This window comes from Nocardioides sp. (genome assembly GCF_016462705.1).
Lineage (GTDB): Bacteria > Actinomycetota > Actinomycetes > Propionibacteriales > Nocardioidaceae > Nocardioides.
On the sequence record NZ_JAEMSS010000011.1, the window covers coordinates 1 to 42,459 of the forward strand.

The 42,459-nt window shown below is 72.3% G+C and carries 41 protein-coding genes; 19 read left to right on the forward strand and 22 right to left on the reverse strand.

All coding sequences use genetic code 11. The annotated features are described in order from the left end of the window. Positions 1-34: 34 nt before the first annotated feature. Entirely contained in the window at positions 35-2,212 is a 2,178-nt protein-coding gene (gene helR / locus JHD21_RS02545; RefSeq protein ID WP_292671393.1) for an RNA polymerase recycling motor ATPase HelR, read from the forward strand. Between the two features lie 4 nt (positions 2,213-2,216). Beyond that, positions 2,217-2,549, forward strand: a complete 333-nt coding sequence (locus JHD21_RS02550; protein ID WP_292671395.1) for an antibiotic biosynthesis monooxygenase — start codon at positions 2,217-2,219, stop codon at positions 2,547-2,549. 9 nt (positions 2,550-2,558) lie between these two features. Here JHD21_RS02550 and JHD21_RS02555 read toward each other — a convergent pair whose 3' ends face one another. Genes JHD21_RS02555 through JHD21_RS02565 form a run of 3 tightly spaced genes read right to left on the reverse strand, consistent with a single transcriptional unit; the run spans position 2,559 to position 3,841 of the window. Continuing rightward, positions 2,559-2,963 (reverse strand): barstar family protein, encoded by a 405-nt coding sequence (locus tag JHD21_RS02555; protein WP_292671397.1) that lies wholly within the window; start codon positions 2,961-2,963, stop codon positions 2,559-2,561. Continuing rightward, positions 2,960-3,457 (reverse strand): ribonuclease domain-containing protein, encoded by a 498-nt coding sequence (locus JHD21_RS02560; protein ID WP_292671398.1) that lies wholly within the window; start codon positions 3,455-3,457, stop codon positions 2,960-2,962. The genes JHD21_RS02555 and JHD21_RS02560 overlap by 4 nt, the downstream gene beginning before the upstream one ends. Before the next feature lie 12 nt (positions 3,458-3,469). After that, positions 3,470-3,841, reverse strand: coding sequence for an Rv2175c family DNA-binding protein (locus tag JHD21_RS02565; protein ID WP_292671399.1), 372 nt, complete (start codon positions 3,839-3,841; stop codon positions 3,470-3,472). 144 nt (positions 3,842-3,985) lie between these two features. On the opposite strand from JHD21_RS02565, the gene pknB reads away from it, so the two are divergent. From pknB to JHD21_RS02585, 4 genes are all read left to right on the forward strand, one after another. Continuing rightward, positions 3,986-6,034: a Stk1 family PASTA domain-containing Ser/Thr kinase gene (pknB, locus tag JHD21_RS02570; protein WP_292671401.1), complete on the forward strand. Its 2,049-nt coding sequence runs from the start codon at positions 3,986-3,988 to the stop codon at positions 6,032-6,034. Positions 6,035-6,046: 12 nt separating this feature from the next. After that, on the forward strand, positions 6,047-6,937 hold the full coding sequence (locus JHD21_RS02575; RefSeq protein ID WP_292671403.1) for a DMT family transporter: 891 nt from the start codon (positions 6,047-6,049) through the stop codon (positions 6,935-6,937). A 224-nt stretch (positions 6,938-7,161) separates the two neighbouring features. Further along, entirely contained in the window at positions 7,162-8,217 is a 1,056-nt protein-coding gene (aroF, locus tag JHD21_RS02580) for a 3-deoxy-7-phosphoheptulonate synthase (RefSeq protein WP_292671404.1), read from the forward strand. Positions 8,218-8,278: 61 nt separating this feature from the next. Beyond that, positions 8,279-9,466: a hypothetical protein gene (locus JHD21_RS02585; RefSeq protein WP_292671405.1), complete on the forward strand. Its 1,188-nt coding sequence runs from the start codon at positions 8,279-8,281 to the stop codon at positions 9,464-9,466. Positions 9,467-9,513: 47 nt separating this feature from the next. Here the strand turns inward: JHD21_RS02585 and JHD21_RS02590 are convergent, their stop codons facing one another. The 4 genes from JHD21_RS02590 to JHD21_RS02605 all read right to left on the reverse strand — a co-directional run bounded on the left by JHD21_RS02590 (position 9,514) and on the right by JHD21_RS02605 (position 14,113). After that, positions 9,514-10,515: a GntG family PLP-dependent aldolase gene (locus JHD21_RS02590; RefSeq protein ID WP_292671406.1), complete on the reverse strand. Its 1,002-nt coding sequence runs from the start codon at positions 10,513-10,515 to the stop codon at positions 9,514-9,516. Between the two features lie 87 nt (positions 10,516-10,602). Then, the gene (locus tag JHD21_RS02595) at positions 10,603-11,943 is read right to left on the reverse strand and encodes a class II 3-deoxy-7-phosphoheptulonate synthase (RefSeq protein WP_292671407.1); all 1,341 of its coding nucleotides are present in this window, start codon (positions 11,941-11,943) and stop codon (positions 10,603-10,605) included. Between the two features lie 72 nt (positions 11,944-12,015). Next, a complete protein-coding gene (locus JHD21_RS02600; protein ID WP_292671409.1) occupies positions 12,016-13,488 on the reverse strand; it encodes an APC family permease in 1,473 nt (490 codons plus the stop codon). A gap of 37 nt (positions 13,489-13,525) precedes the next feature. Continuing rightward, positions 13,526-14,113 carry a hypothetical protein gene (locus JHD21_RS02605; protein WP_292671410.1) on the reverse strand — a complete coding sequence of 196 codons (588 nt, stop codon included), beginning with the start codon at positions 14,111-14,113 and terminating at the stop codon, positions 13,526-13,528. A 37-nt stretch (positions 14,114-14,150) separates the two neighbouring features. Here JHD21_RS02605 and JHD21_RS02610 point away from each other — a divergent pair, with 37 nt between their 5' ends. After that, the gene (locus tag JHD21_RS02610) at positions 14,151-14,909 is read left to right on the forward strand and encodes an endonuclease/exonuclease/phosphatase family protein (RefSeq protein WP_292671412.1); all 759 of its coding nucleotides are present in this window, start codon (positions 14,151-14,153) and stop codon (positions 14,907-14,909) included. A 22-nt stretch (positions 14,910-14,931) separates the two neighbouring features. On the opposite strand, the gene JHD21_RS02615 is transcribed toward JHD21_RS02610, so the two are convergent. From JHD21_RS02615 to JHD21_RS02625, 3 genes are all read right to left on the reverse strand, one after another. Then, positions 14,932-15,939: a hypothetical protein gene (locus JHD21_RS02615; RefSeq protein ID WP_292671414.1), complete on the reverse strand. Its 1,008-nt coding sequence runs from the start codon at positions 15,937-15,939 to the stop codon at positions 14,932-14,934. A gap of 11 nt (positions 15,940-15,950) precedes the next feature. After that, positions 15,951-16,475, reverse strand: coding sequence for a SigE family RNA polymerase sigma factor (locus JHD21_RS02620; RefSeq protein ID WP_292671415.1), 525 nt, complete (start codon positions 16,473-16,475; stop codon positions 15,951-15,953). Positions 16,476-16,552: 77 nt separating this feature from the next. Further along, positions 16,553-17,581 carry a 6-phosphofructokinase gene (locus JHD21_RS02625; protein WP_292671416.1) on the reverse strand — a complete coding sequence of 343 codons (1,029 nt, stop codon included), beginning with the start codon at positions 17,579-17,581 and terminating at the stop codon, positions 16,553-16,555. A gap of 119 nt (positions 17,582-17,700) precedes the next feature. Here JHD21_RS02625 and JHD21_RS02630 point away from each other — a divergent pair, with 119 nt between their 5' ends. Beyond that, on the forward strand, positions 17,701-18,525 hold the full coding sequence (locus JHD21_RS02630; protein ID WP_292671418.1) for a DUF1028 domain-containing protein: 825 nt from the start codon (positions 17,701-17,703) through the stop codon (positions 18,523-18,525). Between the two features lie 2 nt (positions 18,526-18,527). Continuing rightward, positions 18,528-20,027 carry a glycerol kinase GlpK gene (gene glpK, locus JHD21_RS02635; RefSeq protein WP_292671419.1) on the forward strand — a complete coding sequence of 500 codons (1,500 nt, stop codon included), beginning with the start codon at positions 18,528-18,530 and terminating at the stop codon, positions 20,025-20,027. Here the strand turns inward: glpK and JHD21_RS02640 are convergent. From JHD21_RS02640 to JHD21_RS02655, 4 genes are read right to left on the reverse strand one after another with little or no spacing between them, the layout of a single operon-like run. After that, complete coding sequence (locus tag JHD21_RS02640) at positions 20,024-20,908, reverse strand: hypothetical protein (protein ID WP_292671420.1); 885 nt, start codon at positions 20,906-20,908, stop codon at positions 20,024-20,026. The two genes, glpK and JHD21_RS02640, sit on opposite strands and share 4 nt — an antisense overlap. Positions 20,909-20,927: 19 nt before the next feature. Next, the gene (locus JHD21_RS02645) at positions 20,928-21,815 is read right to left on the reverse strand and encodes an arylamine N-acetyltransferase (protein WP_292671421.1); all 888 of its coding nucleotides are present in this window, start codon (positions 21,813-21,815) and stop codon (positions 20,928-20,930) included. Beyond that, positions 21,812-22,429 (reverse strand): hypothetical protein, encoded by a 618-nt coding sequence (locus JHD21_RS02650; RefSeq protein WP_292671422.1) that lies wholly within the window; start codon positions 22,427-22,429, stop codon positions 21,812-21,814. The genes JHD21_RS02645 and JHD21_RS02650 overlap by 4 nt, the downstream gene beginning before the upstream one ends. A 13-nt stretch (positions 22,430-22,442) precedes the next feature. Beyond that, entirely contained in the window at positions 22,443-23,084 is a 642-nt protein-coding gene (locus JHD21_RS02655; protein WP_292671448.1) for a response regulator transcription factor, read from the reverse strand. Between the two features lie 89 nt (positions 23,085-23,173). Between JHD21_RS02655 and JHD21_RS02660 the strand changes: the two genes are divergently transcribed. Continuing rightward, a complete protein-coding gene (locus JHD21_RS02660) occupies positions 23,174-23,545 on the forward strand; it encodes a VOC family protein (protein ID WP_292671423.1) in 372 nt (123 codons plus the stop codon). Here the strand turns inward: JHD21_RS02660 and JHD21_RS02665 are convergent. Beyond that, positions 23,542-24,045, reverse strand: coding sequence for a flavin reductase (locus JHD21_RS02665; protein WP_292671424.1), 504 nt, complete (start codon positions 24,043-24,045; stop codon positions 23,542-23,544). The two genes, JHD21_RS02660 and JHD21_RS02665, sit on opposite strands and share 4 nt — an antisense overlap. A 92-nt stretch (positions 24,046-24,137) precedes the next feature. On the opposite strand from JHD21_RS02665, the gene JHD21_RS02670 reads away from it, so the two are divergent. After that, positions 24,138-25,529, forward strand: a complete 1,392-nt coding sequence (locus tag JHD21_RS02670; RefSeq protein WP_292671425.1) for a hypothetical protein — start codon at positions 24,138-24,140, stop codon at positions 25,527-25,529. Between the two features lie 45 nt (positions 25,530-25,574). Here the strand turns inward: JHD21_RS02670 and JHD21_RS02675 are convergent, their stop codons facing one another. Beyond that, positions 25,575-26,777, reverse strand: a complete 1,203-nt coding sequence (locus JHD21_RS02675) for a DUF5931 domain-containing protein (RefSeq protein ID WP_292671426.1) — start codon at positions 26,775-26,777, stop codon at positions 25,575-25,577. Between the two features lie 20 nt (positions 26,778-26,797). Further along, complete coding sequence (locus JHD21_RS02680; protein ID WP_292671427.1) at positions 26,798-27,553, reverse strand: lysophospholipid acyltransferase family protein; 756 nt, start codon at positions 27,551-27,553, stop codon at positions 26,798-26,800. 179 nt (positions 27,554-27,732) lie between these two features. Here JHD21_RS02680 and JHD21_RS02685 point away from each other — a divergent pair, with 179 nt between their 5' ends. After that, the gene (locus JHD21_RS02685; protein ID WP_292671428.1) at positions 27,733-28,122 is read left to right on the forward strand and encodes a hypothetical protein; all 390 of its coding nucleotides are present in this window, start codon (positions 27,733-27,735) and stop codon (positions 28,120-28,122) included. Positions 28,123-28,146: 24 nt separating this feature from the next. Here JHD21_RS02685 and JHD21_RS02690 read toward each other — a convergent pair whose 3' ends face one another. The 5 genes from JHD21_RS02690 to JHD21_RS02710 are packed head-to-tail and all read right to left on the reverse strand — an operon-like array spanning position 28,147 to position 32,244. Continuing rightward, entirely contained in the window at positions 28,147-29,223 is a 1,077-nt protein-coding gene (locus tag JHD21_RS02690; protein WP_292671429.1) for an ROK family glucokinase, read from the reverse strand. A gap of 6 nt (positions 29,224-29,229) precedes the next feature. Then, on the reverse strand, positions 29,230-30,171 hold the full coding sequence (locus tag JHD21_RS02695) for an ROK family glucokinase (RefSeq protein WP_292671431.1): 942 nt from the start codon (positions 30,169-30,171) through the stop codon (positions 29,230-29,232). Further along, the gene (locus JHD21_RS02700; RefSeq protein ID WP_292671433.1) at positions 30,168-30,578 is read right to left on the reverse strand and encodes a hypothetical protein; all 411 of its coding nucleotides are present in this window, start codon (positions 30,576-30,578) and stop codon (positions 30,168-30,170) included. Before JHD21_RS02700 ends, JHD21_RS02695 begins: the two co-directional genes overlap by 4 nt. Continuing rightward, complete coding sequence (locus JHD21_RS02705) at positions 30,575-31,774, reverse strand: ArsA family ATPase (RefSeq protein WP_292671434.1); 1,200 nt, start codon at positions 31,772-31,774, stop codon at positions 30,575-30,577. Before JHD21_RS02705 ends, JHD21_RS02700 begins: the two co-directional genes overlap by 4 nt. A 29-nt stretch (positions 31,775-31,803) precedes the next feature. Continuing rightward, positions 31,804-32,244, reverse strand: a complete 441-nt coding sequence (locus tag JHD21_RS02710; protein WP_292671435.1) for an SRPBCC family protein — start codon at positions 32,242-32,244, stop codon at positions 31,804-31,806. Positions 32,245-32,371: 127 nt separating this feature from the next. On the opposite strand from JHD21_RS02710, the gene JHD21_RS02715 reads away from it, so the two are divergent. The 7 genes from JHD21_RS02715 to JHD21_RS02745 form a co-directional block, all read left to right on the forward strand. Next, on the forward strand, positions 32,372-34,171 hold the full coding sequence (locus JHD21_RS02715; RefSeq protein WP_292671436.1) for a long-chain fatty acid--CoA ligase: 1,800 nt from the start codon (positions 32,372-32,374) through the stop codon (positions 34,169-34,171). Positions 34,172-34,440: 269 nt separating this feature from the next. Beyond that, entirely contained in the window at positions 34,441-35,199 is a 759-nt protein-coding gene (cpaB, locus tag JHD21_RS02720) for a Flp pilus assembly protein CpaB (protein WP_292671437.1), read from the forward strand. 6 nt (positions 35,200-35,205) lie between these two features. Continuing rightward, positions 35,206-36,411, forward strand: a complete 1,206-nt coding sequence (locus JHD21_RS02725; RefSeq protein ID WP_292671439.1) for an AAA family ATPase — start codon at positions 35,206-35,208, stop codon at positions 36,409-36,411. Further along, a complete protein-coding gene (locus JHD21_RS02730) occupies positions 36,408-38,000 on the forward strand; it encodes a CpaF family protein (protein WP_292671440.1) in 1,593 nt (530 codons plus the stop codon). Before JHD21_RS02725 ends, JHD21_RS02730 begins: the two co-directional genes overlap by 4 nt. A gap of 49 nt (positions 38,001-38,049) precedes the next feature. Further along, positions 38,050-39,951, forward strand: coding sequence for a type II secretion system F family protein (locus tag JHD21_RS02735; protein WP_292671443.1), 1,902 nt, complete (start codon positions 38,050-38,052; stop codon positions 39,949-39,951). A gap of 1 nt (position 39,952) precedes the next feature. Next, on the forward strand, positions 39,953-40,873 hold the full coding sequence (locus JHD21_RS02740; RefSeq protein ID WP_292671445.1) for a type II secretion system F family protein: 921 nt from the start codon (positions 39,953-39,955) through the stop codon (positions 40,871-40,873). Further along, a partial coding sequence (locus tag JHD21_RS02745; RefSeq protein WP_292671447.1) for a sensor histidine kinase occupies positions 40,870-42,459 on the forward strand: 1,590 nt, incomplete at its 3' end. The genes JHD21_RS02740 and JHD21_RS02745, both read left to right, overlap by 4 nt.

Sequence of the window (42,459 nt, forward strand, 5' to 3'; positions counted from 1 at the left end):
CCCCAGCCCCGTCCCCTGACCCTCGGAGCCACCTGTGACCCACCGCGCCACGACCAGCGCGTTCGCCCTGCCCGACCACCTCGTCGCCAAGGCCGACCCGGCCCTGGTCGCCGACGACGAGCAGCACTTCGCCGCCATCTCGGAGAGCCTCGACCGGTCCATCTCCGACCTGACCGAGCGGCTCGACCGTGCCCGCAGGGAGGCGGGCGGCCATGGCCAGGCCGCCCTCGACCGCGACCAGGAGGTGCACCGGCTGACCGCGCGGCTGCGGACCCTGCGGCGCTTCGGCCTGGACCTCTGCCTCGGCCACATGGTCCCCGCCGACGGCTCCGAGCGCGTCTACGTCGGCCGGATCGGCATGAGCGACGCCACGGGGCGCCGACTCCTGGTCGACTGGCGCTCGCCGGCGGCCGAGCCGTTCTTCGGCGCGACCCACGCCGACCCGATGGGCCTGGCGAGCCGCCGCCGCTACCGCTGGACCCTCGGCCGGGTCACCGACTACTGGGACGAGGTGTTCGCCGCGGACGGGTTCACCGGGCACGAGGCCGCCCTGGACGACCAGTCGGCCTTCATCGCCGAGCTGGGTGCCAGCCGGTCGCCCCGGATGCGGGACGTGCTCGGGACCATCCAGGCCGACCAGGACGCGATCATCCGGGCGGGGTCCCGCGGCGCGCTGGTCGTCGACGGCGGGCCGGGCACGGGCAAGACCGTGGTGGCGCTGCACCGCACGGCCTACCTGCTCTACTCCGACCCCCGGCTGGGCGACCGCCGCGGCGGCGTGCTGTTCGTCGGCCCGCACCAGCCCTACCTGGCCTACGTCGGCGACGTGCTCCCCAGCCTCGGTGAGGAGGGGGTCCGGACCTGCACGGTGCGCGACCTCGTGCCGGAGGGCGCCGCGGCGCTCGCGGAGACCGACCCCGACGTCGCCCGGCTGAAGTCGTCCGCGGCCCTGGTGGCGGCCATCGAGCCCGCGGTCCGGGTCTACGAGGAGCCGCCGGGCGAGGGACTCGACGTGGAGACGGAGTACGGCGACGTCCGGCTCGGCGCCGCGGACTGGGCCGAGGCCTTCGGAGCGCCTGATCCCGGGACACCGCACAACGAGGCCCGCGGGCAGGTGTGGGCGGAGCTGCTCACGATCCTGGTCGACAAGCACCTCGCCGACCACCACGAGGCCGAGGGCGACGAGGACGTGCCGGCCGACCAGGTCAGACGGGCCCTCGCTCGTAACCGGGACCTGGCCACCGCCTTCGACAAGGCCTGGCCGCTGCTCGACCCCACCGAGGTCGTCGAGGACCTCTGGTCGGTGCCGGCGTACCTGCGGCACAGTGCGCCGTGGCTCGGCGGCGACGAGGTCCGCACCCTGCAGCGCGCGAGCCCCCGGGAGTGGACCGTCTCCGACCTGCCGCTGCTGGACGCGGCTCGGCTGCGGGTCGGCGACCCCGACGCGGTGCGTCGCGAACGGCGCAGGCAGACGGAGCTGGCCGCGCAGCGCGAGGAGATGGCCCGGGTCGTCGACCACCTCGTCGCGGACGACGACTCGGAGATGCGGGTGATGTCGATGCTGCGGGTCGAGGACGCCCAGAGCGTGATCGTCGACCAGGCCGCGGTGCGCGGAGCCGACCCGGACGCGCTCGCCGGGCCGTTCGCGCACGTCGTGGTCGACGAGGCGCAGGAGCTCACCGACGCGGAGTGGCAGATGCTGCTGGCGCGCTGCCCGTCCCGGAGCTTCACCATCGTCGGCGACCGCGCGCAGGCGCGGCACGGGTTCGCCGAGTCCTGGCAGGAGCGGCTCGAGCGGGTCGGCCTGGACCGCGTCGAGGTGGCCTCGCTGACCCTCAACTACCGGACCCCGACGGAGATCATGGCCGAGGCCCAGCCGGTCATCCGGGCCGCGCTCCCCGACGCCAACGTCCCGAGGTCGGTGCGCAGCGGCGGGATCCCGGTCGTCCACCGGCCGGTCGCCGACCTCGACGAGGCTCTCGAGTCGTGGCTCGCCCAGCACCCGGACGGCACCGCCTGCGTCATCGGTGACCCGGGCTTCGTCCCGACGGCGCGGGTCCGGTCGGCGACCCCCGAGCTGGCCAAGGGCCTGGAGTTCGACCTGGTGGTGCTGGTCGAACCGGAGTCGTTCGGCCCCGGTGTGCGCGGGGCCGTGGACCGCTACGTCGCGATGACCCGGGCGACGCGGCAGCTCGTGATCCTGGCAGGCTGACGGCGTGACCGTGATCAAGATCAACGCCATCACCGTGCCGAGCGGCTCGGGGGACGAGCTGGCCCATCGGTTCGCCGCCCGGGCCGGCGCCGTCGACGACGCCGACGGGTTCGAGGGGTTCGAGCTGCTCCGCCCGACCGACGACCGGGAGCAGTGGCTCGTCCTCACCCGGTGGCGGGACGAGGCGGCGTTCCAGGCGTGGGTCGGCTCGCCCGGGTTCGCCGAGGGACACCGGTCCGCGGCCGAGCGCGCCGGCGGCGACACGCCGAGGCCGGTCTCGACCCACAGCGAGGTGTGGAGCTACGAGGTGGCCGGCGGCTCGACCCCCGGTGCCTAGGAGTCGTCGTCAGTCGAGCGACGGTACGTCGACCTCGGGCCCGTCACCGCGGAGCAGGGTGGTCACCGTCGCCGACCACTCCCCGAGGACGTCGACCGTCGCGCCGAACGCCCGGGCGTCCTCGCGGGCCAGCGTCCCCCACCCGTCCCAGAGCAGGACGACCCGGCCCTCGAGGTCCCGCAGGCAGTCGTTCAGGGCATCGAGGTTGCGCCCGTAGTAGTCCGGGAAGGCCAGCGCCTCGCCGATCGCGGTCAGGACCTCCCGCTTGTCCTGGTGGTGCCACCCGTCGACGTACCCGAACCGCCAGCCGGCGTGCTCGACGGCGTGCCGGACCTCGTCCGCCTCGAACGCCGCGTGCCAGCGGTAGACGCCGGGGTCGTGCCTGCCGGCCAGCACCGCGGCGAGACCGCTCACGGCGACCTCCGGGCGATGCGTTCGAACGACTCGTAGTGGTCCTCGGTCCAGTAGTACTCGCCGCCGTCGCCGGTCACGATCCGCAGGGCGCCGCGGGGTCCCTCGCAGGACGTGGCGCTGAGGACGGTGTACTCCGCGTAGTAGCCACGGTCGCGGTCCGGGAGGATGCCCTCGCGGTTCTCGAAGGTCACCCCGTCCTTGTCGCACGGGAAGGGTCCGCCCTGGTCGATGAGCGCCAGGGTGCCCTGGGCGAAGACGGGGAGGTCGTCCTCGAGCACCCATGGCAGGCCGCTCTCGGGGTCGGTGTCGCCCGTCTCGACCTCGTCCGGGCCCGTCCCGCCGGCCGCACCCTGGGCCGACGCGGTGCTCGACGGCTCGTCGCCGCCGAGGGTGAAGGAGTACTCGCGGTCACCCAGCGCCAGCATCAACGAGACGAACGCGACGGCTCCGAACACGGCGGCCACCCAGATGACCGTCTGGCGGTTCCACTTCACGGCGGCCGGCTCCTACAGCGCCATCGCCTGCGCCCGGCGCTTGACCTCCGAGCCGCGGTTCTCCCGCAGGGCGTCGATCGGGCGGCCGGGCAGGTCGAGGTCGAGGTGCAGCCAGGCGATGATCTCGCGGTCGTCGTAGCCGCCGTCGTGGAGCACCGTCAGGAGGCCGGGCAGCCCCTTGACCGGCAGGCCGTCCTGGATGAACCCGGCCGGCACCTGCGGTCCGGCACCCGGCCGCGGCACCGCCGCGGCCAGCTCGTGGTCGCGGATCATCGTGCGCACCTTGGCCTCGGTCACGCCGAGGAGCCGGCCCGCCTCGGACCAGTCCAGCCACTCCTCCACCAGGGCGGCCAGGTCGTGCTCGGCCAGCGGAAGCTCACTCATGGGGGAATCGTCGCACCCCGCAGCCGCCCACGCCGCCCCCGGGGAGCCGTCGAGGCTCCCGGAGCGTCGGAGCCGGGGTGAGGCACCGGATACGTACGATGGGGCGATCCGGAGCCCTTCCCCGTCCGGACGCAGGAGGTCGACGTGTCCGACCGGCATGACGCCCCGGACCCCCCACGCGGCGAGCCCGCGGGCGGGAGCGACCCCTTGGTGGGGCGGCTCCTCGACGGCCGCTACCGGATCAGCGGCCGGATCGCCCGCGGCGGGATGGCCACCGTCTACGAGGCGATGGACCTGCGGCTGGACCGCACCGTCGCGGTCAAGGTCATGCACCCGGGGCTGGGCGACGACGACGAGTTCGCCAGCCGGTTCGTGAGCGAGGCCCGCAGCGCGGCGCGGCTCTCCCATCCCAACGTCGTGGCCGTCTACGACCAGGGCAACGACGACGGCACCGTCTTCCTCGCGATGGAGCTCGTGCCGGGTCACACCCTGCGCGACACCATCGGCAAGGAGGCGCCGATGTCGCCCTCGCGGGCGCTGGCGCTGCTCGAGCCGGTCGTCTCCGCGCTGGCCGCCGCGCACCGCGCCGGGTTCATCCACCGCGACGTCAAGCCCGAGAACGTGCTGATCGCCGACGACGGACGGGTCAAGGTCGCCGACTTCGGGCTGGCCAAGGCGGTCAGCGCCGACACCAAGCACACCGCGACCGGCGTCCTCATCGGGACCGTCTCCTACATCGCCCCGGAGCTGGTGGTCGAGGGCCGCTCGGACGCGCGCGCCGATGTCTACAGCGTCGGGGTGATCCTGTACGAGCTGCTCACCGGGGCCAAGCCACACCAGGGTGAGTCGCCGATCCAGGTGGCCTACAAGCACGTCCACGAGGACGTGCCGGCGCCCTCGGCGGCCGCCCCCGGCATCCCGGCGTACGTCGACGCCCTGGTCGCCCGGGCCACCGCCCGGGACCGGGAGCAGCGCCCCGCCGACGCGGGAGTGCTGCTGCAGCACGTCCGCCGCGTCACCCAGGCACTCAACGCCGGGGTGCGCGAGGACGCCGACCTGGTCGGCGACCTGCTTCCGCGAGTCCCGGCGAGCACCTTCGAGGACGCCGAGCTGAGCAACGTCCCCACCGACCCCCACGACACCGCCGAGGTGCTGCGGCACCCCCGCCGGGAGCCCACCGCGACGCTGGACCGCGGCCAGGCGCCCGAGCAGCACGAGCGGACCTCGGTCCGGCTGGCACCGACCCCGCCGCCCGTCCGCACACCGCGCCGGCCCCGGCGGCCGCGGGAGCGGCCCGGGCGTCCGCGGCGGTCCCGGCGCGGCCCGATCCTCCTCGTGCTCGCGCTCCTGGTGGCCAGCGCGGTCGGCGCCAGCGCCTGGTGGTTCGGGTTCGCCCGGTACACGACGACACCCGGTGTGATCGGGCTGACCCAGGCGGACGCCACGGAGCGCCTGGAGGGTGCCGGGCTCGAGGTCGTCGTCGGGGAGCCGGAGTACTCGTCCACGGTCAAGCGGGGACGGGTCATCAGCACCGACCCCGGCGCCGGCGACCGGGTGCTCGACGGCGAGAAGGTCGCCATCGTCGTGTCGCTCGGCAAGGAGACCTACGAGCTGCCCAAGCTCAAGGGCCTGACCGTCGACGACGCCCAGGACCGGATCCTGGACACCCAGATGGCCTTCGGCAAGCTGATCGAGGTCTTTTCCGAGACCGTCCCCGAGGGCATCGTGATCGGCTCCGACCCCAAGTCGGGCACCACCCTGCGACCCGGCGCCATCGTCGACCTCATCGTCTCGAAGGGACGGCGCCCCATCCCCGTGGGTGACTGGGTCGGCAAGGACGCCGACGCGGCCGAGCGGATCCTGGAGCGCCGTGGTCTCGTGGTCGACCGCACCGAGGAGTACGACGACGACGTCGCGTCCGGGCTGGTGATCGCGCAGGACCCCGCTGAGGGCACGCTGTACAAGGGCGACACCATCTCCCTGCGGGTCTCGCTGGGCCCGGAGCTGGTCGAGGTCCCCAACGTCGTGGCCGCCGGCGTCGACTCGGCGACCCAGACCCTCACCGACCTGGGGTTCGAGGTCGTCGTCGAGGAGGCGCCGGGCTACCTCGGTCTCGGGTTCGTGTTCTCGATGGACCCCGACGCGGGCTCGGAGATCCCGAAGGGCTCGACGATCACCCTCTACCTGATCTGACACCCTCCCCGGGTGGCCTCCCGTCGTACGTCCCTGCTGGCGACCGCGGCGCTGCTGGCGACCACGGCGGCGTGGGGCAGCACGTTCTTCCTGATCAAGGACCTCCTCGACCGGGTGCCGACCCTGGACTTCCTGGCGGTGCGGTTCCTAATCGCGGGCGTGGTGATGGCCGCGGTGGCGCCGGGTGCGCTGCGCCGGTTGTCGCCGGCCTCGCGCCGGCACGCCCTGGTGCTCGGGCTCCTGTACGGCGTCGCCCAGATCCTGCAGACCGCCGGCCTGGCGCACACCGCGGCCAGCGTCTCCGGGTTCATCACCGGCATGTACGTCGTCGCCACCCCGCTGTTCGCCGCGCTGATCCTGCGCACCCGGGTCACCCCGGTCACGTGGGCCGCGGTCGCACTGGCGACGGCAGGGCTCGGCGTGCTCACCCTTGACGGGTTCTCGGTCGGCTACGGCGAGGCCATCACGCTGGTGGCGTCCCTCATCTACGCGCTGCACATCGTCGGGCTCGGCGCGTGGTCGACACCCGGCGAGGCACTGGGCATGTCGGTGCTGCAGCTGCTCGTCATCGCGGCCGTCTGCCTGCTCGCGACCGCCCCCGACGGGGTGGTCCTGCCCGAGTCGGGCCGGGACTGGCTGGCGGTCGTCTACATGGCGCTGGTCGCCGGCGCGCTGGCGCTGCTCGCGCAGACCTGGGCACAGGCCCACCTCGCGCCCACCAGGACCGCCATCATCATGAGCACCGAACCGGTCTTCGCGGCGTTCTTCGCGGTGCTGCTCGGCGGCGAGGGGGTGACCTCGCGGATGGTCCTCGGCGGGCTCATGGTGCTCGCCGCGATGCTGGCCGTCGAGCTCGCTCCACGCCGCCCGGTCGAGGGCGAGGTCCAGCACCTCGCCGTGTGATCCCCGCGTGAGCCCGGTCCGATCGCCGGTCCGATCGCCGGTCCGATCGCCGGTCCGATCGCCGGTCCGATCGCCGGTCCGATCGCCGGTCGATCGCCGGTCGATCGCCGGTCGGTCGCCGTGCGGTCGCGGCGCCGAGCCGGCCCTCATCACGATTGCGTCACGCCTGTCCGTACTCCGGATTCCGGACCCGCCGGCGGCCACCCGGCACGTACGTTCGCGCGGTGGTCGTGGTGATGGCACCCGGCGCCACGGACGAGGACGTCGCCGCGGTGGTCGCGAGGGTCGAGGAGGTCGGCGGGGAGGCGTTCGTCTCCCGCGGTCTGGTCCGCACCATCATCGGCCTGGTCGGCGACATCGACTCGTTCCACCACCTCAACCTGCGCACGCTGCCGGGGGTCGCCGACGTCCACCGGATCTCCGACCCCTACAAGCTCGTGAGCCGCCAGCACCACCCGGAGCGGTCCACCGTCTGGGTGGGCCCGCAGGACCACCAGGTCCCGATCGGTCCGGACACCTTCACGCTGATCGCCGGTCCGTGCGCGGTCGAGAGCCACGAGCAGACCTACGAGGCCGCCATCATGGCCCGGACCGCCGGCGCCACGCTGTTGCGTGGTGGCGCCTTCAAGCCCCGCACGTCGCCGTACGCCTTCCAGGGTCTCGGGGTGGCCGGGCTCGAGATCCTGGCCGACGTCCGGGGTGCGACCGGGATGCCGGTCGTGACCGAGGTCGTGGACGCCCGCGACGTGCCGACGGTCGCCGAGCACGCGGACATGCTCCAGGTCGGGACCCGCAACATGGCCAACTTCGGGCTGCTGCAGGCTGTCGGGGAGGCGGGGAAGCCGGTCCTGCTCAAGCGCGGCATGACGGCCACCGTCGAGGAGTGGCTGATGGCGGCGGAGTACATCGCCCAGCGCGGCAACCTCGACGTGGTCCTGTGCGAGCGCGGCATCCGCACCTTCGAGCCGGCCACGCGGAACACCCTCGACATCTCCTCGGTCCCGGTCGTGCAGTCCACGAGCCACCTGCCGGTCATCGTCGACCCGTCGCACGCCGCCGGGCGCAAGGACCTGGTGGTGCCGCTGGCCCGGGCGGCCATCGCCGTCGGCGCGGACGGCCTGATCGTGGACGTGCACCCGCAGCCGGAGACCGCGCTGTGCGACGGGCCCCAGGCGCTGGCCGGCTCCGACCTGCGCGAGCTCGCCCAGGCGGTCCGGCGCCTCCCCCGGGCCGTCGGCCGAGCGGACGCGGCGGCGCACGTCCGGCCCACGTCCGCATAGGCTGACCGCCGATCAGATCCCCCGCACCGGGGGGCGGGACCGACCCGGGAGGCGCGGCGCCGTGAAGCACTGCACGCAATGTGGCCACGTCCTCGGCCTCGGCCGGTTCTGCACCAACTGCGGTCATCCGGTGGCGGGCCGGCACGCCGACCCGCTCTCGGACCCCATGTCGGACCCCATGTCGGACCCCGTCTCGGGCCCCACCTCAGGCCCCGTCCCGGGCTCGGTCCGCCGACCCCTCGGGGAGGACGGCGACACCGAGCGGCCGACGGGCGAACCCGAGTGGCGGACCGACACCGCCGAACGGCTCACCCGCGCCGCGGCCGCGGACCGGGCCGTGGTCCGTCCCCCGGCCGCCGAGCCGCGGCTGCCACCGGTCGTGGTCGAGCCTCCTCCGCCGCCGCGGTTCCCGCTGTTCGCCGACGAGGTCGCGCCGGCCCGGACCTCCGCCGCCCCGGGCGCCGCCGGGCAGCCGCCCACGGCCCAGCTCGCGCCGGACGCCGCAGCGACCGGGTGGACCGACGCGGACGGGCCCGGCGACGAGTGGGACGGCCAGACCGACGGCGAGGACCCGGAGGACGACTGGGACGAGGACTGGGACCAGGACTGGCACGAGGGTCGGCGACCCCGCGCGCTGTGGGTGGTCGGCGCCGTGGCGCTGCTGGCGGTGCTGGTCGTCGGCGGCTGGCTCCTCGGTCGAGCGCTCGGCGGGGATGACGACCCCGTGGACGAGCCCACTGCGGGCGGCCCGGCCGAGCCGGGCCAGGAACCCGTCGACCACACCGCGCAGGCCAGCGCCGAGGCCCCCAGGACGGCTCCCTCGACCCAGGACGTCGACGGCAACCCCACCTCCTACGACGCCAGCAACATGCTCGACGGCGTTCCCGAGACCGCCTGGCGGGCGGCCGGTGACGGCTCCGGGCTCAAGCTGGTCTTCACCTTCCCCGAGAAGACCAGGATCTCGGAGGTCGGCCTCGTCAACGGCTACGCCAAGACCGCGACCGACGACACCGGGACGACGTTCGACTGGTACGCCGGACACCGGCGGGTCACGCAGGTCACGTGGAACTTCGGGGTGGGCGACCTGGTCCGGCAGGACCTGGAGGACGGCCGCGCGCTGCAGACGGTCGAGGTCGGGCCGGTCGAGGTGCGCAAGGTGGTGCTCAAGATCGTCACGACGACCGAACCCGGGCAGGGTCCGGCCCGGCGCGACTTCACCGCGATCAGCGACGTGTACCTCGCGGGCTGACCGGTCGACGGCCGCCCACAGCCGTTCAGAGGCGGGTCAGCGACGTTTCAGAGGCGGGCCAGCAGCGCCGCGGCCCGCTCGGCGTCGGCCCGGGTCACGTCGAGGTGGGTGACCAGTCGGATCGCGGTGGGGCCCACGGCGGAGATCCGCACGCCGACGGACTCCGCGGCGGCGACGAAGGCCGGGGCGTCCGGACGGTGCGCCACGACGATGTTGGTGTCGACGGTCGCGGGGTCCACCCCGCACGCCTCGGCGAGCAGCCGAGCGTGCGCGTGGTCGTCGGCCAGCCGCTCCACGTGCCCATGAGCAGGGTCGAGCGCGTGCAGCCCGGCGGCCGCCAGGATCCCGACCTGGCGCATGCCGGCGCCGAGGTGCTTGCGGCGCACCCGGGCCTGGGCGACCGCGTCCCTCGTCCCGACCATCAAGGACCCGACCGGAGCACCGAGACCCTTCGACAGGCAGACCGACACCACATCGGCGACGGCGCCGTAGTCCGCGAGCGGTGTCCCGGTCGCGACGTGCGCGTTCCACACCCGGGCGCCGTCGAGGTGGACCCGGGCCCCCGCACCGACGGCGTACTCGTGGAGGTCGCGCAGGTCCTGGAGAGGGAGCACCGCTCCCCCGGCGAAGTTGTGGGTGTTCTCGACCGAGATGGCCGCAGTGGGCACGAAGAACGGCCCCAGGTCCGGAGCGAACATCGCGGAGATCGCGCGCAGGTCGACCTGGCCCCGCGGGTGCGTCCAGGTGCGCATGGTCAGGCCCCCGACCGCCGCGTGCGCGCCGAGCTCGGCCCGGGCGATGTGTGCGGAGGACTCGCACAGCACCTCCTGCCCGGGCTGCACCAGCGAGCCGACGGCCAGGACGTTCGCCATCGAGCCGGTGGGCGTGAACAACGCTGCCTCGTGGCCGAGCAGCCCCGCGACCCGCTCCTCGAGCGCCCGGACCGTCGGGTCCTCGCCGTAGACGTCGTCGCCGACCTCGGCGCTGGCCATGGCGGCACGCATCGCGTCGGTGGGCTTGGTGAGGGTGTCGCTACGGAGGTCGATCATTCGTCGCCACCTTCCAGCATCGGCTCACCTGGGTCTCGAGACGCGCCGCTCCTCGACCTTGCCCGCCGCGGTCCGCCTGAGCTCCGCTCAGTCGGACCGGGCTCGCAACATCTCCGCGACGAGGAAGGCGAGCTCGAGCGACTGCACCCGGTTGAGCCTCGGGTCGCACACCGACTCGTAGCGGTTGCCGAGGTCCATCTCGAGGAGGTCCTCGCCGCCACCGACGCACTCGGTGACGTCGTCACCCGTCAGCTCGACGTGGACGCCTCCGGGCCAGGTGCCGAGCGAGCGGTGCACGTCGAAGAACCCCTGGACCTCGTCGATCACGTCGTCGAAGCGGCGGGTCTTGTAGCCCGACGACGCCTCGAAGGTGTTGCCGTGCATCGGGTCGCAGACCCAGGCGACCTCGACGCCGGACGCGGTGACCTTCTCGACCACCACCGGGAGGCCGTCGCGGATCTTGCCGGCGCCGAACCGGGTGATGAAGGTGAGCCGGCCCGGCTCGTTGTCGGGATTGAGCCTCTCGGCCAGTGCGATGGCGTCGTCCGGCGACGTCGAGGGGCCGAGCTTGACGCCGATCGGGTTGCGGATGTGCCGGAACAGCTCGACGTGGGCGCCGTCGAGCTGGCGGGTGCGCTCGCCGATCCAGACGAAGTGCGCCGAGACGTCGTACGGCGTCTGCGTGCGCGAGTCGATGCGGGTCATGGCGTGCTCGTAGTCGAGCAGCAGGCCCTCGTGGCAGGTGTGGAAGTCGACCCGGTGGAACTCGTCGGGGTCGGCACCGATGGCCTGCATGAACGTCAGGGCCCGCTCGATCTCGGCGGCCACCAGCTCGTAGCGCTGGCCGATCGGGGACTCGCGCACGAAGTCGGTGTTCCACGTGTGCACCTGGCGCAGGTCGGCGTAGCCACCGGTCACGAACGCCCGCACGAGGTTGAGCGTCGCCGCGGACGAGTGGTAGACGTCGACCAGCCGCTGTGGGTCCGGGACCCGGGACTCGGCGGTGAACTCGAAGCCGTTGACGGCGTCACCTCGGTAGGCGGGCAGCGTCTCGCCGGCGCGGGTCTCGAAGTCGGACGAGCGCGGCTTGGCGTACTGGCCGGCGATCCGACCGACCTTCACCACCGGCACGGAGGCCGCGTAGGTCAGCACGACGGCCATCTGGAGGAGCACCCGCAGCTTGTTGCGGACGTTGTCGGCGGTGACCCCGGCGAACGTCTCCGCGCAGTCGCCGCCCATGAGCATGAACGCCTCACCGCGCGACACCGCGGCGATCTTGTCCTTGAGGTCGTCGCACTCGCCGGCGAACACCAGCGGCGGCATCGTGCGCAGCCGCGCGACGGCGCTGTCGACGGCCGCAGGGTCGTCGTAGGCCGGCTGCTGCGCCGGGCCGAGCGCGCGCAGCGTCTCGAGGTCGGGGATGGTCACCCCGCAAGCGTACGGCTGAGGGCCTCCCCGCTCCGACTCGTCGCCCGATCGTGGACGAGCCTCCAGCCTGGATCAGCGCTCCTCGCGGGGCGGCGGGGGCTCCTGGTCCATGTGGTCGATGTTGCGGAACCCGGTGCGCTGGGCGCGCACACCCCGGTTGGTGGCCCAGGTGAGCACCCAGAGCGCCACGCCGATCAGCAGCAGCACGCCGGCGATCCGGTAGACGATGCCCTCGCGGTCCACCCACGGGCCGATGAGGAACAGGCACGCGGCCGCGGCGACGACCGGGGTGGGGCCGGGCGACCGGAAGACCGACTCGCGCCCGTCGCGGCGCAGGACCAGGCACGCGACGTTGACGACCGTGAAGACGCCGAGCAGCAGGAGCGACGTCACGTTCGCCAGGTTGGCGACGACGTTGTCCTCGCGGTTGGCGACGTAGACGATCAGGCCCAGCGCCAGCAGGGTCGAGAAGACGATGCCCGCCCACGGCGCCCGGGTGTTGGGCGAGACCTTGCCGAGGCTCCGGGGCAGCACGTCCTGGTGGGCCAGTCCGTAGAGCAGCCGGCTGGCCATCAACATGTTGATCAGCGCCGTGTTGGCCACCGCGAAGACGGCGAGGAACGGGAAGACCCGGTCGATCGGGAAGTCCGGCGACCCCACCTTGACGACCTCGAGCAGTGCCCGCCCCTCGGCCTCGTTGATCTCGGCGAGCTGCTCGGAGCTCAGCACCGTGACGACCGAGACCGCGACCAGCATGTAGATGACCACCGCGATGCCCAGGCCGGTCAGCAGGGTGCGCGGGAAGATCCGCTCCGGCTCCTGCGTCTCCTCGACCATGTTGACCGAGTCCTCGAAGCCCACCATCGCGAAGAACGCGATCGAGGTCGCCGCGGTCACCGCCAGGAACATGCCCTTGTCGTCGGGGTTCTCGAAGGTCGTGACCCGGTCGAAGCTGCCGTCCCCCTGCGCGATGACGTAGAACCCGACGCCGATGACGAGGGTCAGGGCGGTGACCTCCACCAGCGTGAGCACCACGTTGAACTTGACCGACTCGCCGACCCCGCGCAGGTTGATGAGAGCGAGCAGGACCATGAACCCCAGGGCGATGAGGGTGATCGTGCCCTTGCCGGGGGTCGAGTCGATCCAGCCGTTGGCCTCGAGGCCGCCGGTGAGGTTCTGGGCCAGCACGTTGGACGACGTCGAGGCGCTGGTGATGCCGGAGCAGATCACCGCGAACGCCACGAGGAACGTCACGAAGTGCAGCCCGAAGGCCTTGTGCGTGTACAGCGCGGCTCCCGCGGCCTGCGGGTACTTCGTCACGAGCTCGAGGTAGGACAGCGCGGTGAGGGTGGCCACCGCGAAGGCGACGAGGAACGGCAGCCAGACGATGCCGCCGACGACGCCGGCCATCTGCCCCGTGACGGCGTAGACGCCGGCTCCCAGGATGTCGCCCACGATGAACAGCAGGAGCAGCCTGGGCCCCATCACCCGCTTGAGGTCCGGCTCCGGTCCGTTGACGTCCTGCTCGGCGGTCTGCACGGTCATGGGGTCTCCTGCTCCGAGTTGCGGTGGACTCGCCCCATCAGACACCGAACGAACGGTCCTGTCGACCGCCCTTCCTGGGCGCGATGACCCCGAGCCGGGCGAGCAGGTCGAGCGTCACGACCGCGAACGGGTTGTCCGCGGTCGCCTCGGCGATGTCGTCCCAGTCGACCTGCTCGCGGACCGCGCGCGCGGCCGGCAGCACCTTGGTCAGGTCGCAGGCCCGCTCGTCCAGAGCGGCGAGCTTCGCCTTGATCAGCACGGTCGCGCCCAGCACGGGCAGCCGGACCGACTCGACCTCCATCTCCTCGGCGTCGGCCAGGTCCGCGTGGGTGACGGGGTCACCGTTGAGCCGGAACAGCAGGTCGACGAGGACGTCGTCGACGTAGACCTTGAACAGCCAGTCCTCGGGCGGCTCGGCCACCTGGAGACCGGCGTCCGCGAGGATCTCGGCCGCCTGGTCCCGGTCGCTCTCCGCCACCACGAAGTCGACGTCGTGGTGCGGCTCCGGCGCTCCCCTCGCCCAGAGCGCATAGCTGCCTGCCAGCGCGAACGGGACCCCCGCCGTCTTGAGGGCGACCCCCACCAGCTTGAGCGCCTCGCGCAGCCTCGCCTGAGCATCGGTCACCGGGGAGCGGTACCCGCAGCGGGGTACCGACCCGCGGATGCGACTCGCGACCTTCAACATCCTGCACGGCCGCAACCCCGCCGACGACCTGGTGGACGTCGACGTCTACGCCGCCGCGATCGCCCGCCTCGACGCCGACGTGCTCGCCCTCCAGGAGGTGGACCGCAACCAGCCGAGGTCCCACGGGGCGGACCTGACCGCCGTCGCCGCCCAGGCCATGGGGGCGGTCGAGCACCGGTTCGTGGCCGCGATGACCGGGAGCCCGGGTGCCACCTGGGTCGCCGCCACCGGGGCGGAGCAGCCGGACGCGGCGACGTACGGCGTCGCCCTGCTGAGCAGGCACCCGGTCTCGGCCTGGCAGGTCGTCAGGCTGCCGGTGCTGCGCACCGCCGTCCCCATGCGCTTCCGCGGCGAGCTGCGACCGACGCTCGTGCGTGACGAGCCGCGGGTCGCCGTCGCCGCCACGGTCGAGGCACCTGGCGGCACGGTGACCGTGGCCTGCACCCACCTGTCGTTCGTCAGGTGGTGGAACGGGCGCCAGCTGCGGTCGCTGACCGCCGCACTGGCCGCGACCGAGGGTCCGCTCGTGCTGATGGGCGACCTCAACATGGACCTGCGTCGTGCGGTGCGGATCTCCGGCCTCACACCGGCCGCCCGGCACCCGACGTTCCCGGCCGACGCGCCGAGCGAGCAGCTGGACCACGTGCTCACCAGCGGAGACCTCGCCGCCACGGCGTCAGAAGCCGTCCGACTGCCGCTGTCGGACCACCAGGCGCTGGTCGCCGAGCTGCGGTGAGCCGGCTGGGGCTCGGGCCGGATCAGCGCACCTCGCAGTCGACGGGGTCGGAGCACGGCTTGACCTCGTGCCGCTCGAGGACCTCGCCGTCGGCGCTCCGGGTGACCGCCACGGCGAGCTCACCCGTCACCGTGCCCCAGAACATGGTCTCGCCGGGGACGAGGGTGCCCGCGGCCACGGCGGCCTCGACCACCGTCCCGTCCGTGGCGACCAGGTCGACCGTGGCGACCTCCGTGCCGTCGGTGCCGCCGATCCAGACCGTCTGCGGCGCCCCGCTGGTGTAGGTGTCGGTGGAGAAGAGCTCGAGACCCTCGCCCTCCTTCAGGAAGTCGTCGGTCCCCATCCCCCACTCGTAGGTGCGCGAGTCACCGGCCTGACCGAGCATCGCGGGGAAGCACGCGCCGCCCTCGGTGTCCGCGTCCCCGTCGCTCCACCGGGGCAGCGGCTGCATGCAGCCCAGGTCCATCGGGCCCGCGTCGACGATGATCCCCATCTCGGTCGAGCCGACCGGGTAGCCCTCCTCCTCGCTGCCGAGCTCGTTCATCTCGATGTCCTGGACGCCGTCGTACAGCCAGGCGGGGAAGGCGCCGGGCTTGAACGCGGTCACCCCGGTGTAGTGCCGCGCACCGATGTCCACGGGTCCCGCGTCGATGTACTCCGCCGGAACCTTCTCGCTGCCACCGGACGCGCGGCCGGCGCCAGGCGTCGGAAGCAGCACCTCCCAGTCGGAGACCTGGACCGCGCCGGGGATCTCGCGCAGCGCCCGCTGGGCCAGGGGCGACAGCTCGCGTGGCTGCTCCGGCGACGTGGCGACCGGCGCCCGGTCCCTGACGTCGCTGTCGTCGACCACCACGCCCACGAGGAGGCCCGCCGCCACGATCCCCGCGGCCGCACCTCCCGCGTACGCCGCGAGCCGGTTGCGCCGCCGGGCCCGCCCGCGGCTCCTGATCTCGGCGAGGACCGGTGCGGTGACCAGCTCCGCGGGCGGCTGCCGCAGGTCCCGCTCGAGCTGCTCGATCGTCCGTGTCATCGGGGTCTCGTTCACTGTCCCACCACTTCCTGGATTGAGTCGGTCGAGACGCGCAGCTTCGACAGCGCCCGGGCGAGGGTGCTCTTCACCGTGCCGGTGGCGATGGCGAGCTCGTCGGCCACCTCCCGCTCGGACAGGTCGAAGTAGTGCCTGAGCACCACGACCCGCCGTTCGCGGTCGGTCAGCGTGCGGAGCAGCCGGACCAGCTCGTCGCGCTCGTCGGCGCGCTCGTCGGGCCGGCCCGCCACCTGGCCGAGGTCGGTCCCGTGGTCGCCGTCGCCCACCTCCAGCATCCGCCGGCGCCGGAGCCGGTCGATGTTGGCGTTGACCAGGATCTTCCGGGCGTAGGCCAGCGCGTCGGCGCGACGCACCCGTCGCCAGTTGGCGTAGGTGCGCACCAGGGCGGTCTGGGTCAGGTCCTCGGCGAGGTGATGGTCGCCGGTGAGGAGGTACGCCGACCTCCGCAGCCGCGGCCAGGCCGCGGCCGCGAACTCGTCGAACTCCCCGTCGATCTGCCCGCCGGTCGACCGTGCCACCACTCCCCCGTCCTCATGCACCAGCGATGGGCTGGCGTCTCACCTGTCTCTACGCAGGGCGGCGGGGTTCGGTTCTGTCAGCCGAAGAACACGGCCGCTTCGGCGTACTCCTTCGGGCTGACGAGCTTCAGCTGGGCGGTGCCCTCGCTGAGCGGGACCCGGATGATGTCGGTCCCCCGGAGCGCGACCATCTTGCCGAAGTCCCCGTCGGCGACGGCGTCGATGGCCTGCAGCCCGAAGCGGGTGGCCAGCCACCGGTCGAACGCCGTCGGGGTGCCGCCCCGCTGGATGTGACCGAGCACGACGGCGCGGGCCTCCTTGCCGGTGCGCTGCTCGATCTCCCGGGCGAGCCGGTCGCCGATGCCGCCGAGCCGGACGTGCCCGAACGCGTCGAGCTCACCGGAGGTGACCGTCATGTCGCCGCCCTCCGCGGGCACGGCGCCCTCGGAGACGACGATGATCGGCGCGTACTGGGTCTGGAACCGGGTCTCGACGTGGGCGCACACCGCCTCGATGTCGAAGGGCTGCTCCGGGATCAGGACCGCGCTCGCGCCGCCCGCGATGCCGGAGTGGAGCGCGATCCAGCCGGCGTGCCGGCCCATCACCTCGACGACGAGGACCCGGTGGTGGGACTCGGCGGTCGTGTGCAGCCGGTCGATCGCCTCCGTCGCGATGTTGACGGCGGTGTCGAAGCCGAACGTGAAGTCCGTGCCGGACAGGTCGTTGTCGATGGTCTTGGGCACGCCGACCACGTGGACGCCCAGGTCGGCGAGCTTGGTGGCGACCCCGAGGGTGTCCTCGCCGCCGATCGCGACCAGGGCGTCGACCCCGGACGAGGCGAGGTTGGCCTGGATCCGCTCGACGCCGTCGTCGATCTTGAACGGGTTGGTGCGCGAGGAGCCGAGGATGGTGCCGCCGCGTGGGAGGATCCCGCGGCACTCCTTGATGCCGAGCTCCATGGTCAGGCCCTCGAGCGGGCCCTTCCAGCCGTCGCGGAAGCCGACGAACTCGAAGCCGTGGGTCTTCACCCCTTGGCGGACGACCGCCCGGATGACCGCATTGAGGCCGGGGCAGTCCCCGCCTCCCGTGAGTACGCCGACGCGCATGTGAGCTCCTGGATCAGGCCTGGATTGGATCGTTCAAGTCGTCGCTGACACTAGCGCAACCCGACGTCGCGTCCAGGGCCGGAAGACCTGCCCACCGCTGGGCACTAAGGTCCGTGCCCATGACGTTCTCGATCGTGGCCAGGTCCGCCGACGGGGAGTCCTGGGGGGTCGCCGTCGCCTCGAAGTTCCTCGCCGTCGGCTCGGCCGTCCCGGCCGCCGTGGCGGGAGTGGGGGCGATCGCGACCCAGGCCGACGCCAACGTCGCCTACAAGGGCCTCGCGCTGGCCCACCTCGACGCGGGAGCGACCGCCTCGGTCGCGCTGACCCGGCTGCTCGAGGAGGACGAGGGACGCGACCACCGGCAGGTCGGGATCGTCGACGTCGAGGGCGGCGCCGCGACCCACACGGGGCACGCCTGCATCGACTGGGCCGGCGGCGAGACCGGCGAGGGCTTCGCCGTCCAGGGCAACTGCCTCGCCGGCGAGGACGTGGTGCTGGCGATGGTCGCCGCGTGGCACGCCTCCTCCCCCGACCTCCCGCTGGCGCACCGGCTGCTCGCCGCGCTGACGGCGGGCGACGACGCCGGTGGCGACAAACGGGGCCGCCAGTCGGCGGCGCTCCTGGTCGTCCGCGAGGGGGCCGGCTACGGCGGGGGCGACGACATCGCGGTGGACCTGCGCGTCGACGACCACGCCACCCCGATCCCCGAGCTCGCCCGGCTGCTCGACCTCAACGACCTCTACCTCACCGCCTCGACGGATGAGGAGAAGGTGCCGGTGACCGCGGCTCTCGGTGAGGAGCTCCAGGCGTTCGCGCGAGCCCAGGGCCACGCCGACTTCCACGAGTGGGTCGGCACCGAGAACTACGAGATGCGGGTGGACCCCGACCTGGGCTGGATCGACCGACAGGTCCTCGACGTGGTCCGGGCGAACCAGGAGGGCTGAGCGTGAGCATCCTGGCCATCGACGCCGGCACGACCGGCGTGACCGCCGTCGTGGTCACCCCGGACGGGCGGATCGCGGCCAAGGGGTACGAGGAGTTCGCCCAGCACTTCCCCCAGCCGGGCTGGGTCGAGCACAGTCCCGAGGAGATCTGGCAGGCGACCCTCGAGGCCACCCGGGCGGCGCTCGCCCAGGTCGACTCCTCCGAGCTCCGGGGCATCGGGATCACCAACCAGCGCGAGACGGTGGTGATCTGGGACCGGGAGACGCTGGGCTCCCCGCGCCGCGCGATCGTCTGGCAGGACCGGCGTACCGCCGACATCTGCACCCGGCTGCGTGACGAGGGGCACGAGGACCGGGTCACCGAGCTGACCGGGCTGCGCCTCGACCCCTACTTCTCCGGCACGAAGCTGGTCTGGCTCGCGGAGAACGAGCCGCACACCTGGGCGCTGGTGGAGTCCGGCCGCTACGCGATCGGCACCGTCGACTCCTACCTCATCGCCCGGATGACCCGAGGCACGTGGCACGTCACCGACGTGTCCAACGCCTCGCGCACCCTGCTCTTCGACCTCGCCGCCGGCGACTGGTCAGACGAGCTGTGCTCGATCTTCGGCGTCCCGCGTGACGCCCTGCCCGACCTGGTTCCCAACTGGGGCGAGATCGCCACGACCGAGCCTTCGTCGTTCCTGGGTCTCGGGCTGCCCATCGCGGGGGTCGCCGGCGACCAGCAGTCGGCCCTGTTCGGCCAGACCTGCTTCGACGTGGGCGACTCGAAGTGCACCTACGGCACCGGCTCGTTCATCCTCACCAACACGGGGCCGTCGCTGCAGCGCTCCGACGCCGGACTGCTCTCGACCGCGGCCTGGCGCTCTCCCGACGGCGACCTCACCTACGCGCTCGAGGGCGCCATCTTCGTGACCGGTGCGGCCGTGCAGTGGCTGCGCGACGGGCTGCAGATCGTCGGCTCCGCAGCCGAGACGGCGGCGATCGCCTCGACCGTCGACTCGACCGACGGAGTGGTCTTCGTCCCGGCGCTCACCGGCCTCGGCGCACCGCACTGGGACCCGCACGCCCGCGGGCTCATCATCGGCATCACCCGCGGCACCACCCGGGCGCACCTCGTCCGGGCAACCCTCGAGGCGATCGCCTTCGAGGTGCGCGACGTGCTGGAGACGATGACCGCCGGAGGGCCGGACGCCACCGGCCTGGCCACGTTGCGGGTGGACGGCGGGGCGTCGGCCAACGACCTGCTCTGCCAGCTGCAGGCCGACCAGCTGGGCGTCCCGGTGGAGCGGCCCAGGCTCGTCGAGACGACGGCGCTGGGCGCGGCGTTCCTGGCCGGGCTCGGCACTGGTGTCTGGGCGTCGGCCGACGACCTGCGCGAGACGTGGCAGCTCGACCGGTCGTTCACCCCCTCCGCCGACCGCTCGGCCGCCGACGCCGCCCACACCCGGTGGAAGGACGCCGTCGAGCGGTCGAAGGGCTGGGCTGGGTCAGGGCACTAGCTGAGCCTGTCCAGCCTCCTCGCGGCGGCGTCCCGCTCGCGGGTGGCCTCGGTGACCGCTTCCTGCGCCTCGTCCCGGGCGTCCTCGGCCTCCGCGATCGCGTCGTCGACCTCGTCCGCGGTCTCCTCGAGCTCGGCGATCCTGCGCTTGAGCTCGTCGATCTCGGCCTGGACCTGCATCGAGCGGGCCTCGAGCTCGACGAGCTCGGCCGCCGCGGTCTCGAGGGCATCGGAGGCCTCGGCCAGGCTGTCCTCGGCCGCATCCAGCTGCTCCTGCGCGGCAGCCCGGGCCTTCTCGTCCTGGTCGGGGTCGGGGACGACGTGCAGGTCCGGCTTCGTGGGAGCGTCCGCCTCGCGGGCGGGCGCCTCGAATCCGAGCGCCTCGGGCACGGCCACGGCCTGGTCCAACGCCACGGCGTCGACCCCGGTCGACGACAACGCTGCCACGAGGAGACCGCTGCGCACCGCGGCCGCGCAACCCTGGTCGACCATCGACGCGGTGAGGGTGGCCTCGACCTGGTCGGCGACGGCGTCGGTGACCTTCTGCCCGTGCTCACGGGCCAGTGCCCGGGCCCGGGTGGTGACCGCGGCCGTGAGCTGGCGGCGCTGCCTGGTCAGCGCCCGCAGCTCGTCACCGGACATCGCGGCCTGCGCCTCGCGCAGGGCCGCGCCGACGGTGAGGACCTGCTCGACCTGCTCGGTCTCGTGCCTGACCAGCAGGTTGACCACCCAGGCGGCCAGCGAGGGCTTCTTGAGCGCCTTGACCCGCGGCGCCAGGTCGGTGCCCTTGAGCTCCTTGGCCTTCGCGTCCCGGGCGGGGGTGAAGTCGCCCAGGCCCAGGGCGTAAAGCTCGTCGGCGATGCTGAGCAGGTCGTCGGTCATCGTCCCGATCATTCCAGCGTCAGGGCCGGCCGGCCGCGTCCCATGCGTCGTGAGCTCCTCGGACGCTCGACCAGAGCGCCTCGAGATCGTCCGCCGGGACGTCGTCCACGGGCACCCTCAGCACCGTGACGAGGGCGTTGCGCCAGTCGGTGTACGAGGTGACGTCGCGTTCGACCCGGGAGGAGCCGCCGACCCGGCTCAGCACGCAACCGCGCAGGGAGTCGTAGTGCGTGTCCCGGCGCCGCTGCACCACGAGGACCCGGGTGAAGACGCCGTCCGGCGGGGTCGACAGCTCCGCGTGGGCCGAGGCGATGCCGTCGTCGTCGACGGGCCGAGGTGTCACCTCGATCCCGCGGAAGGTGCCCCCCGAGGCGTGGGTGAAGGACCAGCCGTCCGGGGTCACGCCGTCCAGGGCGTGGCCGAAGCCGCCGTCCTCGAACGGTCCGTCGACCAGTGCCACCGGGTCCCGGAAGCCCTCGCCCAGCCCCGCGTCCGGCCACCAGCGGCCACCGGGGTTCTCGCCGGTCGGCAGCCCGGAGACGACGAGCACGAGGTGGTTGAGCTCGGCGCCCCCACGGTGCTCCGGCCGCGTCCAGACGTGCCCGTGCCGGTGGCTCACGTCGAAGCCGAGCGCCTCGAGCCCGGCACCCAGGGCCGTGTTCTGGTGGAAGCAGTACCCGGCGCGACCGACCGTCGCCACCCGCCTCAGGCAGTCCTCGACGGCCGTCGATGGCGGGGTGCCGCCGAGGAGGTTGGCGAGCATGATCCCGAGGTTCTCGTAGGGCACGGCGTCGAGATGTGCCCGGTGGACCCGACGGAGGGTCTCGAGGGTCGGGGGCAGCCCCGGGTCGACGTCGATCCGCGCCAGGTAGGCGTGCGCCCCGGCCGGGCCTGCTCCGGGTCTCACGGTGCCGCGACGGCCCCGACCCGGATCGCGGACATCGAGGCAGCGGCGGACACGCTCTGGGCGCCGCTCTGCTTGGTGCACTCGACCAGGACGGTGCCGGCGGCGGGGAGCCTGAAAGCAGCGTCGAGCTGGAACTGGTCGCGGTAGACGTCGGAGCCCGTGTCCGGCCGCAGCAGCGCGTAGAAGCCCATCGTCCCACCCGCCAGCGTCGCCCCCGTGGAGCGCAGGAAGCACCTCGGCTCACCGATCTGCGCGCCGCTCAGGTTCTCCACGAAGACCGCGGCCTCCACGTAGTAGGAGCCGGCCGCCAGGTCCAGCGTGCGCACCACGGTGCGGTTGGGCGCGTTGACGTCCGCGGTGATCGGGACCAGCGCCTGGTTGACCGCGAGGACGGTCACGGCCGGGTCGGCCGCACCCTTCTTGAGGTCCCTGGCCTTGAGCGAGCCGTTCTTGACCTCACCTGACCGCACTGCGTTCTTCTTGATCTGGGCTGCGCCCACGCTGTTCTTGGGAAGCTGGACAGCGGCGTACGCCGTGCCGCCCAGGGCCACGACGAGCGCCAGCGCCGAGACGATCAGGGCCGCGGACGGTCGGCGGTCGGGCTTCTGGGACATGGTGGTTCTCCTGTCAGTCGTCGGGCTCGTCGAGTCCCTGCTGGATCGCGTAGCGGGTGAGCTCCACGCGGTTGTGCATCTGCAGCTTGCGGAGGGTGTTCTGCACATGGTTCTGGACGGTCCGGTGCGAGAGGACCAGGCGCTCGGCGATCTGCTTGTAGGACATGCCCTTCGCGACCATCCGGAGCACCTCCGTCTCGCGCTCGGTGAGCGCCGGCTCGGACGAGTCGGGCTGCGGCCCGGACTCGTTGAGGCGGCGGAACTCGCCCAGCACCAGCCCCGCGAGGCCGGGCGTGAAGACGGTGTCACCGGCGGCCACCCGGCGTACGGCGTCGAGCAGCTCGGCCCGGGACGCCGACTTCACCAGGTAGCCGGTGGCTCCGGCCTTCACCGCGTCGAGCACGTCCCCCTGCTCGCCCGAGGCGGAGAGGATCAGCACCCGGGCACCGGGGTCCTGACGGAGGACCTCGGCGGTCACCTCGACGCCGTTGGGGCCGGGGATCTGCAGGTCCAGCACCACCACGTGGGGCCGGCAGGCGGGGAACCGGGCCAGCGCCTCCGTGCCGTTGGCGGCGACGCCGACGACCTCGAAGCCGGCGGCCCGGAGGTCGCGCTCGACGGCGTCGCGCCACATCGGGTGGTCGTCGACGACCATCACCCGGACGGCGGAGGCGGCGCTCGCATCGGTCACGCCGCCGAACATAACGCCACGGGGCTGTCGGCGTGCGGTCCTACGCTCCCGGCATGACTCTTTCCCTCGGCATGATCACGTGCGACTCGACCGACCCGGTGCCCCTCGCGACCTGGTGGGCCGAGCAGGTCGGCGGCCAGGTCGCCGACCCCTACGGCGGCACCTACGTGCTCGTCTCCGGCGGGCCGGTGATGCTCGCGTTCCAGCTGGTCGACGACCCCACCACCGGCAAGAACCGCCTGCACCTCGACCTCACCGCCGACGACCTCGACGGCGAGGTCGACCGCCTCCTCGCCGCCGGCGCGGGCCTGGTGGGACGTCGGGGTGACGAGTCGTTCCGGTGGGTGACGCTCACCGACCCGGACGGCAACGAGTTCTGCGTCGCCGGCCGGGCGGAGGCAGCCGAGGCCGTCGCCCCGGACTAGAGACGGACGAACCGACCGCGCCGGTGCCCCAGCGGGTCGGTCTCCTCGCCGACCTCGACGTGCTCGACCGCGCACGTCACCAACCGGGACCAGCCGACGTCGGTCCCCGACTCGAGGCGGACGCCGGCCCAGGTCGTCGCGCCCGCGAGCCGCGGTCCCCAGTCGGTCGTGACGAACTCCGCCTGCCGGAAGAGCCCGCCGGGCGCCGGGGCCGTTCCCGCGAACATCTCGGCCAGTCCGCGGTCCGGCCACGAGAGCAGCTGCACGACCGAGGTCCGGGACGTCTCGAGCGCCGCCAGCAGGTCGGAGTCCGGGTCGAGGAGGGCGAGGACGCGTGCCTGCTCCCCGTGGGCGAGCATCAAAGACGTGACGGTGAGCCCGGCACGCTCGTCCGCGACGCCCGCCGTCCACAGCGACACCGCTCCACCGAGGCGCCCGCGGAGCCGCCGGACGTCGTCGGGCTCCGGGTCGACGAAGGGGTGGGTCGAGTGGATGGTCACGCTGGTGAGCCTGTCACGCGCAGGTCCCGACCGCGCTCGCGGCGTTCCTCGTTCCCCGGACGTGACGGGGCGGCGTGGCCGACAATGGCCAGGTGACTCGTCGGGACGCTCTCCTGGCCGCGCGGGCACCACGGTGGCTGGGCCGTCGACGCACTGAGGTCGGTCTCTTCCTGGTGGCCTTCCTGGTCTTCGCGGCCACCGCCAGCCGCGACCTCCTGTGCATGGACGTCTGGAGCGCGAACTACGCGTCCTGGATGCTGGCGACCTCAGGATCACCGTTCCTGGACGGCGCCTCGGTCCCCAAGCTGGACGACAGCCCGCTGCGGTGGGTGTGGGTCCAGGACGCCCCCAACGGCCACACCGTGATCACTCGGGCACCGGCGGTCGTGGTCGCCGGGGTGCCCGCGCACCTGCTGGCGCAGACCGACACCGCGGCGCTGCTGCCCGGCGCCGTGACTGCCGCCCTCCTCACCGCACTGGCGGTGGTGCTGATGCACCTGGCCCTGAGCAAGGTGATGCCGCGTCGGCGGGCCCTGGCCTCGACCGCGGTGTTCGCCTTCACCACGCCGGTCTGGAGCGTGGCCGCCAACGGGGTCTGGCCCCAGACGATCACCGTCCTGGCGATCGCCCTGGTCGCCTGGTCCGCGGCGGGACAGCACTGGTGGACCATGGGCCTGGGCGGAGCCCTTCTCCTGTCGGCCCGACCGCACGCAGCCCTCATCGTCGCCATCGTGGGCCTGGCCCTGGCGTGGCGGGCTCGCCGCCTCGACATCGCGGCTCGGGTCGGCGCGCCGGGCGTGCTGGGCCTGGTGCTGGTCGCGGCCTGGACGCGGTGGGTCTACGGCTCGTGGAACCCCACCAAGCTCTACGGCGCCGGGTCGTTCGCCGAGGTCGACAAGAGCGTCCTGGACGTCACCAACCAGCTCGGCATGTGGATCTCACCGGATCGCGGCATCCTGGTGTTCACGCCGCTGCTCCTGGTCCTCCTCCCCGCGCTCGTGCGGGCGTGGCGCACCCTCCCGCACTGGACCACGGTCCTTCTGCTCGCCGGCCTCACCTACACGCTCCTGCAGGGAGCCATGATCGGGTTCACCGGCGGCGACCCGATCTACGGATACCGCTACGGGTTGGAGTTCCTCGCCTGCGCCACCCCGGCGTTCGCCGTGTCCGCGAGCCACGCTCGCGGGGTCGAGCGCCGGCTGATCGGCCCGGTCATCGCCCTGCAGCTCGTGGTGATCCTGCTCGGCTCCATCGCCGAGGGCGTGGCCCTCAACTACACGATGGCCTGGTCCGCCAACGCCTTCCTGCGCGCGATGTACTACGAGCCGGCGCTGATACCGATCGCGCTGGCCATCGGTGTGCCGGTCGCCGTCGTCATCGACCGCCTGGTGCGGACCCCCCGGTCCTGGTCCGACGACGACGTCGCCAGCACCGGGGCCGAGACCGCCAGTCCTGAGCGTCAGGTCCTGAGCGTCAGGTCCTGAGCGTCAGGTCCTGAGCGTCAGGTCCTGAACGTCAGGTCCTGAACGTCAGGTCCTGAACCCGTCCGGCCTGGTGGGCTCGCGCGGCACCACCAGCTCCCACTCGGTGCCGTCGGGACCGGTGTGCAGGGTGGCGGTCCCGGCGAGCTCCTCCAGCCGTCCCCGGATCGACTCCACCACGCCCAGCCGGCCCTCGGCCTCGGCCCCCAGGAGCCGGCCCTCGGGGATGCCCGGTCCCTCGTCGCGCACGGCCACCTCGACCCGGTCGGGGAAGGCCTCGAGGAGCACCCAGCTCGGCGCACCCTCGCCCACGTGCCGCGCCACGTTGTCCAGGCAGGCGCCGACGGCGGCGAGGAGCTCGTCAGCGGTCGCTCGAGGCACCTCGACCGGCGACCCGGGCGTCGCCACGTGGACGCCGGGACGGGTACCCAGCGCGGACACGGCGGCGGCCAGGTCGACCATCGCCTCGTTGGGGGACGCCACCACCGAGTCCTGGGCGCGGATCAGCATGCGCAGCGCACCCTCCTGCTCCCCCGCGAGGCGGGCCAGCTCCGCGGCCTCACCGCCGAGCTCGGCGCCCCGGCGCTGCACGAGCGCCAGGACCTGGAGCACCCCGTCGTGCACCGCGCGGGCCAGCCGAGCCCGCTCGGCCGCCGCGGCCGCCGAGCGCTGGGCCCGGTCCCGCTCGGTGGCCATCAGCTGGAGGGACTCGACGAGGAACCCGATGATCGTGCCGCCGAGCACGAGCAGGAAGGCGTTGGCGTAGTTGTTCTGGGCGATGTCCTGGCGCACCGACAGGTCGACCGCGCTCAGGACGAGGCCCGCCACCAGGCCGCCGACCCATCGCCAGTGGACGGCCCAGGCGAGCAGTGCGCCGATCACCCAGAACCCGGGGATCGTCGCGCTGAAGCCCGCGCCCTTGACCACCGGCGACAGCGCGACCAGGGCCACCGCCACCGCGAGGTCCGCCAGCAGCAGGAGCGACTGCCGGCGCGACGGCTCGACGTAGGCCCAGGTCGAGACGCCCGTCCACACCACCATCACGACCGTGCAAGCCACGGCCGCGACCGGCTTCTGCACGTTGTCGAACCGGTAGACGACCAGAGCGACCGCGTTGGCCAGCACGAGCAGCCGGACCACGGCCAGCCAGCGGAACATCCGGTCCTCGACGGTCATCGCCGGCGCGAACCAGGCCGTGAGCCGCCGGCGCACGAGCGCGGGGACGATCCTGCGCCCGGGAGAGGGCTTCACCGGTGCTGCGGGCGGGTCGGTCAGGACGCCTTCGCCCGGCTCTGGAGCTCCGCGTCGATCTCGCGGGCCTCGCTCGCCGCGCGCTCCTCGCGCTCGAGCCGCTTGGACTCCTCCTTGGCGCGAGCGGCGTACTGGTCGACGTACTCCTGCCCGGAGAGCCGCATGATCTCGTACATGATCTCGTCGGTGATCGAGCGCAGGATGTAGCGGTCGTTCTCCATCCCCTCGTAGCGGGAGAAGTCCAGGGGCTTGCCGAAGCGCACGATCGGCCGGGTGAGCTTGCCGAAGGTCTGGCCCGGCGGCGCCACGACGTCGGTGCCCACCACGGCGGTGGGGATCACCGGCACCTTGCACTCCAGGGCGAGCCGCGCCACCCCGGTCTTGCCGCGGTAGAGCCTGCCGTCATGGGAGCGCGTGCCTTCGGGGTAGATGCCGAACAGCTCACCCTCGGTGAGGATGCGCCGAGCGCTGCTCAGCGCACCCTCGGCGGCGGAGGCACCGGACCGGTCGATCGGGACCTGGCCGGCCCCCGTGAAGAACTTCTTCTGGAACCAGCCCTTGATGCCGGGCGTGGTGAAGTACTCGGCCTTCGCCACGAAGGTGACCCGGCGGGACAGGGTCAGCGGCATGAAGAGCCAGTCGGCGTAGGAGAGGTGGTTGCTGGCCAGGATCGCCGGACCGGACGCCGGGACGTTCTCGGCGCCGCTCACCTGGGGCCGGAACACGAGCTTGAGGACCGGCCCGATAGCGATCCACTTGAGGAACCAGTAGAACACCCACGCACCTCCTCGAACTCGGCCCGGCCCGCTCCGGGCACCACGGTGGAGCCTAGTGGCTCCCGTCGGGAGTTGGTCAGTGGCGGCCCGAGCTCCAGGTACCTGCCTCGCCCGGCGCCTGAGCGAGCGATGCCGGCCGGTGCGGGCCCTCGCTCCCGCTCTCCTCCTACACTCGCAGTGTGCCGCGCAGCAACGAGGACGAGGCCTGGCGCGCGATCGTCGACAACTACGGCGACCGCGTCGAGATCGAGCCCGACGAGGTCCCCGTCGCCGACCCGGCACCGGACCCGTTCGCCGTTCCGGCGGAGCTGAGCCCCACGTACGACGACGAGCGGTTCGTGCCTCCTCCACCTCCGCCGCTCCCCCACGTCCCCCGGGACCGCCTCCTGGCCTGGACGGGGCTCTTCGGCGCGCCGACGGTGCTGCTCACCGCCCTGGTGCTCGGCATCGGGCTGCCTCCGCTGGTCGGCTACGCGCTGGTCGCCTCGTTCATCGGAGGCTTCGTCTACCTGGTGCTGCACATGCCGCGCGGACCGCACGACCCGTACGACGACGGCGCCCGGATCTAGGACCGGCGCTGCCCCTAGGCTCGGTCAGCTACCCGGGTCGGGACGGCGGAACCACCCCTCGTTGCGCACGCGTGCCCGGCGGTCGCGCCGGCGGTCGGCGCTGCGCGAGCGCCGGGCGGCGGAGCGCGCCATGTCCGCCGCACCGATGAAGCCCGCCGACGGACCCAGCACCGCGGCCACGACCGGCGGAGCGGGCCGGTAGCCGCGCCCGACCATCGATCGGGACATCGCCGTCCTGGTCGGGGCCAGGAGGAGCTCACCCGCCTCGGACACGCCCCCGCCGATGATCACGCAGGACGGGTCGAAGGCCGCGACGAGGTTGGCGAGCCCGATCCCGAGCCACCGTCCCATGTCCGCGATCAGCTCGATGGCGAGAGGGTCACCGTGACGGGCTGCCTCGGTGACCATCGGGCCGTGGAGCCGAGAGGGGTCGCCACCGCACCGGACGGTGAGCTCGTGCGCCATCGGTGAGCGGGCGACCACGAGCTCGCGCGCCTCACGCTCGAGCGCGTTCCCGGAGGCGTACTGCTCCCAGCATCCTCGGTTGCCGCACGGACACCGGTGACCGTGCTCGACCACCTGCATGTGCCCGAACTCGCCGGCCATGCCGTTGGCACCGCGGAAGACCCGACCGTCGAGGACCAGCGCCCCACCGATCCCGGTGCCGAGGTTGACGCACAGGACGAAGCGCTGGCCCTTGCCGGCCCCGAACCGGCTCTCCCCCTGGGCCGCGGCGTTGGCGTCGTTGTCGACGACCACCGGCAGCCGGACCCGGCCGCCCACCCGGGCCCGGAGCGGCTCGTCTCGCCAGGCGAGGTGGGGCGAGAAGGTCACCGTCGACCGGCTGGCGTCGACGAACCCCGCGGCTCCGATCCCCACCGCAGCGACCTCGTAGCGCTCGCTGAACTGGGTGACCAGCTCCACGATGGTGTCCTCGACCGCCGTCACGTCGTGACCGATCGTGTCCCGCCGCTGCTGTTCGACGATACCTCCGGAGCCGTCGACGACACCCGCGAGCACCTTGGTGCCACCGATGTCGATACCGACGGTGAGCGGGTCCCAGCGGGTCGCGCGGGAGCGGCGTCGGGGGGTGTCGGGCACGTCGCCCTACCGGCGAGCCAGGTCGGCTGCGCCGATCAGTCCGGCTCGGTTGCCCAACCGGGCCCGTCGGATGTCGAGCACCGGCCGGTGGCCGCGGCCGGTCAGCTGCGAGGCGAACGCGGCGCGCACGGGCCTCAGCAGCAGCTCGTCCGCCTCGCTCACACCGCCGCCGATCACGACCACGGCCGGGTCGAGGACCGCGGTGAGCGACGCGATGCCCTCACCGAGCCAGCGGCCGAGCACCTCCAGCTGCTCGACCGCGAACGGGTCGCCGGCGCGGGCCGCCTCGGTGACCAGTGGGCCTGTGATCCGGTCGGGGTCTCCCCCGGCGCGCTCGAGGAGGTCGGCGGCGAGCAACGAGCCGCCGCGCGCCGCTGCCCGGACCTCGCGGACCAGCGCACTGCCGCTGGCGTACTGCTCCAGGCATCCGCGGTTGCCGCAGCCGCAGAGAATCCCGTCGGGGACGACCCGCATGTGCCCGATCTCGGCGCCCACGCCGAACGCGCCTCGGTAGAGCTCGCCGTCCAGGACGACCCCGCCGCCGACGCCGGTGCCGACCGCCACCATGAGCAGGTCGTCGATGTCGTGGCCCGCACCGTAGGTGAACTCGCCCCACGCGGCCGCGTTGGCGTCGTTCTCGACGACCACGGGCAGGTGGATCCGCTCCTCGAGCTCCGCCTTCAGGTCGACGTCGCGCCAGGCGATGTTGGGCGCGAACATCACCACGGCGCGGGCCTTGTCCACGTAGCCGGCGGCGCCGACCCCGACGGCGGCGATGTCGTGGCGGGACCGCAGCTGGGTCACCAGCGAGGTGATGGCGTCCTCGATGGCCTCCACGTCGGCCGCCGGCGACACGACCCGGAGCTCTTCGAGCACCGAGCCGGTCTCGTCGACGACGCCGCCCGAGATCTTGGTCCCGCCGACGTCGATGCCACAGGCCAGGCTCATGTGAGGTCCCCGTCGTCCAGGTCGTCGTCCAGGTCGTCGTCCAGGTCGTCGTCCAGGTCGATGCGCTGGACCGGGGGCTTGCCGCCCGCCCCCTGTCCCGCCGCGAGCAGACCGGCGGCCGCCTGGAGCAACGACGAGGCCGCCGTGGTCAGCTGCGCGCGCACCTCCGGGCTGGCCGTCCGTACGGCGTGCACCGTCCGGCACACCGGGCAGTAGCGGCACTCGGGGTCGTCGGTCGCGAGGTGGGCGTTGAGCTCGTGGGCGGAGGCGGCGGCCTGGTCCGCGAGCGCGGCGACCCCGGCGCCGAGGTCCGAGCCGTGGTCGCGGGCCCAGTCGGCGACGGCCCCGAGGAGCTTGGTCGCCTCCTCGGCCACGCTGCCGACCTCGTCGGGACCCTGCTCGCTCACGTCACCTTCTCCCGCGCCCTCGTCCTGGGCACCGGGTCCTCGAACCGGACCCGGAGCACACCATCGTCGTCCACCCTCGCGCCGGCCACCTGCAGCTTCGCCAGGCCGGCCGGCAGGGTGAGGAGGCGACGGTACTGGCCGACCGTCACCACCAGCTCATCGCCACTTCGCGCGAGGTCGACCTGGTCGCGGCTGACGAACGGCAGCCGGAGCCGCATCTGCACCCCACCCTTGACCGTCACCACCTCGAACGGGCTCTTGACCTTCGGGGTCGCGACCGGGTCGTCGTCGCCGTACAGGGAGCGCGCGAGATCGGTGAGCGCGTCGACACCGACCGGCTCCAGCGCGCCGTAGAGGGAGCGCCACAGCGGCAGTCCCGCGAACGACTGCTCCACCTGTTGCAGCACCTCGTCTTGGGCCAGGACCCAGCCGGCGCGCCAGTCGTCGGCGTTCTCCGCGGGGAAGACCCGGTTGGCGATCACACCGTCGACCCGGTAGCCGTAGAGGGACAGCGTGGTGTACGACCGGCGGGCCTCGGCCAGCACCACCGACTCCGGGGTCAGGACGATGCGGACGCTCGCGTCGGGTCCGGACAGCAGGGCCCGGACCTCGTCGAGCTCGGCGTGCAGGCGTTCGACGGCGCCGAAGACGTTGCCTCCCGGCATGGGGACGCCCGCCGCCTTGGTGAGCACGGGGCGCAGCGCCTTCACCATCCGTTGCTGCATCGGGAAGACTCGCTGCATGTACCACCCCAGCGCCTCGGGCAGTGCCAGCAGCCGGAGCGTCTCGGCCGTGGGGGCGCAGTCGACCACCACGAGGTCCCAGGCGTCGCTGAGGGCGTGCAGTCGCAGCTCCAGGAGTGCGAGCACCTCCTCCGCGCCCGGGATGACGGTCAGCTCCTCGGCCGCGAGGGAGTCGACCCCGGCGACGTCGAGGACCGACAGGAGGTAGCCCTGGATCTCCGCCCAGGACTGCTCGAAGCGCAGCTGGGCGTCGACCTGCTGGACGAAGAGGTCCTCGGCCACCTGGCTGGGCTCGGGGCCGACCGGGGAACCGAAGGTCTCGGCCAGCGAGTGGGCGCCATCGGTCGACAGCACCAGGGTGCGCAGCCCGCGGCTCGCCGCCAGGGCGGCCGTGCCGGACGCGACGGTCGACTTCCCGACACCGCCCTTACCGGTGAACAAGATGATGCGCATGGGGTCGCTGCCGGCTCGGTCGGCCGGGCTCAGCCGAGCGACTCGACGCGCTTCTTCAGCCCCTTGAGCGCGGCGTCGATCAGGATCTTCTCGCCCTTGCGCTTGAGCATGCCGATGAGCGGGATGGAGACGTCGAGGGCGAGCCGGTAGGTCACCTCGGTCGAGCCGTTGCCGAGGTCGCGGAGCTCGTAGGCACCGTCGAGCGCCCGGAGCATCTTGCCCTCGACCAGTGTCCAGGTGACGCGTCGGTGACCCTCCCAGATGTAGGCGAGGGTGTACTCGTCCTTGATCGGGGACACGTCCAGCGCGAAGAACACCTGCTCGGCGCGGCCATCGGCCCCCTCGACCACCGTCTCGACCGTCGTCACGCCCTTGGCCCAGTGCGGGTAGGCGTCGAAGTCGGCGATCACGTCCATGACCGCCTCGGGAGCGGCGTCGACGACGATCGAGGACGTGGTCTGCTCGGCCATGTCGAGCCCCCTGCTGAGACGGTGCTGCTGCGGTCTTCCGGCTGACGACCCTACCGGATCGTGCGCCCGCCTCCGGCGGCGGTAACGTGCGCCACAGTGCGGACCGGACGCACCGGAGGAGGTCACTGTGCGGGAGTACTCCACGCCCCCGTCCATGGACCCGCCGACGACCGGCAACCTCACCGACGACGTCGTCACGAACGCCCGCGAGGCCCCCGACCAGGTGGTGTTCTCCGCCCGGCCCGCGAGCGGGACCGGCGAGTGGTCCGGCATCACCGCCCAGCAGTTCCTGGACGACGTGCGCGCGGTCGCGAAGGGCCTCGTCGCCGCGGGGATCGAACCCGGGGACCGGGTCGCGCTGATCTCCCGCACCCGGTACGAGTGGACGCTGCTCGACTACGCGACCTGGTTCGCCGGAGCGGTCACCGTGCCCATCTACGAGACGTCCTCCGCCGAGCAGGTCCAGTGGATCCTGGATGACTCCGGAGCACGCGCCGTGGTCGCCGAGGGGCCGGCCCACGTCGCCCGGGTCAACGAGGTGCGCTCCGGCCTGACCGAGCTCAACCACGTGTGGTCGTTCGCCGACAACGCCGTCGAGATCCTGCGCCGGCTCGGCGGTGACGTCCCCGACGACCTGCTGGAGAGCCGGCGTACGGCGGCGGGCCCGAGCGACCTCGCGACCCTGATCTACACCTCCGGAACCACGGGACGGCCCAAGGGCTGCATGCTCACGCACGGCAACTTCATGGTCGAGCTCGGCGTCGCGGTGCCCGAGCTCAAGGCGCTGTTCGAGAGCGAGGACGCCTCGACACTGCTGTTCCTGCCGTTGGCGCACGTGTTCGCCCGGATCATCCAGGTGGGCGCCGTCAAGTCGCGGACCCGGATGGCGCACAGCGGGGACGCGACCACCCTCCTCGACGACCTCCAGGCGGTGCGGCCCACGTTCATCCTCGCCGTCCCCCGGGTGTTCGAGAAGGTCTTCAACACCGCCTCGCAACGCGCCGCCGCGGACGGCCGCGGCGGCGTCTTCGACCGGGCCGCGGAGACGGCGATCGCCTACTCCCGCGGCCTCGACCGGGGCAAGCCGTCCGTGGCCGTCCGCGTGCAGCACGCGGTGTTCTCCCGCCTGGTCTACGGCCGGCTGCGCGACGCGCTCGGCGGACGCTGCGAGTTCGCCGTGTCCGGTGGCGCCCCACTGGGTGAGCGACTCGGCCACTTCTACCGCGGCATCGGGCTGACGGTCCTCGAGGGCTACGGCCTCACCGAGACGACCGGGGCGGTCACCGTCAACCTCCCGGACGCCCTGAAGATCGGCACCGTGGGCCGCCCGCTGCCCGGGAACGCGGTGCGCGTCGCCGAGGACGGCGAGCTGCTCTTCGTCGGAGGACAGGTCTTCACGGGCTACTGGCACAACGACGAGGCGACCGCCGAGGTGCTCGAGCCGGACGGCTGGTTCCACACCGGCGACGTCGGCGAGATCGACGACGAGGGCTTCGTCCGGATCACGGGGCGGAAGAAGGAGATCATCGTCACCGCCGGAGGCAAGAACGTCGCGCCGGGGGCCCTCGAGGACCGGATCCGGGCCCACCTGCTGGTCGACCAGTGCCTCGTGGTCGGTGACGGCCGGCCCTTCATCGCCGCCCTGGTCACCCTGGACCGGGAGGCCCTCGCGGGGTGGGCCGAGCGGAACGGCAAGAAGGCGGACGTCCGGCACCTCGTCGACGACCCCGACCTGCGCGCCGAGATCGAGCAGGCGGTCGACGACGCGAACAGGTCCGTGTCCAAGGCCGAGTCGATCCGCAAGTTCCGGATCCTCGCCGACGAGTGGACCGAGGAGGGTGGCCAGCTCACCCCCAGCCTCAAGCTCAAGCGCAACGTGGTCATGCGCCAGGCCCGCGACGAGGTCGCGGCGCTGTACCTGCCCTGAGCACTCCCACCACTCCAGTCCCAGCCCGCGCTGCGGAGTGTCTCGTCACGCTCGGTTGCGACCTCGTTCCTCGGTCGCACTCGCTGCTCGACCCTGCGAACCCGTCCCATCTCGTTCCTCGAAGGGACGAGTTCTCGCATTCGGCGGACTAGACCCGGCCTCCGCACCTACCGTTTCAGGCGAACAACCTCCGCAATTGCTCGTGGGTCAGGACCCCGCCGACAACGCCAGTTGCCCGTGAGTCCTGAGAACATTTTGAAAGGTTCGTGATGGACCGTCGCAGGATTCTTTTGGTCGGCGCCGTACTGGTCGCGGCCCTGGGGGGTGCACTCGTCTTCCTGTACGCCCAAGGTGCCGACTCGCGCGCCGAGGACCGGTTCGACACCGTGGAGGTCCTCAAGGCCACCGCGATCATCGAGCCGGGCGAGACGATCGAGGACGCCCAGGCCGCCGGCAAGCTCGCGCTGGCCGACGTCACCCAGGACCAGCTGCTCAACGGCTACCAGACCGACACCTCTGCCATCGCAGGCACCAAGGCGATGCAGACGATCTACCCCGGCGAGCAGATCGTCGCGGACAAGTTCGGGGCAGGTGGGGTCGCCGCGACGTCGGCACTCCAGATCCCGGACGACAAGATCGCGATCTCGGTCAACCTCACCGACCCTTCCCGGGTCGCGGGGTTCGTCAACCCCGGTTCCGAGGTGGCCATCTTCGTGAGCGGGACCCTGGAGGGCCTCACCACCGAGGGCGCCAGCGCGAGCCTGCCGATCACCCGTCTCCTGCTGCCGCGGGTCACGGTGCTCGGGGTCGGCAACACGACGCCGATCTCCACCACGACCACGGACGAGACAGGCGCCTCGACGACCGAGCAGCTCCCCCGGACCCTGCTCACCCTGTCGGTGAGCCAGCGGGACGCGGAGAAGGTCCTCTACGCGGCAGGCAACGGCGAGCTGGCCTTCGGTCTGTTGACCGAGGAGAGCGCCGTCAGCCCCGGGCCGGCCATGACCGCCAACGAACTCTTCCAGTGAGGAACCATGCCCGTCGTCGTTGACCCCGACCCGATGGTCGTCGAGTCGCTCCTGGCCTCCATGCCGGCCGGCTCGCACGGCGTCGAGTCCGTCGACAGGCTCAATGCCTGGCTCGCCGCCCACTCCGACGAGTACGCCGTCGTACTCGGCCCCACCCTCACCGACGAGGAGTCGGTGAGCACCTGCGAGGCGCTGCGGAACGCCGCGCCGACGATCAGCACGGTCCTGGTCCGGGAGTCCATGGACGCGGACCTGCTGACCTTCGCCATGAAGGCCGGCGCCCGCGACGTCGTGCTCCAGACGGACGGCGCTGCGGTGGCCGACGCGATCGCACGGGCCTACCACCTGTTCGTGGCCCTGCGCGGTCCGGCCGGGGCCATGCACATGAGCAAGGTCATCTCGGTGTTCTCCCCCAAGGGGGGTGTGGGCAAGACCACGCTCTCGGTCAACCTGGCCCTGGCCCTCACGGCCAAGGGGGCCCGTCGGGTGTGCCTGGTCGACCTCGACCTGGCCTTCGGGGACGTCGCCATCACCATGCAGCTGTTCCCGACGCACTCGATCGAGCAGGCGATCGGCTCCGAGGACTCGATGGACGTCGAGATGCTCGACAGCCTGCTCACCCGTCATCAGGACTCCCTGATGGTGCTGGCGGCTCCGCCGCACCCGGACACCCGGGAGCGGGTCTCGCCGCGACTCGTGTCGCGGATCATCCGAACCCTCCGCGAGACCTTCGACTACATCGTCATCGACATGGCGCCCTCGTTCGACGAGCAGGTGCTCACGGCGCTCGACGAGACCGACGAGGTCGTGCTGGTCGCCACCCTCGACGTGCCGACCCTGAAGAACGTCAAGGTGGCCGTCGAGACGTTCGACGCACTGCACATCGCGAAGGACAACCGGCACCTGGTCCTCAACCGGGCCGACGACGAGGTCGGCATCAACGCCGACAAGGTCGAGGGCATCCTCGGGATGAGCGTCGCCACCCAGCTGCTCAGCTCGGTCGACATCGCCGCCGCGACCAACGCCGGGAGCCCCATCGTGGTCAGCGACCCCGAGCACCAGCTCAGCATCGCGGTGCGCGAGCTGGCCACCAGGCTGGCCGGCCACATGGTCGCGCCGCCCGGCTCCGAGCGCGGCACGGAGGCACACGCGCCCCAGGGCAAGTCCGAAGCCGAGGCGCGGGGACGACTCAGGAGACGGAGCAAGTCATGAACCTGGCAGACCGACTCGCGGCCGCCCGTGCGGCCGGTACGACACAGGACGAACCGGATCCCGCGCGTGGTGCGCGGACCGACGACGTCGACGGCGACGGCGCGTCGGGCGAGGCAGCCGGCGGGAAGCGGCGCGCCCCGGTCCCCACCGACGACGCGAACGGGGCCGGCACCAGGGTTTCGGGCAGCCAGATGTCCGCCGCCGCCGCGGCGACCGCAGGGGCTCTCTCGGCGTCCGAGGCCCGCAGCACCGCCACGGCCAACGCGCCGACGGTGAACCTGGACACGTCCGCGCGACGAGGGGCACACGTCCAGAACGACCGGATCGAGGAGCTCAAGAGCAGCGTCCACGTCCAGCTGCTCCAGCAGATGGGCCCGCGTCTCTACGACTCGGACATGGACCAGAACGAGCTCGACACGGAGGTCCGCAAGGTCCTCGTCGACGTCCTCGGCTCGCAGGACCGCCCGCTCAGCAGCAGCGACCGCGCGCGGGTCACCCAGGAGATCAGCGACGACATCCTGGGCTACGGCCCGATCGAGCCCTTCCTGCGTGACCCGGAGGTCTCCGAGGTCATGGTCAACAGGGCCAGCCAGGTCTACATCGAGAAGGGCGGCCGGCTCATCCCGGCCGACGCGCACTTCACCGACGAGGCCCACCTGCGCCGGACGATCGACAAGATCGTCAGCCGGATCGGGCGTCGAGTCGACGAGTCCAGCCCGATGGTGGACGCCCGGCTCCCCGACGGGAGCCGTGTCAACGCGATCGTCCCACCGCTCGCCGTGGACGGGTCGTCCCTGACGATCCGGAAGTTCGCGACCGACCCGCTGACCGTGCACGACCTGATCAACTTCGGGTCCCTCAGCAACATCACCGCCGAGTTCCTCGACGCCTGCGTGCGCGGCCGCCTCAACATCATCGTGTCCGGCAGCACGGGTGCCGGGAAGACGACGACCCTCAACGTCCTGTCGTCGTTCATCCCCCACGACGAGCGGATCGTGACCATCGAGGACGCCGCCGAGCTCCAGCTCAAGCAGGAGCACGTGGTCCGCCTCGAGTCCCGGCCGGCCAACATCGAGGGCAAGGGCGCGGTCACCATCCGTGACCTGGTGAAGAACAGCCTGCGCATGCGGCCGGACCGCATCATCGTCGGTGAGGTCCGCGACGCGTCCGCGCTCGACATGCTCCAGGCCATGAACACCGGCCACGACGGCTCGATCTGCACCCTGCACTCCAACGGTCCCCGGGACACGCTCGCCCGGATGGAGACCATGGTGCTGATGGCGGGGATGGACCTGCCGGTCCGGGCCATCCGTGAGCAGGTGGCGTCCGCAGTCGACCTGATCGTGCACCAGACCCGCTTCAAGGACGGGTCGCGCCGGATCACGCACATCACCGAGGTCGAGCGGATGGAGGGCGACGTGATCACCCTTCAGGACATCTTCGTCTGGGACAACAGCCGCGGGTTCGACTCCGAGGGACGCGTGCTCGGCCACCTGGCCTCCACCGGCCTCCGGCCGAAGTTCCTGGAGAAGATGGCCTACGCCAACGTGACCGTCGACCCGGTGTTGTTCGCCCCGGATCGGGGCTGAGATGGCGAGACCGACCACACGCACGCGCGGAGAGCGTCTGCACACGCTGGTGACCGGCCTTCCGGGACTCGGGCTCGGCCTGGTCGTGGTCCTCGGGCTCGCGCTCGGACCGGCCCAGGGCGCGACCGCCGCCGACAGCGCCGGCACGATCACCTACTCCGAAGCGACTCCCGACGGGCTGCAGGCACTGGTGTCGGTTCCTGCCGACGCGGAGGTCGACCTCGACGGTGTCCAGGTCACCGTCGACGGCGAGGTGGCCGAGGCGACCGCCGTACCCGCGGGCAGCGCCGACGCCCTCCTGCGCACCACGGTCATGGCGATCGACACCAGCAACTCGATGAAGGGCGAGCGCTTCGCCGCCGCCAAGGCGGCGGCCCGGGAGTTCATCGAGACCGCCCCCGACAACGTCTTCCTCGGCATCGTCACCTTCGACTCCGATGTCGAGACGGCCCTGCCCCCCACCCAGGACCGTGCCTCGGCGCTCGCTGTCATCGACCAGCTCGAGCTGAGGAAGAAGACCCTGCTCTACGACGGCGTGCTGTCGGCCGTGGCAGAGGTCGGCAGCGAGGGCCAGCGCAACGTGCTCGTCCTCTCCGACGGTGCGGACACCACCGACACCCCGATCGAGACGGTGACCAAGGCGATCGAGGACGCCGAGGTGCGCGTCGACGTGGTCGCGCTCGACCAGGACGGCGAGGCCCTGAGTGCACTGGAGACGCTCGCCGCCGCCGGCGGCGGCGAGGTCATCCCGGCGGACCCCGCCGCGCTCACCCAGGCGTTCGCCGAGCAGGCCGCGGCGCTGGCCCGTCAGGTGCTCGTCACCGTGGTCGTCCCACGTTCGGTCGAGGCCACCGAGGCGACGCTGCAGATCACCCTGCCCACGGCGGACGGGACCCTCACGGCCGAGGCGTTCACGACCGTCCGCTCCACGCCGATCTCCGAGCCGCTCGTCAAGGAGACCCCCTGGAGCCCGCCCACCTGGGTGGTGTACGCCGGACCCGCAGCCGTCGGGCTCGGCCTGGTCCTGGCCGTGTTCCTCCTCCTCCCCAAGTCGAAGACCGTCACCGCCGCCGACCGGGTGAGCCAGTACACCGCCTCCCAGTCGAAGTCCGCCGGCGCCGGCGCCGGCCCGCTCCTCGACACCGACGTGGCCTTCGCCTCGGCGAAGGAGACCGCGGCCAACATGCTGCGGCGCAACCAGGACCTCGATGCCCGGATCAGCCGTCGCCTCGAGGCCGCGGGCAGCGAGCTCAAGTCCTCGGAGTGGCTGCTGCTGCACGGGGCCATCTTCTTCGTCTGCGGGCTGGCGGGAATCGGCCTCGGCGGAGGCAACCCGGTGGTCGGGCTCCTGTTCCTCGCCGCCGGGCTGTTCCTGCCCTGGATGTACCTCGGGTTCCGCCGCTCACGCCGACGGAAGGCGTTCAACGCCAGCCTGCCCGACACCCTGCAGCTGATGTCCGGGTCGCTGGCCGCAGGGCTGTCGCTGGCGCAGTCGGTGGACACGATCGTCCGGGAGGGCTCTGAGCCCATCGCCGGCGAGTTCCGCCGAGTGCTGGTCGAGACCCGGCTCGGCGTGTCCCTCGAGGACGCGCTGGAGGGCATCGGCGAGCGCTTCGAGAGCAAGGACTTCGAGTGGGTCGTCATGGCGATCAAGATCCAGCGCCAGGTCGGCGGCAACCTCGGCGAGCTGCTCGACTCCGTGGCCGCCACCATGCGTGAGCGGGAGTACGTGCGGCGGCAGGTCGCGGCGCTCGCCGCAGAAGGAAAACTGTCGGCATGGGTGTTGGGCGGGCTTCCGCCTCTCTTCATGCTTTACCTTTTCCTCACGAACCGCGACTACGTCATCGTGATGTTCCAGGAGCCTCTGGGCTGGGCGATGCTCGCCGGCGCGGCAACGATCCTGGCGATCGGGGTGTTCTGGATGAGCAGACTCGTCAAGGTGGAGGTGTGACATGACATTGCTCCTCATCCTCGGCCTGTCGATGGTCCTCCTGTCGATCGTGCTCGTGGGCTCCGCTCTCCGGTCGACCACCGACACCGGGGTCACCCGGTCCCTGGCGGTCCTGGAGGCGATGACGAACGCCCCCAAGGAGCTGACCCAGGACCTCGACCGCTCGTTCGCCGATCGGGTCGTCGAGCCGCTGCAGCAGCGGGCCCTCGGCCTGGGCCGGCGGCTGTCCGGCGCCGACACCGCCGACCGGATCAGGCGCAAGCTCGACCTGGCCGGCAACCCCCATGGCTGGACCGTGGACCGCGTGGTCTCGGGGAAGGTCATCGGCGCTGTCGTCGGCCTCGTGTTCGGCGTCGTGTTCGGCCTGATGCTCGAGGGAACGGGGCTCCGGTTCGTGGTGGCCATCGGCGGCCTCGTCGTCGGCTTCTTCGGCCCCAACCTCTACCTCTACCAGAAGATCCACGACCGGTCCGCGCAGCTGCTCCGCGAGCTCCCCGACGCCATCGACCTCCTGACCATCAGTGTCGAGTCGGGCCTGGGCTTCGACGCGGCCGTGCAGCAGGTGGCACGCAACACCGAGGGCCCGCTCTCCGAGGAGTTCTCCCGGGTGCTGCGGGAGATGCAGATCGGCCAGGGTCGGGCCGACGCCCTGCGCGCGCTGGCCGAGCGCACCAACGTCCCCGACGTCCGCAGCTTCGTCAGCGCCATGGTCCAGGCCGACTCCTTCGGCATCCCGATCGCCCAGGTCCTGCGCGTCCAGTCGAGCGAGATGCGGACCAAGCGCAGACAGCGGGCGGAGGAGAAGGCCCAGCAGGTGCCGGTCAAGATCACCGTGCCGCTCATCTTCTGCATCCTGCCCACCCTGTTCATCGCGGTCATGGGCCCGGCGGTGCTGAGCATCATGGACAGCTTCGGCAAGTGAGGGTCCGCGAACGGCACCACGTCAAGGTCAGCGCGGTTGCGCGCGGCTTCGTGCTGGTCGCGCTCTTCGGCCCTGCCCTGTGGAACCAGGACACCGCGGGCATCGTCGCGCTCATCACCATCGGGACGGTCTGGCTGCTCTCGACCCTGGCCGACTGGCGCCAGCGCCTCCCCGTCCTGGTGGTCACGACAGTGGACGCCGCCCTCGTGGGTGCCGTCTGCGGCTTCACGATCAACGACACCCTCGGCGTGCTCGGCGCCTTGGCGGTCCCCCCGTTCACCGCGGGTCTCTACCGCGGCATCCAGGGCGTGGCGCTGGCCCTGTCGGCACAGATGTCAGCCGTGGTGGTCATCTCGTTCGTGGCCTTCGACGGACTGAACGCCGACGAGGGGTTCGGCGCGTTCAGCTGGAACATGACCGGGCTCGGTCTCGGTCTGGTCGGTGTCTTCCTGCACTCGGCGCTCAACGAGCGTTCGGACCCGTTGGCGCCGTACCACTACGCCCAGGGGCTGATCCGCCAGCTCATCGACCTCTCGGGCGGCCTGGACAGCGGCTTGGACCCGGTGGCCCTCGGTGGCTCGATCCTGAGCGAGGTCCGCGACGACCTGCCCACGTCAGCGGTCGTCGTGAGCGTCCCGCGCGGGGACACCCTCACGCCCCTGGTCAACAAGTCGCTGGGCAGCAGCGACGACCTCGGCGACTGCGAGGACATCGCCGTCGAGGCGTGGGCGGTCGGGCTGCCCGTCCTGCACGACCGGGTCTTCGCCTTCCCGCTCAACACCGACGCCGGCACGGTCGCCATCGTCGCGGGCATCCTGTCCGACCGGGTGGACCCCACCCGCCTCGGCGTCGAGGACCGGATCCGCAAGCTGATGCGACGGCTCGCTCCGAGCGCGGTGCACCTCGACACCGCGCTGCTGTTCTCGGCGTTCCGCGATGCCGCCACCGCCGAGGAGCGCCGGCGGCTGGCCCGAGAGATGCACGACGGCGTGGCGCAGGACATCGCGTCGTTGGGCTACCTCGTCGACGCGCTCGGTGCGGGCGTCACCACTCCTGAGCAGGCGGAGCGGCTGGAGATGCTGCGCGAGCGGATCTCCGCGATCGTCGCCGAGATCCGGCGGTCCGTCGTCAACCTGCGCACCAGCATCGGCGCCAACGAGAGCCTCGGTACCGCGATCGGGTCGATCGCCCGCAACCTGTCCGAGGTCTCGGGCGTACCGATCCACGTCACCCTCAACGAGCACACCCAACGACTGCGCCCCGAGGTCGAGGGCGAGCTGTTCCGGATCGCCCAGGAAGCGATGAACAACGCGGTCCGGCACGCTCAGGCCTCCGCGATCGAGGTGCACTGCCAGGTGCACGCACCCGAGGCGCTGATCACCGTCACCGACAACGGTCGCGGCCTCCAGGCCGCCCGGCCGACGTCGCACGGGCTGCACATCATGCAGGAGCGGGCTCTGCTCATCAACGCCTCGCTGGAGATCGGCGAGACCCCCGCCGGCGGCCTGTCGGTCTCGGTCCGCGTCCCCGCCAACAGCAAGGCGGAGGCCACAGACCCCGACCCGGTCCATGCCAGGATCGGGGCG

Coding starts and splice junctions, on each gene's coding strand:
- JHD21_RS02565 (WP_292671399.1), bottom strand. CDS start 3,841: ATGAGTGAGCTTCCGCTGGCCGAGCACGACCTGGCCGCCCTGGTGGAG.
- JHD21_RS02660 (WP_292671423.1), top strand. CDS start 23,174: ATGACTCTTTCCCTCGGCATGATCACGTGCGACTCGACCGACCCGGTG.
- JHD21_RS02630 (WP_292671418.1), top strand. CDS start 17,701: ATGACGTTCTCGATCGTGGCCAGGTCCGCCGACGGGGAGTCCTGGGGG.
- JHD21_RS02730 (WP_292671440.1), top strand. CDS start 36,408: ATGAACCTGGCAGACCGACTCGCGGCCGCCCGTGCGGCCGGTACGACA.
- JHD21_RS02710 (WP_292671435.1), bottom strand. CDS start 32,244: ATGGCCGAGCAGACCACGTCCTCGATCGTCGTCGACGCCGCTCCCGAG.
- JHD21_RS02655 (WP_292671448.1), bottom strand. CDS start 23,084: ATGGTCGTCGACGACCACCCGATGTGGCGCGACGCCGTCGAGCGCGAC.
- JHD21_RS02695 (WP_292671431.1), bottom strand. CDS start 30,171: ATGAGCCTGGCCTGTGGCATCGACGTCGGCGGGACCAAGATCTCGGGC.
- JHD21_RS02705 (WP_292671434.1), bottom strand. CDS start 31,774: ATGCGCATCATCTTGTTCACCGGTAAGGGCGGTGTCGGGAAGTCGACC.
- JHD21_RS02640 (WP_292671420.1), bottom strand. CDS start 20,908: ATGACCGACGACCTGCTCAGCATCGCCGACGAGCTTTACGCCCTGGGC.
- JHD21_RS02610 (WP_292671412.1), top strand. CDS start 14,151: ATGCGACTCGCGACCTTCAACATCCTGCACGGCCGCAACCCCGCCGAC.
- JHD21_RS02725 (WP_292671439.1), top strand. CDS start 35,206: ATGCCCGTCGTCGTTGACCCCGACCCGATGGTCGTCGAGTCGCTCCTG.
- JHD21_RS02600 (WP_292671409.1), bottom strand. CDS start 13,488: ATGACCGTGCAGACCGCCGAGCAGGACGTCAACGGACCGGAGCCGGAC.
- JHD21_RS02740 (WP_292671445.1), top strand. CDS start 39,953: ATGACATTGCTCCTCATCCTCGGCCTGTCGATGGTCCTCCTGTCGATC.
- JHD21_RS02590 (WP_292671406.1), bottom strand. CDS start 10,515: ATGATCGACCTCCGTAGCGACACCCTCACCAAGCCCACCGACGCGATG.
- JHD21_RS02650 (WP_292671422.1), bottom strand. CDS start 22,429: ATGTCCCAGAAGCCCGACCGCCGACCGTCCGCGGCCCTGATCGTCTCG.
- cpaB (WP_292671437.1), top strand. CDS start 34,441: ATGGACCGTCGCAGGATTCTTTTGGTCGGCGCCGTACTGGTCGCGGCC.
- JHD21_RS02615 (WP_292671414.1), bottom strand. CDS start 15,939: ATGACACGGACGATCGAGCAGCTCGAGCGGGACCTGCGGCAGCCGCCC.
- JHD21_RS02625 (WP_292671416.1), bottom strand. CDS start 17,581: ATGCGCGTCGGCGTACTCACGGGAGGCGGGGACTGCCCCGGCCTCAAT.